At 60.7% G+C, this 52,835-nt stretch carries 65 protein-coding genes, 2 tRNA genes and 2 pseudogenes (1 of these 69 only partly in view); 31 read left to right on the forward strand and 38 right to left on the reverse strand.

The window, feature by feature from the left end; genetic code table 11:
- A partial coding sequence (locus tag BQ8482_RS05680) for a gamma-glutamyltransferase (RefSeq protein ID WP_244602621.1) occupies positions 1–266 on the forward strand: 266 nt, incomplete at its 5' end.
- A gap of 10 nt (positions 267–276) precedes the next feature.
- On the opposite strand, the gene BQ8482_RS05685 is transcribed toward BQ8482_RS05680, so the two are convergent.
- The 9 genes from BQ8482_RS05685 to BQ8482_RS05740 all read right to left on the reverse strand — a co-directional run bounded on the left by BQ8482_RS05685 (position 277) and on the right by BQ8482_RS05740 (position 8,109).
- Positions 277–621 (reverse strand): hypothetical protein, encoded by a 345-nt coding sequence (locus BQ8482_RS05685; protein ID WP_165848428.1) that lies wholly within the window; start codon positions 619–621, stop codon positions 277–279.
- A gap of 761 nt (positions 622–1,382) precedes the next feature.
- Positions 1,383–1,823 (reverse strand): hypothetical protein, encoded by a 441-nt coding sequence (locus tag BQ8482_RS05690; protein ID WP_095493505.1) that lies wholly within the window; start codon positions 1,821–1,823, stop codon positions 1,383–1,385.
- 157 nt (positions 1,824–1,980) lie between these two features.
- Positions 1,981–2,277: a hypothetical protein gene (locus BQ8482_RS05695; protein WP_133254698.1), complete on the reverse strand. Its 297-nt coding sequence runs from the start codon at positions 2,275–2,277 to the stop codon at positions 1,981–1,983.
- A 627-nt stretch (positions 2,278–2,904) separates the two neighbouring features.
- Positions 2,905–3,741: a hypothetical protein gene (locus BQ8482_RS05700; RefSeq protein ID WP_165848429.1), complete on the reverse strand. Its 837-nt coding sequence runs from the start codon at positions 3,739–3,741 to the stop codon at positions 2,905–2,907.
- Between the two features lie 453 nt (positions 3,742–4,194).
- Complete coding sequence (locus BQ8482_RS05710; RefSeq protein WP_133254699.1) at positions 4,195–4,725, reverse strand: class I SAM-dependent methyltransferase; 531 nt, start codon at positions 4,723–4,725, stop codon at positions 4,195–4,197.
- Positions 4,726–4,931: 206 nt separating this feature from the next.
- Positions 4,932–5,009 carry a DUF1902 domain-containing protein gene (locus BQ8482_RS40495; protein ID WP_425294079.1) on the reverse strand — a complete coding sequence of 26 codons (78 nt, stop codon included), beginning with the start codon at positions 5,007–5,009 and terminating at the stop codon, positions 4,932–4,934.
- Positions 5,010–5,155: 146 nt separating this feature from the next.
- Complete coding sequence (locus tag BQ8482_RS05720; RefSeq protein ID WP_123146609.1) at positions 5,156–6,424, reverse strand: tyrosine-type recombinase/integrase; 1,269 nt, start codon at positions 6,422–6,424, stop codon at positions 5,156–5,158.
- A 235-nt stretch (positions 6,425–6,659) separates the two neighbouring features.
- Entirely contained in the window at positions 6,660–6,854 is a 195-nt protein-coding gene (locus BQ8482_RS05725) for a hypothetical protein (protein ID WP_123146610.1), read from the reverse strand.
- A gap of 901 nt (positions 6,855–7,755) precedes the next feature.
- Positions 7,756–8,109, reverse strand: a complete 354-nt coding sequence (locus BQ8482_RS05740; RefSeq protein ID WP_123146613.1) for a hypothetical protein — start codon at positions 8,107–8,109, stop codon at positions 7,756–7,758.
- 61 nt (positions 8,110–8,170) lie between these two features.
- Between BQ8482_RS05740 and BQ8482_RS40275 the strand changes: the two genes are divergently transcribed.
- Genes BQ8482_RS40275 through BQ8482_RS05755 form a run of 3 tightly spaced genes read left to right on the forward strand, consistent with a single transcriptional unit; the run spans position 8,171 to position 9,244 of the window.
- Positions 8,171–8,521 (forward strand): hypothetical protein, encoded by a 351-nt coding sequence (locus BQ8482_RS40275; RefSeq protein ID WP_165848430.1) that lies wholly within the window; start codon positions 8,171–8,173, stop codon positions 8,519–8,521.
- Between the two features lie 25 nt (positions 8,522–8,546).
- Positions 8,547–8,927 (forward strand): hypothetical protein, encoded by a 381-nt coding sequence (locus BQ8482_RS05750; protein ID WP_208867596.1) that lies wholly within the window; start codon positions 8,547–8,549, stop codon positions 8,925–8,927.
- Positions 8,924–9,244 carry a hypothetical protein gene (locus BQ8482_RS05755; RefSeq protein WP_123146616.1) on the forward strand — a complete coding sequence of 107 codons (321 nt, stop codon included), beginning with the start codon at positions 8,924–8,926 and terminating at the stop codon, positions 9,242–9,244. Before BQ8482_RS05750 ends, BQ8482_RS05755 begins: the two co-directional genes overlap by 4 nt.
- A 512-nt stretch (positions 9,245–9,756) precedes the next feature.
- On the opposite strand, the gene BQ8482_RS05760 is transcribed toward BQ8482_RS05755, so the two are convergent.
- The 10 genes from BQ8482_RS05760 to BQ8482_RS05810 form a co-directional block, all read right to left on the reverse strand.
- A tRNA-Phe gene (locus tag BQ8482_RS05760) sits at positions 9,757–9,832 on the reverse strand.
- 197 nt (positions 9,833–10,029) lie between these two features.
- On the reverse strand, positions 10,030–10,227 hold the full coding sequence (gene yacG / locus BQ8482_RS05765; protein WP_095491465.1) for a DNA gyrase inhibitor YacG: 198 nt from the start codon (positions 10,225–10,227) through the stop codon (positions 10,030–10,032).
- A 13-nt stretch (positions 10,228–10,240) separates the two neighbouring features.
- Positions 10,241–10,867, reverse strand: coding sequence for a Maf-like protein (locus BQ8482_RS05770; RefSeq protein ID WP_123146617.1), 627 nt, complete (start codon positions 10,865–10,867; stop codon positions 10,241–10,243).
- Between the two features lie 27 nt (positions 10,868–10,894).
- Positions 10,895–11,113 (reverse strand): translation initiation factor IF-1, encoded by a 219-nt coding sequence (infA, locus tag BQ8482_RS05775; RefSeq protein ID WP_006200926.1) that lies wholly within the window; start codon positions 11,111–11,113, stop codon positions 10,895–10,897.
- A gap of 91 nt (positions 11,114–11,204) precedes the next feature.
- Positions 11,205–11,612 carry an arsenate-mycothiol transferase ArsC gene (locus BQ8482_RS05780; protein ID WP_123146618.1) on the reverse strand — a complete coding sequence of 136 codons (408 nt, stop codon included), beginning with the start codon at positions 11,610–11,612 and terminating at the stop codon, positions 11,205–11,207.
- Between the two features lie 43 nt (positions 11,613–11,655).
- Positions 11,656–12,141, reverse strand: coding sequence for a UPF0262 family protein (locus BQ8482_RS05785; RefSeq protein ID WP_123146619.1), 486 nt, complete (start codon positions 12,139–12,141; stop codon positions 11,656–11,658).
- Positions 12,142–12,147: 6 nt separating this feature from the next.
- A complete protein-coding gene (hisD, locus tag BQ8482_RS05790) occupies positions 12,148–13,440 on the reverse strand; it encodes a histidinol dehydrogenase (RefSeq protein ID WP_123146620.1) in 1,293 nt (430 codons plus the stop codon).
- A 10-nt stretch (positions 13,441–13,450) separates the two neighbouring features.
- Positions 13,451–13,885, reverse strand: coding sequence for a DUF2948 family protein (locus BQ8482_RS05795; RefSeq protein WP_123146621.1), 435 nt, complete (start codon positions 13,883–13,885; stop codon positions 13,451–13,453).
- Between the two features lie 311 nt (positions 13,886–14,196).
- Positions 14,197–15,489, reverse strand: coding sequence for a UDP-N-acetylglucosamine 1-carboxyvinyltransferase (gene murA, locus BQ8482_RS05805; RefSeq protein WP_123146622.1), 1,293 nt, complete (start codon positions 15,487–15,489; stop codon positions 14,197–14,199).
- 128 nt (positions 15,490–15,617) lie between these two features.
- Positions 15,618–15,842 (reverse strand): hypothetical protein, encoded by a 225-nt coding sequence (locus BQ8482_RS05810; protein ID WP_244602623.1) that lies wholly within the window; start codon positions 15,840–15,842, stop codon positions 15,618–15,620.
- A gap of 260 nt (positions 15,843–16,102) precedes the next feature.
- Here BQ8482_RS05810 and BQ8482_RS05815 point away from each other — a divergent pair.
- Positions 16,103–16,177: transfer RNA gene (locus tag BQ8482_RS05815), tRNA-Thr, on the forward strand.
- A gap of 112 nt (positions 16,178–16,289) precedes the next feature.
- Here the strand turns inward: BQ8482_RS05815 and BQ8482_RS05820 are convergent.
- The 5 genes from BQ8482_RS05820 to BQ8482_RS05840 form a co-directional block, all read right to left on the reverse strand.
- A complete protein-coding gene (locus BQ8482_RS05820; RefSeq protein ID WP_123147409.1) occupies positions 16,290–16,763 on the reverse strand; it encodes a DoxX family protein in 474 nt (157 codons plus the stop codon).
- A gap of 11 nt (positions 16,764–16,774) precedes the next feature.
- A complete protein-coding gene (locus BQ8482_RS05825) occupies positions 16,775–17,560 on the reverse strand; it encodes an HvfC/BufC N-terminal domain-containing protein (protein ID WP_123146623.1) in 786 nt (261 codons plus the stop codon).
- On the reverse strand, positions 17,547–18,578 hold the full coding sequence (bufB, locus tag BQ8482_RS05830; RefSeq protein WP_123146624.1) for an MNIO family bufferin maturase: 1,032 nt from the start codon (positions 18,576–18,578) through the stop codon (positions 17,547–17,549). Before bufB ends, BQ8482_RS05825 begins: the two co-directional genes overlap by 14 nt.
- Before the next feature lie 44 nt (positions 18,579–18,622).
- The gene (locus BQ8482_RS05835; protein ID WP_123146625.1) at positions 18,623–18,892 is read right to left on the reverse strand and encodes a BufA1 family periplasmic bufferin-type metallophore; all 270 of its coding nucleotides are present in this window, start codon (positions 18,890–18,892) and stop codon (positions 18,623–18,625) included.
- 233 nt (positions 18,893–19,125) lie between these two features.
- Positions 19,126–20,001 (reverse strand): patatin-like phospholipase family protein, encoded by an 876-nt coding sequence (locus BQ8482_RS05840; protein WP_123146626.1) that lies wholly within the window; start codon positions 19,999–20,001, stop codon positions 19,126–19,128.
- 217 nt (positions 20,002–20,218) lie between these two features.
- On the opposite strand from BQ8482_RS05840, the gene BQ8482_RS37610 reads away from it, so the two are divergent.
- The 12 genes from BQ8482_RS37610 (at position 20,219) to BQ8482_RS05895 (ending at position 31,474) form a co-directional block, all read left to right on the forward strand.
- A complete protein-coding gene (locus BQ8482_RS37610) occupies positions 20,219–20,689 on the forward strand; it encodes a hypothetical protein (protein WP_133254700.1) in 471 nt (156 codons plus the stop codon).
- Positions 20,686–20,961: a hypothetical protein gene (locus BQ8482_RS05845; RefSeq protein WP_123146627.1), complete on the forward strand. Its 276-nt coding sequence runs from the start codon at positions 20,686–20,688 to the stop codon at positions 20,959–20,961. Before BQ8482_RS37610 ends, BQ8482_RS05845 begins: the two co-directional genes overlap by 4 nt.
- A 242-nt stretch (positions 20,962–21,203) precedes the next feature.
- Positions 21,204–22,118, forward strand: coding sequence for a LysR family transcriptional regulator (locus BQ8482_RS05850; RefSeq protein ID WP_123146628.1), 915 nt, complete (start codon positions 21,204–21,206; stop codon positions 22,116–22,118).
- 193 nt (positions 22,119–22,311) lie between these two features.
- Complete coding sequence (locus BQ8482_RS05855; RefSeq protein WP_123146629.1) at positions 22,312–22,812, forward strand: cupin domain-containing protein; 501 nt, start codon at positions 22,312–22,314, stop codon at positions 22,810–22,812.
- 92 nt (positions 22,813–22,904) lie between these two features.
- The gene (locus BQ8482_RS05860) at positions 22,905–24,110 is read left to right on the forward strand and encodes an MFS transporter (protein WP_244602624.1); all 1,206 of its coding nucleotides are present in this window, start codon (positions 22,905–22,907) and stop codon (positions 24,108–24,110) included.
- Between the two features lie 105 nt (positions 24,111–24,215).
- On the forward strand, positions 24,216–24,680 hold the full coding sequence (locus tag BQ8482_RS05865; RefSeq protein WP_123146630.1) for a DUF302 domain-containing protein: 465 nt from the start codon (positions 24,216–24,218) through the stop codon (positions 24,678–24,680).
- Positions 24,681–24,899: 219 nt separating this feature from the next.
- Positions 24,900–25,682, forward strand: a complete 783-nt coding sequence (locus tag BQ8482_RS05870) for a 3-hydroxybutyrate dehydrogenase (RefSeq protein ID WP_123147411.1) — start codon at positions 24,900–24,902, stop codon at positions 25,680–25,682.
- A 26-nt stretch (positions 25,683–25,708) separates the two neighbouring features.
- Positions 25,709–26,866, forward strand: a complete 1,158-nt coding sequence (locus BQ8482_RS05875; RefSeq protein ID WP_123146631.1) for a patatin-like phospholipase family protein — start codon at positions 25,709–25,711, stop codon at positions 26,864–26,866.
- 44 nt (positions 26,867–26,910) lie between these two features.
- Positions 26,911–28,305, forward strand: a complete 1,395-nt coding sequence (locus tag BQ8482_RS05880) for an NAD(P)/FAD-dependent oxidoreductase (RefSeq protein WP_123146632.1) — start codon at positions 26,911–26,913, stop codon at positions 28,303–28,305.
- Positions 28,306–28,324: 19 nt separating this feature from the next.
- Positions 28,325–29,671 carry a dihydrolipoyl dehydrogenase family protein gene (locus BQ8482_RS05885; RefSeq protein ID WP_244602625.1) on the forward strand — a complete coding sequence of 449 codons (1,347 nt, stop codon included), beginning with the start codon at positions 28,325–28,327 and terminating at the stop codon, positions 29,669–29,671.
- Between the two features lie 138 nt (positions 29,672–29,809).
- Entirely contained in the window at positions 29,810–30,517 is a 708-nt protein-coding gene (locus BQ8482_RS05890) for a peroxiredoxin-like family protein (RefSeq protein WP_123146633.1), read from the forward strand.
- Between the two features lie 210 nt (positions 30,518–30,727).
- Positions 30,728–31,474, forward strand: a complete 747-nt coding sequence (locus BQ8482_RS05895) for a peroxiredoxin-like family protein (protein ID WP_123146634.1) — start codon at positions 30,728–30,730, stop codon at positions 31,472–31,474.
- Here BQ8482_RS05895 and BQ8482_RS05900 read toward each other — a convergent pair.
- A complete protein-coding gene (locus BQ8482_RS05900) occupies positions 31,416–32,324 on the reverse strand; it encodes a LysR family transcriptional regulator (protein ID WP_123146635.1) in 909 nt (302 codons plus the stop codon). The genes BQ8482_RS05895 and BQ8482_RS05900 overlap by 59 nt on opposite strands.
- Before the next feature lie 542 nt (positions 32,325–32,866).
- Between BQ8482_RS05900 and BQ8482_RS40280 the strand changes: the two genes are divergently transcribed.
- The 5 genes from BQ8482_RS40280 (at position 32,867) to BQ8482_RS05920 (ending at position 34,998) form a co-directional block, all read left to right on the forward strand.
- Positions 32,867–33,199 carry a cyclic nucleotide-binding domain-containing protein gene (locus tag BQ8482_RS40280; RefSeq protein ID WP_342210936.1) on the forward strand — a complete coding sequence of 111 codons (333 nt, stop codon included), beginning with the start codon at positions 32,867–32,869 and terminating at the stop codon, positions 33,197–33,199.
- Positions 33,196–33,564, forward strand: coding sequence for a Crp/Fnr family transcriptional regulator (locus BQ8482_RS40285; RefSeq protein WP_342210937.1), 369 nt, complete (start codon positions 33,196–33,198; stop codon positions 33,562–33,564). Before BQ8482_RS40280 ends, BQ8482_RS40285 begins: the two co-directional genes overlap by 4 nt.
- A 78-nt stretch (positions 33,565–33,642) precedes the next feature.
- Entirely contained in the window at positions 33,643–33,888 is a 246-nt protein-coding gene (locus tag BQ8482_RS05910) for a hypothetical protein (RefSeq protein WP_123147413.1), read from the forward strand.
- A gap of 7 nt (positions 33,889–33,895) precedes the next feature.
- On the forward strand, positions 33,896–34,120 hold the full coding sequence (locus BQ8482_RS05915; protein ID WP_123146636.1) for a hypothetical protein: 225 nt from the start codon (positions 33,896–33,898) through the stop codon (positions 34,118–34,120).
- A gap of 578 nt (positions 34,121–34,698) precedes the next feature.
- Positions 34,699–34,998 (forward strand): DUF1236 domain-containing protein, encoded by a 300-nt coding sequence (locus tag BQ8482_RS05920; RefSeq protein ID WP_123146637.1) that lies wholly within the window; start codon positions 34,699–34,701, stop codon positions 34,996–34,998.
- On the opposite strand, the pseudogene BQ8482_RS38985 reads toward BQ8482_RS05920, so the two are convergent.
- Both BQ8482_RS38985 and BQ8482_RS05930 read right to left on the reverse strand, forming a co-directional pair.
- Positions 34,989–35,347, reverse strand: a pseudogene (locus tag BQ8482_RS38985) (transglutaminase-like domain-containing protein); the annotation flags it as partial. The gene BQ8482_RS05920 and the pseudogene BQ8482_RS38985 sit on opposite strands and share 10 nt — an antisense overlap.
- A 38-nt stretch (positions 35,348–35,385) precedes the next feature.
- A complete protein-coding gene (locus BQ8482_RS05930; protein ID WP_123146638.1) occupies positions 35,386–36,285 on the reverse strand; it encodes a transglutaminase family protein in 900 nt (299 codons plus the stop codon).
- Positions 36,286–36,500: 215 nt separating this feature from the next.
- Here BQ8482_RS05930 and BQ8482_RS05935 point away from each other — a divergent pair, with 215 nt between their 5' ends.
- Positions 36,501–36,701 (forward strand): hypothetical protein, encoded by a 201-nt coding sequence (locus BQ8482_RS05935; protein WP_123147414.1) that lies wholly within the window; start codon positions 36,501–36,503, stop codon positions 36,699–36,701.
- A 147-nt stretch (positions 36,702–36,848) separates the two neighbouring features.
- Here the strand turns inward: BQ8482_RS05935 and BQ8482_RS05940 are convergent, their stop codons facing one another.
- Together BQ8482_RS05940 and BQ8482_RS05945 are read right to left on the reverse strand one after the other, a co-directional pair.
- A complete protein-coding gene (locus BQ8482_RS05940) occupies positions 36,849–37,049 on the reverse strand; it encodes a CsbD family protein (RefSeq protein ID WP_095483513.1) in 201 nt (66 codons plus the stop codon).
- 206 nt (positions 37,050–37,255) lie between these two features.
- Entirely contained in the window at positions 37,256–37,519 is a 264-nt protein-coding gene (locus BQ8482_RS05945; RefSeq protein ID WP_029348484.1) for a hypothetical protein, read from the reverse strand.
- 221 nt (positions 37,520–37,740) lie between these two features.
- On the opposite strand from BQ8482_RS05945, the gene BQ8482_RS05950 reads away from it, so the two are divergent.
- The gene (locus BQ8482_RS05950; protein ID WP_123146639.1) at positions 37,741–38,025 is read left to right on the forward strand and encodes a DUF3606 domain-containing protein; all 285 of its coding nucleotides are present in this window, start codon (positions 37,741–37,743) and stop codon (positions 38,023–38,025) included.
- Here the strand turns inward: BQ8482_RS05950 and BQ8482_RS05955 are convergent.
- The 7 genes from BQ8482_RS05955 to BQ8482_RS05985 form a co-directional block, all read right to left on the reverse strand.
- Positions 37,982–38,983 (reverse strand): YihY/virulence factor BrkB family protein, encoded by a 1,002-nt coding sequence (locus BQ8482_RS05955; protein WP_123147415.1) that lies wholly within the window; start codon positions 38,981–38,983, stop codon positions 37,982–37,984. The two genes, BQ8482_RS05950 and BQ8482_RS05955, sit on opposite strands and share 44 nt — an antisense overlap.
- Positions 38,984–39,079: 96 nt before the next feature.
- Positions 39,080–39,805: a hypothetical protein gene (locus BQ8482_RS05960; RefSeq protein WP_123146640.1), complete on the reverse strand. Its 726-nt coding sequence runs from the start codon at positions 39,803–39,805 to the stop codon at positions 39,080–39,082.
- A 274-nt stretch (positions 39,806–40,079) separates the two neighbouring features.
- The gene (locus BQ8482_RS05965) at positions 40,080–40,433 is read right to left on the reverse strand and encodes a TadE/TadG family type IV pilus assembly protein (RefSeq protein ID WP_123146641.1); all 354 of its coding nucleotides are present in this window, start codon (positions 40,431–40,433) and stop codon (positions 40,080–40,082) included.
- Between the two features lie 46 nt (positions 40,434–40,479).
- Entirely contained in the window at positions 40,480–40,923 is a 444-nt protein-coding gene (locus tag BQ8482_RS05970; RefSeq protein WP_123146642.1) for a TadE/TadG family type IV pilus assembly protein, read from the reverse strand.
- Between the two features lie 5 nt (positions 40,924–40,928).
- On the reverse strand, positions 40,929–42,281 hold the full coding sequence (locus BQ8482_RS05975; RefSeq protein ID WP_244602626.1) for a pilus assembly protein TadG-related protein: 1,353 nt from the start codon (positions 42,279–42,281) through the stop codon (positions 40,929–40,931).
- A 69-nt stretch (positions 42,282–42,350) separates the two neighbouring features.
- Complete coding sequence (locus BQ8482_RS05980; RefSeq protein WP_123146644.1) at positions 42,351–42,854, reverse strand: DUF2314 domain-containing protein; 504 nt, start codon at positions 42,852–42,854, stop codon at positions 42,351–42,353.
- Between the two features lie 83 nt (positions 42,855–42,937).
- On the reverse strand, positions 42,938–43,711 hold the full coding sequence (locus BQ8482_RS05985) for an SDR family NAD(P)-dependent oxidoreductase (RefSeq protein ID WP_123146645.1): 774 nt from the start codon (positions 43,709–43,711) through the stop codon (positions 42,938–42,940).
- A gap of 205 nt (positions 43,712–43,916) precedes the next feature.
- Between BQ8482_RS05985 and BQ8482_RS05990 the strand changes: the two genes are divergently transcribed.
- Positions 43,917–45,233, forward strand: a complete 1,317-nt coding sequence (locus BQ8482_RS05990; protein WP_123146646.1) for an NAD(P)H-dependent oxidoreductase — start codon at positions 43,917–43,919, stop codon at positions 45,231–45,233.
- 284 nt (positions 45,234–45,517) lie between these two features.
- On the opposite strand, the gene proC is transcribed toward BQ8482_RS05990, so the two are convergent.
- The gene (proC, locus tag BQ8482_RS05995; protein ID WP_123146647.1) at positions 45,518–46,333 is read right to left on the reverse strand and encodes a pyrroline-5-carboxylate reductase; all 816 of its coding nucleotides are present in this window, start codon (positions 46,331–46,333) and stop codon (positions 45,518–45,520) included.
- A gap of 184 nt (positions 46,334–46,517) precedes the next feature.
- On the opposite strand from proC, the pseudogene BQ8482_RS38990 reads away from it, so the two are divergent.
- A pseudogene (locus BQ8482_RS38990) lies at positions 46,518–46,803 on the forward strand (DUF6492 family protein); the annotation flags it as partial.
- A 26-nt stretch (positions 46,804–46,829) separates the two neighbouring features.
- On the opposite strand, the gene BQ8482_RS06005 reads toward BQ8482_RS38990, so the two are convergent.
- A complete protein-coding gene (locus tag BQ8482_RS06005; protein ID WP_123146648.1) occupies positions 46,830–47,744 on the reverse strand; it encodes a LysR family transcriptional regulator in 915 nt (304 codons plus the stop codon).
- Between the two features lie 104 nt (positions 47,745–47,848).
- Here BQ8482_RS06005 and BQ8482_RS06010 point away from each other — a divergent pair, with 104 nt between their 5' ends.
- The 5 genes from BQ8482_RS06010 to BQ8482_RS06030 all read left to right on the forward strand — a co-directional run.
- Complete coding sequence (locus BQ8482_RS06010; RefSeq protein ID WP_123146649.1) at positions 47,849–48,931, forward strand: 4-oxalomesaconate tautomerase; 1,083 nt, start codon at positions 47,849–47,851, stop codon at positions 48,929–48,931.
- Between the two features lie 45 nt (positions 48,932–48,976).
- Entirely contained in the window at positions 48,977–49,978 is a 1,002-nt protein-coding gene (locus BQ8482_RS06015) for an ABC transporter substrate-binding protein (RefSeq protein ID WP_123146650.1), read from the forward strand.
- 13 nt (positions 49,979–49,991) lie between these two features.
- Positions 49,992–50,822, forward strand: a complete 831-nt coding sequence (locus BQ8482_RS06020; protein WP_095491415.1) for an ABC transporter ATP-binding protein — start codon at positions 49,992–49,994, stop codon at positions 50,820–50,822.
- Complete coding sequence (locus BQ8482_RS06025) at positions 50,806–51,582, forward strand: ABC transporter permease (RefSeq protein ID WP_095491414.1); 777 nt, start codon at positions 50,806–50,808, stop codon at positions 51,580–51,582. Before BQ8482_RS06020 ends, BQ8482_RS06025 begins: the two co-directional genes overlap by 17 nt.
- A gap of 193 nt (positions 51,583–51,775) precedes the next feature.
- On the forward strand, positions 51,776–52,835 hold the 5' portion of the coding sequence (locus BQ8482_RS06030; RefSeq protein ID WP_123146651.1) for an ATP citrate lyase citrate-binding domain-containing protein. The gene runs 224 nt beyond the window's last position; the window shows 1,060 of its 1,284 coding nt (coding positions 1–1,060); the start codon lies at positions 51,776–51,778; its stop codon lies off the right edge, out of view.

Here is a 52,835-nt window from a genome sequence, read left to right on the forward strand (position 1 = left end):
GCATCATCACCATCACGCTGGAAGCGATCGTCAACGTCGTCGATCACGGCATGAACATCCAGGAGGCGATCGACGCGCCGCGCATCCATCACCAATGGCTGCCCGGCATCGGCTATCGCCTCGACGTGACCGATGCGACCTGGGGTCAGGCGGCCGGCATCCTGGTCGGCGGCAAGAGCCTGGCCGAGATCGAAAAGGGTGGCGGCGCTCGCTACAACGGCGCCATCGACAGCCGCGCCGCATCCGGCGAGGCAATCGGATATTAATTTCGTTCGGTCAGATGACCAGCGTGATGGTGGACGCAATCAGCATCACGGCCGCGATGCCGACGAACAAGGCATAAATACGCGGCCGATCGAGCAGAAGCGCATTTCCCGATATCCACGCCGCGGTGGCGCCGCCAAGCGCGTACAGGAAGCCGTTACGGTGCCCCAAGGCCAGGGTTGCGGCCATCAAGCCGCCAATGATGAGAGCGCCGAAAACGATGATCACGGCGACCGCGTATTTCTCGAAATCGTTGCTGGCCACACCCGGACCCATCACGTTCAACGTCGTCAGGTCGTCCGGGTCGAAGGGGTTGGCCGACCCATATTCGTCTTGACCGGCAGGCTCGTGCATCATTCATTCTCCTTGAAGCGGCAACAAATCATCAAGCCTTGCCGAGTGCAACCGGGTCGCGACGCGTTCAATGCGATCGGCACGGTCTTCAACACTTTCTGGCCGCGGCTTGCTAGCGGTTTCTTGGATTTATGTCGGATCGTCGTGCCGTTCCAGGCGATCTGTGGGATCGTGTTGCCGTTCCAGGCGATCTGTCGGATTGGAATCGCCAGCCGGGCGTTTCAAGTTGAACGTCCGCCGCTCTGCAGCCGGATTCGAACCGCTGCCCCTGACTGTCGGGCCTGACGACGATCACGCGCAAGCTTCGCCCTCGAACGGCGTGCCTGACGATATCGGTGGCGAAGATTGGTCGGTGGCGAAGATTGGGTTCGGCGGGGAAGGATGGCCGGCGCCACTTTGGGGGGGCGTTGGGGTAGATTGCCTGGTGGGCGCCGGCCAAGCGGAAATCAGGTCCGCCGCAAGAAAATATAGCAGGAATGGCGCGGTATGGCAGTGGTGTGATCGCCGAAGATGGTTCGCGCTTTCCGGTGCGGTGACCCATTATGGGCCAGTCGTCTGGCACCTGAATTGCACCGTAAGCAATGCCGGGCAACGGCCCGGAAGTTGTCCCCGAATATGGGGCCTCGCCGCTTCGCAAATGGAGCGGCGGGCCTTTTTTACTGGCGCATCGGGGCGGCGGTACGATTGGATTCAATCATCGGCACGCCGATATAAGCGCGGCGCCACCGGAACTCGATGGCAGGTTTCGCAGCACGCCGAGATTTTTAGGCTGCGGGAGCCGGCGGCAGTTCGAACAGGTTGGCGCCATTCTCCTGGCCTCGCTCGACATAGCCGATAATCCGGAACCATTTTGCGACGTCCGGTCTCTGGAGCCAGCTGCGCGAGTGAATGGGGAGATTGCCGGCGAGCGCCTGGATATGGCGAATGTGCCGCTTGCAGAAGCGAACGGTCGCGGCGCTGAAGAAATCCTCCTGCGCGGCGAACAGTGTATCAGCAGCGTCGCTATTCTCGTGCCACGCGATGAGCGCTACGGTTTTTTCGCCCTGCACGAGCGCATGAGCACGGCCTTCTTTCAAGTTCATCATCAGATTGTCGTAGGCGATCTTGCTGTCCTTGCCGGCCGCGACGTACTCGTCCGATATCCGCTTGGACAGATCACTGAAAACATTTTCCAGATCTCCAACCGTTGCTGCGCGTGCTCTCATTTCGCCTCCTAGAGCCCCGGCAGCAGTTTGCCCTAAGGATAGGGGATCACCAAGCAAATCAAATCCGTCATCCGCCCAATGCGAGCAAAGTCGTTTCGCCGGGCGAGGCCGGCCATTCTCTACTATGAACCGAGTCCGGCGCGCGCTTTCCTTATGCCTACGGGTAGACCTCAAAGTGCCCAAGAGAAGACAACTCAATTAACGCCTTTTCATCGCCCATATAGATCGACTGATTCCAGCTTGGTCCAACGGCCGCCTCTATGGCCTCGACGCTCTCCCAGACCATGCACATGCAAAAGGTTCGGCTCCCGCTCTCAACCATCGGTTTGCCCGGATAGAATGCTACCAATCCGGCTTGCTTCTTCAGCCAGGGTATCGAAAGCCTTTCGACGCGATCCTGCCAGAGGTGTTCCTTGCCGGCGAAAACCGTGCCCCTGTAAATTCGGATGATCATCGCTAAGCCTTCCTGCTCAGCCTGACGCCAGCCCCGCCGCCCATCGCACATGGCGCCAAGCCATCGAGACGCAGCTTAAACGACCTTCTGGACCGTTCTATGTCGCTCCATCACGGCACTGGATCTCATGGAGGTCGACTGCGACCTAGAAGACAGCGCTGACGACGAGCATTCGTTAGGCTGGCCGGATCGCGGTCCAGGCGCCTATGTCGTCCAGTGCGATGACCACGAACTTGACAACTGCGACGACATAGGACAGCCACGACGCAGAGCCGTCCGAAGATGGGGAAACGGTTATGTGGACCGAGAACCCGCCGCCTCACGCGATTTTCTCGACGTGCCGGTTTATGTCGCCGATCGGACCGCTCTGAAGGCGATCGACCCGGCCAAGGACACTGCGGCCTTTCTGAAAGAGCCGGGCCGAGAGGGAATGCTCAAATGGATGGCTGGCGCGGCGCCGTTCACCGATCCGGCGAGGCCTGTTTCGTCATCAACGACGTGTCGGGCTACTGGCGACGCCGCCGGACTGACAGCGCGCCCCTCTTCCGTCGTGCCGTCAAAGAAAAGCCGCCGGGGCGAAACCCGGCGGCTTGGTCTTCGACTGGGTCGTTTCAGTCGCGATCGGCTTTACGGCGCCGGAGCCAGCTCGGCGGCCGCCTGGTCGATCTTGTCGGCAAGCACACCCTTGGCCCAGTCCGTGACCTCGGCGTCGACGGGCTTGTTGGCCATGTCGGCCAGTGCCGCGTCGAGCGATGCATCGTCGGTGCCGACAGCGGCCTGGTCGGCAGCCGTCTGGGCTGCGGCAGCCGCTGCTTCGGCATCCGAGACCGTGGTTTCCTGGGCCGCGACCTGCGCTTCCAGATCCGCGATCTGTCCCGGCAGGGCCGCCTGTTCCTCGGGCGTCATGGCTGCAATCTGGTCAGGCGTAAGCCCGTTCAACGTGTCGAGCTGCGCGTTCAGGGCATCCAATTGGGCCTGAGCGTCGACTGCCGCCGCGGCCGCCTTGTCAACCGCGGCCTGTGCGTTCTGGGCGTTCGCGGACGCCACCGCAAAGGCCTGTACGGCAGCAAACTTCTTGCTCTTGGAGTTCATGTAGGCGTTGACGTTGCGCTGTAGCGAGTTCAACCGGCCGAGCTTGGCACGGATATTCTTTTCCTTGGACACAGGGGCGGTCTGCTCAGTGTCGTCAACGCTTGCAACAGTCTCCGTTTCGGCCTTGGCCACCTGCCCCTTGGCTGACGCCGACTTGCCGTGCGACCCGCTATTGCCGGAATTGCCGCCAGCATTGCCGTTGCCGCCGCCGTTACCGTTGCCGCCACCATGGCCGTTACCGCCACCATGGCCGTTACCGCCACCATGGCCGTTGCCGCCACCATGGCCGTTACCGCCTGCACCGGCCAGCGCCGGAGATGCCAGAAGCGCGAACACGGCAAACGCGGCGAAAAGAGTCTTTCGGGATGTCATAATTCCTCCTTTTGAATCGCACCTCCGCATATAACTGCCAAATATAACGAAGAGCTAATTTATATCTGAGAAACTTTATGCAAATGCGAAAGTCCGGCTGGGTTGCGACGCCGACCTGCACCGAGGCCCTCGAAATTCCCCCGGGCAGAACTGTCTCAATCAAAGCCAAAAAGACTCTAACCGTTCGTTTCTGCTAAATTCCGGACGGAAGACCGTTCTTGGAATTGCGCTAGAGCGGATGCAGGATATCGGCGCCCGCCTGTTCGTCGAACAGAACCGCGCAGCCGCGCTTGAGTGCCACCGCTGAAAGGGCGTTCGCCATCGCATCATCCGGCGACACAAAATCCACCGGTCAGCACCCTCAGCTCTTCCACCGCCCTGACTATCGAGCGGCGACCGTCCTCTCACAACGTCTGGTCCGTAGGTCGCGCAGGCAATCGCCATCCGCCCGGCCTAGTGGCGATGATACGCCAGAACTGTACTGCCGCGTGGCGATTTGTGGCGATCAGATAAGGTGAACCCAGCACCCTCGATCAAAGACTGAAGCCGGATGTCGTCTTCGTCGGGGACTCGCGCCACAATCGTCTGTGCGCGGTTGATGATGTCGGTGAAGATGCGATCGGCCTCCTCCTGACCCAACCCCCTGCGGACATGCTGGTACACAGCGAGAAGAAGCACGATATCGTAACTGTCATTTAGAACAGATTGAAGCTTTCGGCTGCCTAGGTTCATGGCGTCAAATCGACTTTCTACGTTCGATCCTAGAAAGATGGAACGCGCCACGCGGGTGTGTGGCTTCAGAATGTCAATGCCGTGGATGTAGGCCGGTCTGCGTTTGGCGATTTCATAAGCGACGATGCCCATATTGCAGCCAACATCAAGGATCGTCTTACCGGAGTAGTTTACCCCGCATGAAAATAATCCATCGAGCCGATCGTCCCACGTTCCTGCGCTATATTTCTTGTGCGATTTCCAAAAAGGCACGACTATCCTTCCGTGTCCTGGACCAAAGTCGAATTTTATCTGCGCCCGTTAGCATTTTCCGGCAAAGTCCAACGAAACGTCTGTCGGACGGTTAAGCAATTGCCATGGAAAATGGTGCCCAGAGGCGGATTCGAACCACCGACACGCGGATTTTCAGTCCGCCGTCGATAGTTGAAAACATTGAGCTTTTTGGCTCCATGTCGCGTTTATGTTGCGGTTACTTCCGTAGCGAGACCCGGGATATCGTCGCTGGTGGCGACCCACACGTTGGCCTCTTCATCCATTGAGCCGTAACTAGAAACTTCTTGCTCGCGGGCATAGGGGAATCTCTCCAATGTACGCCCCCACGCTGCCCTCTTGGCTTTAAGCGGTCATATGTGGCGTATATTTGGCGGTGGTTTCAATCCCGCCTCGACGATAACAGCGAGCCTTACGCGAGCAGAGCCCGCTCTGCAGCCGCCAATTCTTCTGCATCATCGCCACGCGGGAAGAGGTGGCCGTAGACGTCCATCGTCATCATGATCGAGGAATGGCCGAGCCGTTCCTGAACGACCTTAGGCGGCAGGCCCAGGCCACCATCGGCAACGCGATTGATGCACCATGAAGCGAAGAAGTGTCGCAGGCAGTGCATTCCGGTATAGCGAGCCTTCATGATCGGCTTGCCGTCCGCGTCTTTCTCGCCAGTGTCAACGACCACGCCAGCGGCGACCTGGGCGGGCATGAGGCCACGGTTGATAATGTTCGCCAGTGATTCCACCTTGCCGAGGCCGTTAGGGAAAACAAGTTCGAGCTGCATGATCAATTCGCCATTATCATCCAGCTTGCCGGTCGGTCGCTTGGGACAAACCAACTTCCATTCCCGCAAGGTATTGATGACGATCGGCGGGGCAGGAACGGTTCTTTCCCCTGCCTCTGACTTCGGCTGCCCGATCTCGTTGAAGCGGTCAGCGCGCTGGTGAACCCGGATCGCCCGCTTGTCAAAGTCCACATCGCTCCAGCGCAGCCCACGAAGCTCCGAAGCTCTCAGGCCGGTGAATATGGCTGTCAGCAGCAAAGGCCTCCAGCGGCCTTCCACGGCGCCGACAATGGCCTTCACCTCTTCGCGGGTAGGAAGATCGACGCCGACCTTGATCTTGCCCTTCTGGCGCCTCTCTGCCTTGCGCTCCTTGCCCTTCCGGCGCTTGCCTCGCATATCGCGAACGACGTTGCGGACAGTAAGGCCGCGCTCCTGTGCATCGGCGAGCAGCGAACCCAGGCTGCCAAGGATCTTGCGGATCATCGCAGGGGAACGCGGTGCCCGTCTCGGGTCTTCCGCCGGCAGGTCGCTATTTCCTCTCCTCAGTTGATCCTCAAAGCTTCGGACGGTGGGAATATTCAATTTCGAAAGCTTCTCGGCGCCAATGAACGGGACAATGTGAAGATCGAGGTGCTGCCGATATTGGTTTCGTGTCGAGCGCTCCAGGCCATCGCAAGCCTTTATCCACAGGTCGCCGGCTTTCTTGACTGTCGTGCTGTCGCTGTCGGCAACGTGGGTGCCTTCCCGGATTTCTACCGTGGCGGTGGCTTCGAAGGCGTCAGCCTCCTTCTTCTTGGCGAATGTTTTCAGCCGGCGAGCGCCCTTGCCGTCGACGTAATCGACGATCCAGGCCTCGCGCTCGACACCCTTTGCGGTAGTCCATTTGCGCTTGCGCACCGACATAACACATGCCCCTTCTGTGTAGCCGACCGTAATAGCCGGAAGCATGTTGCATTATGTCGCAATAAATCCGCTTGTCAATGGAACTCAACGCGGCCCCAAATAGCGCCCAGACCAGCGTCTGATTTTCCGAGGCACCTGAGCGCCTCACCATGACCCCGGCCGGCAGAGTACGAAGAGCCGCATTTCGCGCCAATGTCGCGCGGATAGTGCAGGTATCGTCCGTCTGATTGGAGACCTACTTGCGCACAATCCAGTCCAGCGCGTCTGATGCGACATCCTCGTGGTCGGTCAACTCGCTCACCAGAAGCATGGCGTGTGACCGCCATCGGTACTCGGGGATACTCTCTTCGATGACCGATTTTTTGAAGGCGTTTCGCAGGACATCGCACTCGAAAGCCGATATCCTAAAGTCTGAATGGTCTTCTGCCATTTCAGTTTCTCCCAAAGGGCGGGAGCACCTGAGTTGGCTACCAAGCGTCCGTGTGCCGTAAGAGGCGGACGACTTGCACACTGTACGCCTTTAATCATCATTAGCGAGTCATTTAGCGACGGAACCATAGCCGGACGGTCGCGTTGCCCCCACGAGTGTGGATTCTGCAAGTGACTGACGAGCAGGACAGAGCACCCAGCGCACCAGACAACGCTGTCGTCCGGCGCTTGGTCAGAGAGGCGAATATAACCGAAGAGCAGGCTCGCGAGCTTATCGCTCTTCTGGGGTCCGACTGGCCGTCACTTATGCGGGAAGCCCGATTTCTAACTCGAAAACGCTAGTCGCAGTGAGTTACGGCAATGGACCCGTGGCAAATCGATAACGTGTACGTAGAGAGGTCGCGGTTGCAGGTTGATGCCACGCGGGCCACGATTGCGGAGATGCGATCTGTCATGCAAGAGAGCCGGCGCATTCTCGCTCGATCCCAAAATCTTTTGCGCCTCATACATCAAAAGGAAAGTTCCGCCCCAGATGCCGCCGGCAGAAACCTACATCGTGAGCGTATTCGAAAAGCGCATTGGCGCACGGTGCTGACCACCAAGAACAAGGCAAAGGCGCTGGCCGAGAGAGATCGGCGAGGGCGCACAGATCGAAGAAATCACGCCGAAGGTGAAGAAGTGCTAAGCGGCCGGATATATATCTTTCAGCCGACGGAACCTTTGTTACCCGCCCGTGTTATCACCATGATCTCCGCATAGGGATCATAAAGGGCCTTGTCCCCTCTTGGCCCGAGTTTGAGTCCGCTGTCTCCCGGAAGTGTCCAGCTGCGCAACGTTCGCGCTTTTGGAGCCGTCGACAGCGGACCCGACGTATTCAGTGATCCTCCTAGACGCAAAACAGATCATCTGTCGGATGGCGAAGTCAGCCAAGCCGTGGTGCCGACCGCTGGCCTGCCTCTGCGGTCCGATCCTGGCAAGATATTGTCACCTACTAGACGGTCCTCGGACGATAGTTTGGGCGGTATGAAAGGACCGGTAGCGCCGATCTCGCCTAGCCAATCCTCGTAGCCAGTGTTCATTTTGGACGTGAGTTCATCGGGATGATGTATCCCGGACTGGAATAGGCTCATGAGCCGCCGGCCGAAGTGTTCCCATGCCGGATGGCCTTCGGGAATTCCTGCCTCTGTGCAATAGTCGTTGAGAACCTTGGCCAGCGTGGCGAGTTGCTCGGAGTCGAGATAATCGTCAAATGACATCGCTTTATCCCTTGTGGGGCGAAAGCGTGATCGACTCTTCCAAGCGCCAGCGCCCGTTCTGTTGGCTGGCGACGATCCTTCTGTACGCTTCCAGACGAATTTAGCGAGTCAAATCCGCGCGTCTTCATTTCCGCAACCTTACCCCGGCGCCGCCGCCGTTCTCAGAGATAAACTCGACACCGGCAGATTCGAGCGCAGCGCGCATCTTATCGACACTGCTGACGCGAGCATCCTGACCAGCTTCAAAGCGATTTACGGTATTCCCTCCAACGCCGGCTGCTTTGGCGAGATCGAGCGTGCTCCAATTGAGGGCTGCGCGCCCCATACGGCATTGAACTGGCTTCATGTGGTGTTTTTATCACCAAAAAGCATTGACAGCAACTTGGTTATGGCGTTACCGATAATGGTGTGAATATCACCACTAGGAGGAAATGCACATGCCGAACACCACTGTTCGGGCGACCGCCGAAGGCATGCCCGATATCAACCGCCGCCGCCTTCTGCTTGGCCTCGCGGCTACTTCAACCGCCGCTGCCGCTGCGGCGGCCTTGGCTGCCGCTTCAATGATCATCGACGCTACCGCCGCGCCGCCTGTCGATGTCGCGATCCCAGCTACGCGGAAGAAAACCAGTCTCGATGCAATGCTGCTGGATCTGCCGCCGGAAGAGGCTCAGCGGTTGAGGCTAGAAATTCTAGCGATCATCGCCGCCGTCAAAAAGATGTGCGCCCGAGGCGACGATTTCCAAACGATCAGGAATTTTGTCAGGACCCGGTGTGAGCAAAATCACATGGACTGGAAGAGGGCACGGGGAATATGAGCACCGCACCGTTCCCTGGCGTGGAAATTCCCACCGTCGAGCCACTGGCTCTTGTCGACACTTTTGTCACCAGCGCACTCCCGCTACAGGCTATTGGCGACAATATGCGCCTGCTGCTCGTCGTCTCTGGCCGGTCAATCCACGACAAATCTCCGGAGAACTCGCTGGTAGCCAAGCTCGTCGGCAGTCGGTCGGACATGCTGCAAATCGCTGCCGCCATCGTGCGAGGCTGCGACACCGCCCGCACCGATGCCAGCGGCACTGAGGTGGCCAACGCATTCCTTGAGTTCCTGGAGGCGCCGAAGGGGCGTCACTGACCGAGTGGACAATTTGTCCAGACGGCCCGCTGCCTCACGGTGGCGGGCTTTTAGATTTGTTCGTGGTTCAAAACCGAACGACCCGTTGTTCTCGATTGGCGCACTTTCCGCACTGCCAAATGTCGGTTCGCTCTTGCTTGCCTATCGGTCCATATAAGCGCCCAGCCTCTGCAAGGCGCACCGAGTGCTCGCCGCATTTGGGGCAAGTTTCTCCAGGGCGTGTTTTGAGGCGATCCTCCATCGCAGCCATGCGGGCCTCGATCGCCGCCATTCGATCCGGCATCTGGCCGAGTTCCCGCCAGAGAGGCATGTCGGCCAGCCATCTTCGAACGTCTTCGATTGCACCCATTGCGGTTCCCCCCCATGTCGCGTCCATGTCGCGTGGACCTGCCGAGTGTGACAGGGAACCCTTGGAAATCAACGGTAGCAGTTTGCAACATGATGCGACATGGAAAGGCGTAAGTCGCCAAGTTGGCGACAGCATAAAGCGTTGTTTTTATTGAGGAAAGGAGTGGTGCCCAGAGGCGGATTCGAACCACCGACACGCGGATTTTCAGTCCGCTGCTCTACCAACTGAGCTATCTGGGCCTGTTCCGGCACGCGGGCAGTTCTGCACGCCGGATTTCTTGAAAGCGCCGCAGGCGCCCCTTGAAAGCGGGTGGGTTATAGCACGGGAATCCGGCCTGTCCAGCGCTTAAGCGCTGATTTCAAGCGGGAAACCAGCAGTTGCTCGACGGGCGGATTCACGGGACGCGGTCGAGGCCCGCAGGCTGCTCTGAACAGCCTCATTTGGGAGGATCGTTGTCCGTTTCGTCCTCGTCGTCGCGGGCCGGAATGACATAGGCGCCCTTGAGCCAGCGGTTGAGGTCGATGTCCTTGCAGCGCACGGAGCAGAACGGGTAGGTCTCACGTGCCGACGGCTTGCCGCACTCGGGGCAGGGCCGCTTGGGGCGCAGCGGCGTGACCTTGTCGTCCGAGCTCATGGCCGCCCCGAACTCATGGCCGAGCTGACTGCCATTTGGCATGCACCTTGAAACCCTCGCCGGTCAGCAGCGCCACCGTCTCATAGAGCGGCAGGCCGACGACATTGGTGTAGGAGCCGACAAGCTTGACGACAAAAGCTCCGGCCAGGCCCTGGACGGCATAGCCGCCGGCCTTGCCGCGCCATTCTCCCGAGGCGACATAGGCGTCGATCTCGGCGCGCGGCAGCCGCTTGAAACGCACCCTGGTCTCGATCAGCCGCTGGCGCAGCTTGCCGCCCGGCGTGATCAGGCAGATGCCGGAATAAACCCGGTGCGAACGACCTGACAGCAGGCCGAGGCAATTGGCGACGTCGTCGAACGTTTCGGCCTTGGGCAGGACGCGCCGGCCGACGGCGACCACCGTGTCGGCGGCCAGCACGAAGCTCGGCACATAGTCGTCTTCCGCCTGCAGCGAGGCCAGCGCCTTCTCGGCCTTTTCCTTCGAAAGGCGCTTGGCCAGCGAGCGCGGATGCTCGGCGCGCAGCGGCGTCTCGTCGACACCGGCCGGCAGCACGCGGTCCGGCTCGATGCCGGCCTGCTGCAACAGTTCGATCCGGCGCGGCGAACCCGAGGCAAGCACGAGCTTCTGCAAAATGCTCATCGCGATCCCGGCCGAACTCTGACGATCTTACTTGAAACGGTAGGTGATGCGGCCCTTGGTCAGGTCGTAAGGTGTCATCTCGACCAGGACCTTGTCGCCGGTCAGCACGCGGATGCGGTTCTTGCGCATGCGGCCGGCCGTGTGGGCGATGATTTCGTGTTCGTTTTCGAGCTTCACCCTGAACATCGCGTTGGGCAACAATTCCGTGACGACACCCGGAAACTCGAGGACTTCTTCCTTCGGCATTCGATACCTTTGCTTGGATGGGATTCCCAGCGCGCCGGCCGGAATTTGCGCGGAACCTATATGATAATCGTGCGCTTGTGAACATGCTTAATCAGCGCGGTTTTTTGCCTTCCGGCGCCACAAAACGGCGGCCGATCCGCGCCTTCAGCCGTTCGCGCACCTCGCGATAGGCGGCCATGATCTGCTCGCGCGTGCCGCCGACGTCTGTCGGGTCCGGCATCGGCCAATATTCGACGTCGACGGCAAGCGAGCGGGTAAGCTCGAGCGCGGTGTGATGGGCTTCCGGCGATAGCGTGACGATCAGGTCGAAATAGTCGTCCTCGAGATCGTCCAGTGTCCTTGGGTGCCGTTCGCCCAGCGAAAGCCGGTCCTCGGCCAGCACGGCGTCCACGAACGGGTCGCGTTCGCCGCCGCGCACCCCGGCCGACGCCACGAAAGTTGTCGCCGGAAGCACCTGGCGCGCCAGCAGTTCGGCCATCGGCGAGCGCACCGCGTTCATGCCGCAGAAAAACAGGATCGAGCGGGGCAGAGGGGCTGGCAGCTCAGCCTCGCCAGTGCAGCACGCAGACCAGCGTGAACAGCCGGCGCGCCGTATCGAAATCGATATCGATCTTGCCGGCCAGCCGGTCCATCAACGTCTGCGAGCCTTCATTGTGCAGCCCGCGCCGGCCCATATCGATCGCCTCGATCTGGCTGGGCGTCGAGGTGCGGATGGCGTCGTAATAGCTTTCGCAGATCATGTAGTAGTCCTTGACGATGCGCCTGAGCGGCGTCAGCGACAGGATGTGGGTGACCACGGCAGCGCCGTCCTCGCGCGTCACCGCGAAGACCAGGCGGGATTCGGCCAGCGACAGTTTTAGCCGGTAGGGTCCGGCGCCGTCGTCATTGACCGGCTGGAAGCTGTTTTCCTCGATCAGGTCGAAGATCGCCACCGCCCGCTCATGCTCGACATCGGGCGTCGAACGGCCGATCGATTCGTCGAGTTCGACATCGATCAGCCTGGCAGGGGTTCGATCGTAGTCCGCCATGTCAGTCTACATATTCAGCCGTATGGCGACGGAGCGTCCATGCGCGTCGAGGCCTTCCGCCTTGGCCAGCGCGATGGCCGCCGGCGCCAGCGCCCGCAATTGCTCCGGCCCGAGCTTCAGGATTGAGGTGCGCTTGACGAAATCGAGCACCGAAAGCCCGGACGAGAAGCGCGCCGAGCGCGCCGTCGGCAGCACATGGTTGGAGCCGCCGACATAGTCGCCGATGGCTTCCGGCGTGTGGCGGCCGAGAAAGACGGCACCGGCATTGCGCATCCGCGCCAGGAAGGCTTCCGGCTCGTCGATGGCAAGCTCGACATGTTCGGCCGCGATGCGGTCGACCAGCGGCGGTGCTGCCTCGATTCGCGGAACAAGGATGACGGCGCCGAAATCGCGCCAGCTCGCCGCCGCCGTCTCGGCGCGCGACAGGTTTTTCAACTGGCGTTCGACCGCCTGTTCGACCGCCGCGCCGAAGGCGGGATCGTCGGTGATCAGGATCGACTGCGCCGACACGTCATGCTCGGCCTGGGCAAGCAGGTCGGCGGCGATCCAGTCCGGATCGTTGCTGCCGTCGGCAACGATAAGCACTTCCGAAGGCCCGGCGATCATGTCGATGCCGACCGTGCCGAACACCTGGCGCTTGGCCGCGGCGACATAGGCATTGCCGGGGCCGACGATCTTGGCGACCGGCTTTATCGTCTCGGTGCCATAGGCCAGCGCCGCGATCGCCTGCGCGCCGCCGACACGGTAGATTTCGGATATGCCGGTCAGATCCGCCGCCACCAGCACCAGCGGATTGATGATGCCGCCGGGCGCCGGCACCGCCATGACGATGCGCTCGACGCCGGCGACCTTGGCCGGTACGGCGCTCATCAGCACTGAGCTTGGATAGCTCGCCGTGCCGCCCGGCACATAGAGCCCGACCGCCTCGATCGCCGTCCAGCGCGAGCCGAGCTCGACGCCGATTGCGTCCGTATAGCGGTCGTCCTTTGGCCGCTGCCGCTCGTGATGGGAACGGATCCGATCACGGGCGAATTTAAGCGCCTCGATCGTCTGCGGGTCGGCCGCATCGTAGGCCTTGGCGATGTCGTCTTGCGACACGGCTATGCCGAGGTCTTTCAGATCGGCCTTTTCGAATTTCTGCGTATACTCGATGAGCGCCGCGTCGCCCTCGGCGCGCACCCGCGCGATGATCGCGCGCACCACGGCGTCGACGTCCGCCGAGACTTCGCGCTTGGTCAAAAGGAACGCGGCAAAACGCTGCTCGAAATCGGCATCGGACAGACGAAGGGTGATGGCCATCTTGTGCTGCTCAGGCTCTGTGGAAGGGGCGTGACGTCGCTTCCCAGGCGCCGCCAATGTCGGCCAGCCGCGCCTCGATGCACTCGACATCGAGCATGATCGCGCCGCCGCCTGAAAAGATCAGCTCGACAATGCCGGCCGGCTTGTCGAGCGCGAGGAAGCTGATCGCCAGCAGCGACAGCACCTCGTCCGGCTTGTCGCGGGCGATGCCGCTGGTCTTGGCGCCCAGCACCCGGTCGAAATGCAGCACGCTTTGCCGCCGCTCATTGTGCTGGCGGAACAGGCCCGATTTCGCCTCCCAGACGAAGCGGTTCATGGTCATCACGAAGCGCTTGACCGCCGGCATGTATTCGAGATCGCTGACCTTCAGCACGGCGTCCTGGACATGGGCCGAGACGATGCTCAGATCCTGATCGTCGAGCGCGACAAGCTTGAGAAGGTTCATGCGGATTTCGCACCTGAAAGTTGATGTTTCAACCTTCTGTTAGGCGGTCTTGACGATCCGTGCAACCGCGCCAATCGCTTCAGGTTCGCGCTGCCCCTCATCGCCCTACCGGGCACTTCTCCCCGTAAAGTGACGGGGAGAAGGACGCCTTGGCAAAGGATTTTCGCCACTCTCCAGCGTTGCAGAAAAGGAGCCAAGGTCGCGGCCAGCCCCTTCTCCCCGTCACTATACGGGGAGAAGATGCCGGCAGGCAGATGAGGGGCGGCGCTGAGATCGATAATTGATCTGAGGCCTGGGTTCTGCCGATTCCCCTAACCCGAAATCCGTTCGATCACCGCGCCGCAGCCGGACAGCTTTTCTTCCAGCCGTTCAAAACCGCGGTCGAGATGATAGACCCGGTTGACCGTGGTCTCGCCTTCGGCCGCCAGGCCGGCGATGACCAGCGACACCGAAGCGCGAAGATCGGTCGCCATGACCGGCGCGCCCTTCAGCTTCGGCACGCCGTCGACGATCGCCGTCTGGCCGGACAGCGTTATGTGGGCGCCGAGCCGGGCAAGTTCCTGGACGTGCATGAAGCGGTTTTCGAAGATCGTCTCGGTGATGCGCGACTTGCCGTTGGCCATCGTCATCAGGCCCATGAACTGCGCCTGCAGGTCGGTCGGGAACGCCGGGAACGGCGCTGTCGTCACGTCGACCGGCGCAATGCCGGCGCCATTGCGCCTGACACGGATGCCGGAATTGGTCTGCGTGATCTCGGCGCCGGTCTGGGAAATCACGTCGAGCGCGGTCTGCAACAGGTCCGCCCGCGCACCTTCGAGCACGACATCGCCGCCGGTCATGGCGACGGCCATCGCATAGGTGCCGGTCTCGATGCGGTCGGGTATCACCCGGACGCGCGCGCCCGACAGCGCTTCGACGCCGTCGATGGTGATGGTCGCGGTGCCGGCGCCGGAAATCCTGGCGCCCATGGCGTTGAGGCATTCGGCGAGGTTGACGATCTCGGGCTCGCGGGCGGCGTTTTCGAGCACCGTCTCGCCCTTGGCCAGCGAAGCCGCCATCATTAGCACATGGGTGGCGCCGACCGATACTTTCGGGAAGACGTAGCGGTTGCCGACAAGACGGCCGTTCCTGGTCTTGGCGATGACATAGCCGGTGTCGACGTCGATATCGGCGCCCAGCACCTGAAGGCCTTCCAGGAAAAGGTCGACCGGGCGCGTGCCGATGGCGCAGCCGCCGGGCAGCGAAACCTTGGCCTCGCCCATGCGGGCGAGCAGCGGGCCGATCACCCAGAACGAGGCGCGCATCTTCGACACCAGCTCGTAGGGTGCCGTGGTGTCGACGATGTTGCGGGCGGAGAAAGTGATGGTGCGCGAATAGCCCTCCTGCTGCTTTTCGCGGCGGCCGTTGACCGAATAGTCGACGCCATGGTTGCCGAGGATGCGGATCAGCTGCTCGACATCGGCCAGGTGCGGCACGTTTTCCAGGGTCAGCGTGTCGTCTGTCAAAAGCGAGGCGATCATCAGCGGCAGCGCGGCGTTTTTCGCGCCGGAGATCGGAATGCTTCCGGCAAGCTTGTTGCCGCCGACAATTCTGATGCGATCCATGGAAGAGCGTCCCCTCGGCCGAAAGGCCGGTTTTCAATCGGTTGAGTCTGTTGTGGCCGGTCTAGACCATTGGCCGGCTTGGTTCAAGAAACAGGATTCCCGCCCCGTGGCCAGCCTGTTGATATAGGTCAATCCTTTTGCGTTTCCCCTAAAGCGCCGAGCCCGTCCGGCCGCTTGTCGGCGTCACCGGTGCGCCGCGAGCGCGACTGCGCCTTGCGCTTCTGCAGATTGGCGCGCAATTGCTCAGCAAGCCGGCTCTTGCGGTCGGCCTTTTTCGATGGGCTGTCCTTTTTCGAGGAACCGCCCTTGTCAGGTGGACCGCCCTTGTCCAGTGGAGTTGTTTTGTCGTTCATGGTTCCGTCCCGGCTGACGATTAGGGCGACGTGCGTCCGCTTGGAACGCACAAAGTACGCTCTAACACTTTTGAATCTCCGCATCGTGCTTTCCGAATACCGATTCCGATTTTCGGCAGCTGCGCCAGCCCGCTGTTCAGGGATAGCCAACATTGTGGCGCCGCCATGTCCGGAAAACCCGTCGGGGCGGCCATTCACAGACGGCTTGCGCTTGGCCTTGCGCTTGCCGGTTCGATATGGCAGAAGCCCCGCCATCAGCGGCTGCGGTAGCTCAGTGGTAGAGCACTCCCTTGGTAAGGGAGAGGTCGAGAGTTCAATCCTCTCTCGCAGCACCAGTCTATCCCGTTGAAATCGCTGAAGTGTTCTGCGACGAACCAGCCTGCAGCGACGGGAGCTGCCATTGCGCGCGGAAGGCGTAGACCGCGTGCTCGTGGCCCGGCGACGATTTCAGGCTCTTCGTCCAAAAGCCCAATCAGCCAAACGATCGACCGAGATCACGCCGGCGCCGCGTGTCAATACGAGAAGAAGCAATGACGCCCACAGCAGGTGCTCGGCCCAATTCTCGGGGAAAACGAAGATCTGGATCACCGAAACGATGCCGAGCAGCATGAGCGCGCCGAGGCGCGAGAACAGCCCGAGAAAGAGCAGCACCGAGCCAGTGATCTCGGCGGTCGTCGCCAGGGGCGCGGCGATCGATGGATCGATGAACGGCAGATTGTATTCGTTGGCGAACAGCTGCAGCGTTACCGGCCAGGATGCGAGCTTCGTCTGAGCGGACTGCCAGAACACATGTGCGACTGCGATTCGGGAAGCGAGCTGAACCAGTGAAAGCGGAATGCGTTCGGGTAGTTTGATAACACGCCTGTAGAAGCCGACAAGGCCAGCCGGAGTGAACGAAGAATATTCTGGTATCGCAGTCATGACTGTCTCCATCAGTTTGCAAGGGGATGCGTCGGGATCCGGACATCAGTGACGAGCCCGTCGCCGAACAGACGCACGAGCGCGGACACGAGATCGAACGCCGGATCGAGAGCGAGGGCGCGGGTTGTGGCGTGTTCCAGGCCGAGGCCGTGCTTCAGGGAATGCCTAAACGCGAAATTCGCTCGATCAAGGAGAACCAGGCGGACACTCTCACCGGCCCGCCACAACGCCACGCGTTCGGGACGCCTTTCCCAGGCGCTGTGCTGGTCGACCGCCGTCTCCTGCTGATGGGCTGTCCATACGGACAGGATCAACCAGTGCGAAACGATCAGCCGCAGGGATGGCTGCAGCACGATATCGGGCGAAGGCCCCAGATCGGTGCCGTCATATTCCGAGAGGGGGCGGGGTGGATGCGAAGCCGCGTCGAGCGCTTCGGCAATGGCCCATTCGAGCCGCGCCGTTTCAGCCACGACCGGCATATCGGAAAGCGTGTCGATGGTTTTCAGGAAGCGTGGGAAGCCGGCGCCATAGCGCGCCAGCCGGGACTCCACCGGCGGATGGCGTCGAATGAACTCGCTCGCCACGAAACGAAAGAAGCGCTCGTCGACCAAGCGAACCGTGACGGGAAAGACCGCCATCAGCACTGCGGTAAGCGAACTGCGCGTGTTATTCTGGTAGATACGCAGGCGGGCCAATGGATCGGCCTTGCCGGCGGTTAGCATTTTCGCGGTGACCATTGGCTCTATGGCGAGCACCGAGCGCGCCATGGTGGTCTGCAGGTGTTCAAGCGGCAGCATGGTATCCCCTCTCTATTGGCGGCATCGCCGCAGGCATGGCCGGTCCAGCCTTGGCGGCAGCAAATGCCGCAAGCACGGGCATGCCGCTCCTCATGTCACTTTCGAAGGGGAGGAGGTTGGATATCGGCCGGGGCTTGGCTGTCGTAGTTTGTCTCGCGGCCTGCTTGCGGTTAAACATGATCGAAGCGGAGAGCATGTCGGCCCACATGGCTTCGCCCAGCAGCACATCGAGAACCGGGACATCGGTATCCCATTCGACAAGCGTCGGGCGCGGTCCGAGCCGGTCTATGGCATGATGGTAGAGCGTCCAGACGACCGGCGGCACGCGTGAGCCATGATCGTCGATAAGCACGGTGTCGGCTCCGACCTGATTGGTCGCATGGCCGGCAAGGTGGACCTCGCCGATGGAATCGGCCGGCAGCGCGTCGATGAAGGCTTTTGCATCATATTGCAGGTTGTGCGCCGAAACCTGCACATTATTCACATCCAGGAGCAGGCCGCAGCCGGTCCGTGTCACGAGTTCGGCCAGGAACTCTGCCTCGTTCATCGAGGAATCTGCAAAAGCTAGATAGGCGGATAAGTTCTCGATGAGCACCTGTCGCTTTAACGCGTCCTGGACGGTCTCGACGTTGCGTGCCACCACCGCCAATGCCCCCTCGTCATAGCGCAGCGGCAGCAGGTCGTTGAGATAAGCCCCGTCGGCTACGCTCCAGGCGAGATGCTCCGAGACGAGATCTGGCTGGAAGCGCTCGCAGACCTTGCGCAGCCGCTCCAGATGATCGCGGTCCAATCCCTGTGCGCTGCCCAGTGACAGCCCAACGCCATGCACCGACAGCGGATAGATCTGGCGCAGCCTCTCCAGCGCCTCTACACCGGCGCCGTCTCCCATATAGTTCTCGGCATGCACTTCGAGCCAGCCAGCGGAGGGCCTGCGGGTCAGCATCTCGCTGATGTGGGGAGAGCGAAGACCGATGCCCGCGGTTGCGGGGATCGCGAGGGGTTGAAACGCACGGCACATCGGTCTGCTCCCTTCCAAAGGGGTTGGCTCGAAGTCTGGATCGCTCAGGCTTTCGGCTTGTCGCTGCCGTCGGTGATCTTGGCGCAACTGCCGGCAGGCAGGTAAAGCCAGGAATCCGGCTGGTTGTCGGCGGTCGCGGTGCCGGCACAGGAATGCGTTGCGGTCTGGCAGTCGTTCTGGCCGGCCTTGACGACGCCGTAGCATTTCTCGAAGGCGAAGTCGGGCTGGGCGGCGGGGCCGCTGTAGGCGGCCGTGGCGGCTAGCGAAGTGGCAGCCGCGAGGGCCGATCCAATGAGGGTTTTGGCGTTGATCACAGTCGTGTCTCCTGGTTGCGTTTCGAGGGAAAGACTGACCCTGCGGCCTGTCTGCAAGCAGTGTCCCTGATCAGACGGCCGAGCTGAAATGCTGTCTCGGCATGGATTTGATACGCGGTCACTATGTTGAAGGGGGCCTCAAGGAAAAAAGCCCTCCGGCGGGGAACCGGAGGGCTTGGCGCCTGCATTCGTGAACAGGGCGAAGCAGGCGCGGCTAGGCGGGAGGGAGGCGCCTAGACGTATCGGTTTTTGTTATCGACGGCAGAGCGTTCGCCCACAAAGAGGTGATCGCCCAGAAGCCAATCATCGGCTCTTTCCCGCCCTCTGTCACGCATGTCGGTCAACTCACCCCAGTCGGTCCAGGGTCTCAAGAATAGCGCTGCGCCAGCCCGGTGCCGACCGTCGAAGATGGTGTGAATCTGTGTGGGCTTCATTGCACCATGACCGGCGGCGAGGCGACAAGCCCCGCACGGCGTCATGGACGTGGAGGGCTTGCTGGCGATGATTAGCCGATGACCGCCTTCAGCCGGCTGGACCGGTGGTAAACCCGAAAGGTCGCCGTCGCCCCAATAGGTGTCGCCGTCGATCTCCACGGCCGGGAAGAGGAATGGGATTGTGGCCGCCGCCACGATCGCGTCGATCGACAATTGATCGCTGGTGAAGGTCTTCACAGCATCGGTGCGGGCATTTGAAGCCAGGATGCTGAGTTTCACCGGGCAGCTATTCTTGCGAATCTCCGCAATGTCGATTGACTGTTCCAGAATCGATCTCAGCGGACTGGCTGTATCGGCTGCGAACATCGATGCGTGACTGACGCGTCGCCAGAAGTTGGTAAGCGCCGTCCGTGCGCCACGCCGATCGCCCAGAGCCAGGCCATAGGTCAGAACCGCCGCCTCCATCGCACCGAAACCGGACGCAGTGATGTTGCCGAAGCAAAGGCCGTGCTCATCCAACAGGCGGTCGAGCACGCCCCAGACAAATGCACCGTGTGCGTCGCTTGTCAGGACAATGTCGATGAGTTGCCCGTCGTCCACCGCAGGTCTTGCGCCGGCAATGACGGCGTTGTTGTTTTCAGTTCCGGTCTGGACATGCATCTTTTTGGTCTCCATCCCAAAAACGCCGGCCAGGGCGTCATATGGAGAGACTGCCGCATCATCCCCTCAGGGCGAAATGCCAAGGCGGCATGAACTCCATAGGCAGATTGCATTGGCTGCAATTCCGCGCGGCAAGGTTCGTCCAAGCAGGCAAGACAACGCGATCTTGTCCGATCTGACACCGGCGCCCCGACGGCGGCTTCAACAACTTCCAGCGTATACAGGGTGCGTCATGAGAATTCGAACTATCTGGCTGGCGGCGATTGCCATCGGTCTTCTTGCCGGGGTGGCTTCTGCAGACCCTTCAGTGACCTGGCGGCGTTGCCCACCTTCTATACGGAAGCGGGGTGAAGACGATGAAACCGATGACCGGTTCAAGAAGGGCTTGGTCCGCCATGCCAAAGCACAATCGAGTCACGATGCCCAAGGCCTGCAACGCCCCGGCAATGAGCAAGCCCCATGCCGCATTCTGCGCCAACATCCTGGCGTTCGGCGGCGCCAATTAGCGGTTGTGCCGCCAAGCATCCCTAGGATGCAGAAGCGGCATAAACTCCATACGCAGATGGCATTGGCGGGTTGGCGGTCGATTGCAGCAACGTTTCGTCTCGGCAAGCAGGAACCGCAGGTTTTTCGATTGCTGTCGATCATTACCGCGGCCGTCGATGGGACGATCGCCCAACCTCAGAGAAGGATCATGCCATGAATTTCAAAGCTATCTGCCTCAGCGCCTTTGCCCTTTCCATTCTCGGCAGCGTCGGGTTTGCCGGGGCGCTCGACGAACCATCCAACATGCAGCCGTTTTACGCCGATGCGGGCATGAAGACGATGAAGTCGGACAGAGAGTTCAAAGCAGCCTGGAATGCGATGTCGAAGGACAAGCGGAACGCGATGAAGAAGGAATGCAACGACGCGGCGATGAGCAAGCCGTATGCCGAGTTTTGCGTCAAGGTCCATCAGCTTGGCGGCAACAGCTAGTCGCCGCTTGACCTATTTCGCTGCAATAAGAGCATGATGGCAAGCAAATGCTCGCCATCATTGTTTTTAGGTCAGCCTGAGCGACGCTTTAGCCGTAGCGAAGCGATCCGCACCTTGACCTCAGAAGGCATCATGACGGGCCGTTATCGACTTTATAGCGGCAGTGCATTGGCATGACGGGACGCTTTGCGGCAGGCTCCGAAGCCAGCATATGAACCGTATGCAGTTCGGGGACGATCGGCATGGACATTCATCACATCCGCTATTTTCTTGCTGTCTGCGAGACACGGAATTTCACGCGCGCTGGCGAAAAATGCAATGTCACTCAACCGGCGCTGTCGCGCGCCATCCAGCAGCTTGAGGAAGAGGTCGGCGGCCTGCTTTTTCGCCGCGAGCGAAACCTCACCCATCTCACGGATCTAGGTGCTCTGCTGCGACCCCGTTTCCAGCAGATCCTCGACGAACTGACCGGCGTTCGGCAGGAGGCATCAAGGTTTCTCTGTCTGGAAAATGCGAACCTCAAGGTTGGTGTCATGTGCACCATCGGTCCGCGCCGGTTCACCGGGCTGCTGGCCGACTTCAACAGACGTCAGCGGGGTATCCAGCTCCAACTGGTAGAGGGCGTGCCGGCATCGCTTTCCCAACTGCTCGAATCAGGCGAGATCGACGTCGCCATCATGGCATCGAGCGACAGTTTTCCGGAACGCTTCGACGTGACGCCGCTTTATCGCGAGCGCTTCGTCCTGGCATTTCCCAACGGCCATAGATTGGCCCGCAACGACAATGTTTCCATTTCCGAACTCGACGGTGAAAACTATCTCAGGCGTCTCAACTGCGAGTATCGCGATCATCTTGCCGGCCTGTGCAACGAGCGGGGGGTGAAGCTTAGGATCTCCTATGCCAGCGAGCGCGAGGACTGGATCCAGAACCTGGTTTCCGGAGGGCTCGGAATCTGCTTCATCCCTGAGTTCAGCGCGGTGATCCCGGGCTTGCAGGTCCGGCCCGTCATCGACCCCGAAGTCTGGCGGGAGGTATCCCTCGTCGTTGTGGCGGGACGTCGGTTCTCGCCCGCGGCATTGGCCTTCGTAAACAGCGTGAAGGCGCATGGCTGGCCGGAAAGTGCCATACCTTTGGCACCCCGCAAGACGGCGGCCTAAAGCATAGTCGAAGAGTTTCATTCTCGCGGCATGCTTTTCCCGCGCCTCCTATGTGTCGGCACGAATGGATTACTATAGTTTTCAGGTATCGAATTGAGAGCCAGGCAGCATTTCTCTTTCTTTGCGGATCTCGTCACTCTCCTCCTCATGCCCCGCCTCCCGCGTTTGGGCACTGACAAAGGAGAAACAAGATATGGTTTCCAAAGCAATCGCATTCAGCGCGCCACTCAACGTGGCGCTAGCGCTCGGCCTTCTTTCCGCAACCGCGGCGTTTTCCGTCGCACCGGCTTTTGCAGGAGACTGCCCAGCCGGCCAGGCCGCGACCGTTGACATCCAGGAGCATCCCAGCAAGCCGGTTGGCGTTACCGATGATGTCCTTTCGGCCATCGATCTGAGCCCGAAGGGCGAGGCCTGGAAAGGTAACATGCTGCGCCTGCGCAAGCTCGTCGTGCAGCCGGGCGGTGTCGTGCCATGGCATGAGCACACCGTTCGTCCGGCCAACATCCTCGTCGTCGAGGGTTCGATCACCGAATATAGCAGCACCTGCAAGGTGGGGATCGAGCATTCGGCTGGCGACGTGAGCGTCGAATTCGGACAGCTCGCTCATTGGTGGAAGAACAACGGCAAGGTCCCGGCGGTGCTCTATTCGGCCGACATCCTGCCGCCGGAAATGCGCGAAGATCACACGATGTGAGCCACGCGTTGCGGTGACCGTTTCCTAGCATCAGCAACTGAAAGCGCGTCCTCAGGTAATCACCTGGGGACGTGTGGCCAAGGAGCCTCGTTATGGTGACAACTACGGAACAGACTTCCTCGACGCGGCTCCGCATCGCTGCCTCGGGCAGCTGGCGCTTCGGCATCATCGCTGTGATCGCCTTCCTGACACTTGTCGATCTCTTCGCCACCCAGGCAATCCTGCCTTCGCTGGTGGTAAAGTTCGGTGTCAGCCGCGCCACGATGGGCTTTGCTGTGAATGCCAGCACTTTCGGCATGGCTGTGGCCGGCATTGCGGTGGCGCTTTTTGGCAGGAACCTCGATCGCCGCAACGGCATCTGGATCAGCCTTGCGGTGCTGGCGATACCGACTACGCTTTTGTCACAGACAGACAGCATCGTCGTCTTTGCCCTGTTGCGTGTCGTCCAGGGCTTGTGCATGTCGACCGCGTTCACGCTGACGATGGCCTACCTGGCCGAGCATTTTTCTGCGCGGCAGACGACAGGTGCGCTTGCGGCCTATGTAACCGGCAATGTTGCCAGTAACTTCTTCGGACGGCTCATGTCGGCCGCCGTCGCCGATACGTTTGGCATCTCCACCAATTTCCTGACGTTCGCCGCCCTCAATCTGATTGGCGCGGCACTTGTCTGGTTCACGCTGCAGAAGACATCCGCAATGATGCGCGCCGACGCGATAGGCGAGCCTGCCCGCGCGGCCTGGAAGAGCCCGCTGAAGAACGCCGAGCTGCGCGCCTGTTTCGCGATCGGCTTCCTGATCCTCTTCGTCTTCATAGGCACTTTCACCTATGTCAACTTCCAGCTCGTCGCCGCCCCGCTATCGCTGTCGCCGATGGCGTTGGGACTGGTGTATTTTGTCTTCCTGCCTTCCATGCTGACCACGCCGCTCGCCGGGCGGGTCGCTGCGGGCCTCGGCCCAAGGATCGGCATCGATGCGACGCTTGCGCTGGCGGTCCTGGGTTTGCTTCTGCTGCTCACGAGCCGCCTTCCCATTGTTCTCGGCGGGATGGCGCTGGTCGCCATTGGCACCTTCCTGGCGCAGGCAATCGCGACAGGACACGTCAGCCGGACCGCCTCGCGCGACCGCGCCGCCGCAAGCGGCATCTACCTTGCTTCCTACTATGCAGGCGGGCTCGCCGGCAGCTTTGTCATTGGACAAATCTATGACCGGATCGGCTGGACCGCATGCGTGGCCGTGCTCGCCGCAGTCCTCGCCGGCGCGATCGCGGTCGCGCGGTCGTTGAAGTCGCCGACCGCCTGACGATCGGGAATTCGTCGACTGCAAGGCGACTTAAGGCGGGAATGAATAAGGATATCAATGCAATAGCCAAAATCCATGCAACCCACAAAACCAAAGGAGACTGACATGACCACCTACCTGAAAACCTTGATTGGCTGCGCCGCCATGCTGATGGCGATCGTCGTCCCGGCTGCCGCTTCGGATGGCGTCGTCACGGTGAAGAGCGACTATTCCATCGCGGAGACAGTTGCCCGCATCAAAAAGGACGTCCTCAAGAAGGGCATCAAGTTTTTTGGCGTCATCGACCAGGCAAGCCTTGGCCAGAATGCCGGCAATGATGTCAGGCCGTCGCGGCTGGTGATGTTTGGCAATCCGGCGCTCGGCACGACCTTCATCACGTCCAATCCGCAAGCCGGTCTCGACTGGCCGGTGCGCGTGCTGGTCTACCAGGCCGCAGATGGTTCAGTTTATGCCGCCTACAGCGATTTCGACTGGATCGCCAAGCGGCATGGAATTACCGACCGCGCGCCGCAGTTCAAGATGGCGACCGAGGTCATTCAGTCCGTGACCTCGACGATCAGAAAGAACTGAGGGTGGACATGTGCCAGAGAGCCGCCGCCCGGGCATGCGAGGCAGGCGTAGAGCTGATGAACTGACCGTCGGCTATCGAATCCATGTCTCAACGGCATTTCCGCTGCTTCTAGCGGTTCGCCATACTTGCTCCAGAACTCCAGACCTGGGCGCGGAAGCCCGTTGCTCGCAGCCGTTTGCCGGCCCTACCGGCCTCGGCTCCAACCGAAGGAAACGACGATGCTCAGAGGAAAGACCGCACTCATCACAGGCTCGACCAGCGGCATCGGCCAAGGCATCGCCGAGGCCTTCGCGGTCAAGGGTTGCAACATCGTTCTGAACGGCTTCGGCGATGCCGGCGAGATCGAATTGCTGCGATCAAGGCTTGCCGCCGACCACGGGGTCACCGTTCGCTACGACAATGCTGACATGAGCAAGGGCGACGCGATCACCGCGATGATGGACAAGGCAATTGCCGAGTTCGGCGCCGTCGACATACTCGTCAACAATGCCGGCATTCAGCATGTCGCGCCGATCGACGACTTCCCGATCGAGAAATGGGAGGCGGTCGTGGCGATCGATCTGATGTCGTCGTTCTACACGATCCGGCGCGCCCTGCAGGCGATGAAGGAGCGCAAATGGGGCCGCATCATCAACGTTGCGTCCGCTCACGCCCTTGTCGCCTCGCCATTCAAGTCCGCCTATGTCGCCGCCAAGCATGGGGTCGCCGGCTTGACCAAAACGGTCGCGCTGGAAGTCGCCGAGCAGGGCATCACCGTCAATGCGGTTTGCCCCGGATACGTCCTCACCCCGCTGGTCAAGAAGCAGATACCGGACACAGCCAAGGCCCGCGGCATCACCGAGCAGCAGGTCATCAAGGACGTGCTTCTGGCGGCCCAGCCGACCAAGCAGTTCGTGACCGTGGCCGAGGTTGCGGCGCTCTGCGTGTTCCTGGCTTCGGATGACGCCGCCTCGATCACCGGTGCGATCATGCCGATCGAAGGCGGCTGGACCGCCCATTGAATGCGGCAACGAGGAGCGAAAAGACAATGAACAAGATCACGCAAAATCCTTCGACGTCGGAACCTGCGCCGGAGGCCGGCCGTGCGGCCGATGGTTCCATCCAGCGCCAGACCGTGTTGGTCCTCCAGGGCGGTGGCGCCCTCGGAGCCTATCAGGCCGGCGTCTATCAGGCGCTCGTTGAAGGCCGGATTGAACCGGATTGGGTCATCGGCACCTCGATCGGCGCCATCAACGCGGCATTGATTGCCGGAAACGAGCCGCAAGACCGCCTGCCGAGGCTGCGCGAGTTCTGGGACGGCGTCAGCCGAAGCAGCCCGTTCGATGAGTTTTTCCGGATGATGGTTCCAAGCAACATCTTTGCCAACATGGGCACGGTGATGCACGGCATACCGGGGTTCTTCGAACCGAACCCAAGCGCCATGTTCGGGGTGAATCGCGAAGTTGGTGTGGAGAAGGCATCCTACTACACCACCGATCCGCTCAAAAGGACTCTGAGCAACCTGATCGACTTCGATTATCTCAATCGGCGCCACACGCGGCTGACGGTCGGCGCGGTGAACGTCAACAACAGCGAACTCAAATATTTCGACAGCCGCGAGATGACGCTGTCGCCAGCGCACATCATGGCATCGGGCGCCTTGCCCCCGGCGTTTCCGGCGGTTTGCATCGACGGCGAGCCCTATTGGGACGGCGGCATCTATTCCAACACCCCCATTGAAGTCGTGCTCGATGCCCGGCCGCGGCGCGATGCGCTGATCTTTGCCGTCAACATGTGGCAGCCCCGCGCCACCGAGCCGAAATCGATCTGGCAGGTAATGGGGCGGCAAAAGGACCTTCAATACGCCAGCCGAGGCCGGAGCCACGTGGCCCGGCAGGAGCAACTGCATCGTCTTCGGCACGTCGTTCGCGAAATGGGAAAGCTGGTCCCCGAGGAGCGGCGCGAGGATCCGATGTTCAAGGAACTCGCGTCCTACGGCTGCCCTTCGGTCATGCACCTGGTTCGGCTGCTTTCACCGCGCCTCGATGGCGAGGACCACACCAAGGACATCGACTTCACGCGGGCAGGCATCCGCACGCGCTGGCAGGCAGGATACGACCATGGCGAGCGCGTGCTCTCGGAGAGGCCGTGGGAATGCGACGTCGACATGCTGCAAGGCATCGTCGTCCACGAATCGCAAGAGTGATTTTTCAAGCGCGGCGAGACCGAGGAAAGTGACGGAGAATACCAATGCAGATCATCACTCCGGGAATACGACTGGTTCCGGAAGCCGTGCTCGCCAACAACGCTGCGCTGTTCCGCACGATACCGGAGACACCATCCCATGCGGATAGCTCGCTGCATCGCGTGGTCATCGTTGGTGGCGGTGCGGGTGGACTGGAACTGGCGACCCGCCTCGGCCGCAAGTTCGGCAAGCGGCGGCTTTCCGTCACGCTCGTCGACCGCAATCGCATCCATGTCTGGAAGCCGCTTCTGCATGAGGTCGCCTCAGGCGCACTGAGCGCATCCAACGATGCGGTGGAATACATCGCCCACGCCAGTCGCCACCACTATCGATACCGAATCGGCGAGGTCGTCGGCATCGACCGCACCAGGCGCCAGGTCTTTGTCGCGCCAAGCTTCGATGACGATGGCAGGCAAATCATTCCGCCACGTGTGCTGGGCTACGACACGCTGGTGCTGGCCGTCGGCAGCGTCAGCAACGATTTCAGCACGCCAGGGGCGGCCCGCCACGCAATCGCGCTCGACACGGCCGATCAGGCCGCCCGATTCAACAAGCGCATGATAGACGCATGTCTGCGCGCCAATGCGCAATACGAACAGCTGTCGCCAGGCCAGCTCCATTGCGTCATCGTCGGTGCCGGAGCGACCGGCGTGGAGCTGGCCGCGGAGTTGCACAAGTCGATGCGGGAAATTGCGTCGCACAACCTCGACAACATCGATTTCGAAAGACTGATCCGCATCACCATCGTCGAGGCGGGGCCGCGCATCCTGCCGGCTTTGCCTGAGCACCTGGCACGCGCTTCAGCACGCTTGCTTGTCGATTTGGGCGTCCAGATACGGTGTGGGACCAAGGTCACCGAAGTGACTGAGGACGGCGTCAGGCTTGGCGAGAAGCTGTTTGTGCCGGCCGAACTCGTCGTCTGGTCCGCCGGGATCAAGGCGCCGGATTTCCTGAAAAAACTCGATGGCCTCGAGACTGACCGCATCAACCGCCTGGTTGTGGATGAGACATTGCAAACCAAGGGCGACGAAAACGTATTTGCGATCGGCGACTGCGCGAGCTGTGTCCTGCCCAATGAGGACAATCCCTTGCCGCCGCGCGCCCAGACAGCCCATCAGCAGGCTGATCATCTGGTCAAGGTGATTGCCGCGCGTCTCAAGGGACGGGCCGCACCGACATTCCATTACCGCGACTACGGATCCCTTGTTTCGCTTGCCGACTACGGCTCGTTCGGCAACCTGATCGGCGGACTTAGGATTGAAGGTCTGCTCGCCCGGCTGATGTATCGCTCGCTCTACAAGCTGCATTGCAAGGCTGTGCACGGGACCTTGAAGACCGCGCTGGACACGATCGCCGGGATGCTGGCGCGTCACACCAAACCCCGAGTCAAACTGCATTGAATCCCGGGAGAGCAAGACGGTGGAAAAATATGATGTGGTGATCCTCGGCGGCGGCAATGCCGGCATGGGCGTCACGGTGGCGACACGGGCAGCCGGGCTCTCGGTGGCGATGGTCGAAGCGCGGGATCTCGGCGGCACCTGTCCCAATCGCGGCTGCACGCCGAAGAAGGTGTTGGTGGCGGCAGGCCACGCGCTGCACGAGATCGAGAGGGCGTGCGAGCACCGGATCACGGTTGCCGCCCCGCGCCTCGACTGGGCCGCATTGATCGATCGCGAGCAGGCGATGGTCCGCGACATTCCCGATCGCCTGGCCGGCGTGATGGCGATGCGCGGCGTCGACGTCATCCACGGCGAGGCGGCATTCGTCGGCAGCAATGCCGTCCGGGTCGGCGAGCGCCAGCTTGACGCCGCCAGCATCGTGATTGCCACCGGCTCAAGGCCAAGGGAGCTGTGCTTTCCCGGCGCTGAATTGATGACGACCTCAGATGACGTGCTGAGCGACCGTGCGTTGCCAAGCGATGTCGTGTTCATCGGCGGCGGCATCATCGCCTTCGAGCTCGGCCACGTCTACGCCCGCGCCGGCGTCAGGGTCACTATCCTCGAGGCGCTGCCGCAAATGCTCGGCGGTTTCGACCCCGACGCGGTGGACCAGATCCGCGGCGAAAGCGAGCGCATCGGCATGCGCTTGCTAACGCTCGCCCTAGTGAAACGGATCGACCGAGTCGGCGAACGCCTGCGCGTGCTGTTCGCCAACGACAACTCCGAGCATACCATCGAAGCCGATCGCGTCGTCAATTGCGCAGGGCGAATCGCCAACACTGACGGTCTTGATCTCGGCGCGGGGCACGTCGCACACCGTGACGGCCGTATCGAAATCGACGCGTTCCTGCGCTCGCGCTCGAACCCTGCCGTTCATGTCTGCGGGGATGCCGTGTGGAACTCACCCCAGCTTTCGCCGATCGCTACCTATGAGGGCCGGATTGTCGGCCGCAACATCGTCGAGGGCGCGAAGCACCAGCCTGACTACAGCCAGATTCCATCCTCGGTCTACACCGTGCCGGCGGTGGCCAGTGTCGGCCTTACCGAGGCCAAGGCCGCCGAGGGCGGACTGAGAATCAAGGTGCAGGTCAATGACATGCGCGGCTGGCTGTCGGCCAGGACTTATGCCGAGACCGTGGCGTGGTCGAAGATCATCGTTGGGGTTGAGAGCGACCATATCCTCGGCGCCCACGTTGTCGGACATGCCGGCGAGGAGTTGATCCACATCTTTGCACTCGCCATGCGGCACGGCATCACCGCGACCGATCTCGCCGATAATCTCTACGGTTTCCCGACATTCTCGTCGGACATCAAGAACATGATGTGAGCCAGTCCACGGTGGACATCGCCAGCTGCGACCGCGAAGGAACGGAATGCGTTTGGATCATGATTATCATGAGAAAATGGGTTGTTCGACAGAGCGTCCTCGGGGCTATTCGGCACCGAGAAATGCGGAACTTTGCATATGGCTGCAGTTGAACAAGTCATGACATTCGAACAGGCGGTGCAGGCGGCGATCGATCTCGACGCGCCGCTCAGCGAACGGCTTGCGGTGATCGCTGCGGCAATACGAAGGCTCGACGCCAGCTACGCAGACGCGGCCGACCGCATGGTGATGCGGCTGCAGGACAAGGGGGCAGGCGCCACGGCGCCTAGGCCCGGCGATGCCATGCCGGCCTTTCTGCTCCCTGACGAGGACGGCAGATTGGTAAGCCTGGCCGGCGTCCTCGCGAATGGGCCGGTGGCGATCACTTTCCTGCGTGGGCATTGGTGCCCCTTCTGCCGGTTGAACGCGATCGGCATCGTCGAGGTGCAGCAGGAGATCGCTGCCATGGGCGGCCAAGTCGTGGCGATCACGCCGGAGCGGCGAAAGTTCTCAGCGGCCCTGAAGAACCGGGTCGGGGCTGAGTTCCCGTTTCTGACCGACATGGACAATGGCTATGCACTTTCGCTCGATCTGGCGATCGGGATCGGCGTGGAAATGCAGCAACTGCTTGGCGCCGGCGGCGACGACTTGCCGAGTTACCAGGACAACGCCGCCTGGCTTCTGCCGATCCCCGCCACTTTTATTGTCGGCGCTGATGGCATCATCACAGCGCGTTATGTCGATCCCGACTACCAGCAGCGCATGGAGATCGAGGACCTGGTGTCCGCGCTCGAGCGCGCTCGCTGACTGCGAGAGGCCGACCGAACGTTGACCAGGTCGAGCATCGTCCTGGGCGGGGTGGCGGCGATTTCTGGCATCTGAGTGACCCGCATTACTTTGACTCATCGTTTCCATGCGAAAAAGGCATCGTCTCGCGAACCTTTCATGAATCTACGGCATGGACGTTGGCTGGCAGTAGGCTACACTGCGCAGAACTGCGAATTTGGAGTTGCCGTCATGGCTGCCAATGAATTGGTCGTGAAGCTCGAAGAGGCCGTCCAGGCTGCGATCGCGCTTGATGCGCCGCTGAACGAGCGGATGGCGGTGATCGCCAATGCAGTGCGCTCGCTCAGCACCACCTTCGCTGAAGCGGTCGACCGGATGGTGCAGCGCCTGCAGGACCAGCGTGCGGGCGCGATGGCACCGGCGCCCGGCGATGTAATGCCGCCGTTTCTGCTCCCCGACGAGAACGGCAGGCTGGTCGGCTTAGCCGAAATCCTGCAAAAAGGACCCGCCGCGATTTCTTTCCAGCGCGGACACTGGTGCCCTTATTGCCGGTTGAATGCGATCGGCATGGCTGAAGTCGAGAAGGAAATCACTGAATTAGGCGGCCAGTTCGTGGCGATTGTGCCCGAGCGGCGCAAATTCACGACGACGTTGAAAGAGGAGGCGGCTGCATCCTTTCCCTTCCTCACCGACATGGACAATGGCTATGCGCTGTCGCTGAACCTGGCGATCTGGGTCGGGACGGAAATGGAAACGCTGATCGGGGGCGCCGGCTGGGATGTGCCCAGCTATCAGGGCAATGCCGCCTGGTTCCTGCCGATTCCGGCAACCTTCATTGTCGGCACCGACGGCATCATCACAGCGCGCTACCTTGATCCCGACTATCGCCAGCGAATGGAAATTGACGACCTGCTTGCGGCTATCGAGCAGGCTCGCGAACCCCAAAGGTTGACCAGTCGGTTGCGCGCAACAGGTTGAGCAGCGTCGTGGCGACAGGCGCACGCTGCCGGCCCACTACGCTATAGGCGGCCACGGTTCGGGAAATATGGATATCGCGCAATTTGAGCCTGCGAACGTTGGGTGAGCGTGGCGCAGTCATCGAAACAAAGCCTACCCCAGCGTTGGCCTCCAGCAGCGCCAACAGGTCATGGTCCGTTTCGACTTCATGTGCCGCTTCATGCGCAAACCCATTGGCCTTCAAGGAGCGGGACAGGTCTTCGCTCGTCTCCCAATCGACCCGGCTCAGTATCGGCTCACCAACCAGTTGACTCAGCGCGACATCGGCTTCGTTGCGTCTGCCGAGCGGGTGCTCTGAATTGACCACCAACTCGATCTCCTCATCGAACAACGGCCACGTGTCGATCCTGTCCCAGGCCTGCCCGAGCGGGCCGGCGATCGCCAGCTCGGCGTCGCCATTTTTGAGCGCCTCGACCACGATCGTCGGAGCGCCGCGGCTGATCTTGAGGTGAACACCTGGGTAGGCACGAAAGAGCTCGCTAAATGGCGATATCATCAGCGCTATGTTGATGCTGTTGGAGATCGTAACGTTAAGTGGCGCAACATCGCTGCTTTTGACAGCCTTGGCGAGTGACTTCGCAGAACTCGCCGCGTCGTAGCATTGCTGCAGGAATGGCAGCATGCGGCGACCGAGCTCGGTCAGATGCGAATGCTGACGCTCACGTCGGATGAGCTCGCCACCAAGCTCATCTTCCAGATTCTTGATGGCGCGCGTCAGCGCCGGTTGCGTAACGTTGCACTCTTCGGCTGCCCTAGTGAAGTTCAAAGTGCTGGACAGGGCCAGAAAATAGCGGACTTGCTGCATTTCCATGAACCTTCGCCCCTCAGAAATCCGATTCGTCAGCAATAGCTAATTTGCGCCTATGCTAACGCAACAAGGGGGCGAGGCAAAGGGAGGAGCACGTTTCCTCAGATGTTGGCCGATTTCGACTTACTGATTGAGATCATTTAGATGTTCGTCAAAATGTTACAAAGTTCATTGCAAGTTATTGATTTCATTGACACGAATTAGAGTTCAATCCTCTCTCGCAGCACCAGTTACCAAGGCTTTCTAGAAGGGCTTCGATGCCGCGCTGTGCCCAGCTGCGCAGGGTTGCGCGCCCCGGTTGTGGCACAAATCCGGCACAGTATGTCCGCTAGGTTTCTGCCGCTGAAGAAGCGAGCGCTCAGGGATGCGCAAAGGGGGCCGGAGCGACTGCTGTCGGGGTCGTGTCTCAGTTTTAAGCTCGGCCACGGGTGGCGAAGGTTTTGCCAATCGCGCGTTTGAAGCCTATGCTTCGATATCGGCCGCCAGTGCTGCGGATGCAGCCGACAGTGAGAGGGTACGTGCTCTTGCCCGTCCGGGAGAGAGCAGTGCCCCAGTCCCTTCCTCGCAATCATGTATTGAAAGCCCTCTCCCCAGAGGATTTCGCGCTGTTGCGGCCGTCAATGCATCGTGTCCAACTGAACCTCAAAGCCCAACTGGAACTCCCGTATCAGCCAATCGAGCATGTGTATTTTCCAGAGGCAGGTATCGCTTCGGTGGTCGCCACCATGACTGGGGGGCGGCAGAGTGAAGTCGGGATCGTTGGCTATGATGGGATGACAGGCGTTGCCGTCATTCTCGGCACAGTTCTCCCAATGAGACCTATATCCAAGTCGCAGGCAATGGTTGGTGCCTGCCGGTTGAAAATCTTCGTCCTGTGATTGCAGAAAGCCAGTCCCTTCGCGCGTCACTGCTTCGCTATGCCCACGCCTTCCTTGTCCAGTCGTCCCGGACGGCACTCGTCAACGGCCATTCCAAGATCGAGGAACGGCTGGCCCGCTGGTTGCTGATGGTCCACGACCGGACCGAAGGAAATAAGATCTACCTGACGCATGAATTTCTGGCGACCATGCTCGGCGCTCGGCGCCCCGGGGTCACCACCGCCCTCCAAATGCTTGAATATCGGGGGCTGGTTCACGCCAGGCGCGGCGAGATCACGATCGTCGACCGTGCCGGAATGATAAAGCTCACACATGGCGCCTATGGCGACGAGGAGCAACGTCACTTCGGCCTGGCCTCCGCCTGATTGTCCGATATCAGACATAAGCTTGAAGGCCGCCGCATGTTAGACGAAAGTCGTATTGGTTGCAGGGAGGAGCTGTTGATGAGCAACACTTTTCACACAGTCACGGTTGAAGGGGCGGCGGAGGCCTATGTCCTTTCCAGAGGCAAGGCTCGGTATCTCTCGATCGCACAGGCGATCCGCGCCATTCGAACACTCATGCCGGCTTGCAAGGCCACCAACCACGAGTTGGAGGAGATGCTGGCGGCAGCATGCGTGGTTCACGGCGTGCCCATGGCTTTCGACGCCAAAACAGCCGACGGCCTAGAACCACGGCTCCATTCGTAGCCCGGAAATGTCCGGGCTGGTGCAGAAGCCAAATTCATTGGATGTTCGGCAAGCGATTGTCCGCTACCTGATCGATAATGTCGACAACCCGAGCGTTTCGATATTCGAAGTGACCAGCGCCGTGAGGAAGATGTTTCCACTTTGCGAACTCACGGATTGGCAAATTGGCGATCTCATTGCGCGAAGCGCCATCGATGCGGGATTTGCGATCGATTTCGATGTGGCCCCCTAGACGCCTGTAGCAGTAGTGTGGCGTTACGGTTTCGCGCAGTCGCCTCGGTCTCTTACGGCGGAACTAGGCTGGTAGCGCACATCGTTCGGGACAGGGGCCGCAGGTTCACAGCCTGCCATTTCCGATCAGCGAACGCGCCCGCTCACGGCTTAGTTTCTTCCTGAGGAGGCGCGTTTGGAACCGGACAATCAGGGTGGGGCCATTTTTCACACGGAGAGGGCTTGTCGCTAGCGTCGCCATAACGTTCCACGAGTTTTGCGAATCCGTAGGCGAAGGCGGCAAGAAGCGCCAGGATAACCACTATTCGAGCGGCCATAGGAGATTGTAGCAGGATCCCGCTTAGGATTGACCCCAGCACCAGTTCGCGCTTTGCAGGCTGCCCGTCACTTTTTGTGAAACTTGTTTGTCCCAAGCGTAATAGTAGCCGGCCATGATGCAGGGCAGCCCGATACCGATCAACAAAAGAAACCGTCCCCACCAATCAGTGGAACCAAGAATTGCTCCGAACCGTTCAGGTAGTAAGCAACCCGTGGCGGCAGCAATCAAGCACCGCAGCTGAAGGTTGCTCGGAGGCTAATATGGGAAAGCAACTTACATCGGCTGCGGCAGGCATCCTTCTGCTCGTTGGTGTCAGCGCCGCCGCCGCTCAGGACGTCATTATTCAACCCGAACAGGACATTGTGATCCGTGAATACGTGAAAAAGAAACCGGTGGCATCACTCAGCCTTCCCGGCGTGGAGCTCAACATCGGCACAGCTTTGCCCGAAACAGTCGAGCTTTACGAGGTGCCGGACGTTCAGTACCGCTACGTCGTCATCGACGGCCGAACCGTCCTGGTCGAGCCAGGTACCCGCAAGATTGTGAAGGTCTACGACTGACTTGACCCCTCACGCTGAAGCCCGTCATACCGAAAGGTGCGGCGGGCCGGCGCTTTCTCAGGCTCGGCTTGGGTCTCTTCTGTGACGACTTCGAAAGGGTGAGCCGCGAAAAGACCGAAGCTCGTTGAGACGGGCGACGTCCTTCGCCATCAGGATCCTGCCTATGCGAGGCTGGTTAAGCCGTGCATCAAAGGTGAACCAATGGCCGCTGAGATGGGCTTGCAACCGTGCGTTGAAATCCGTGGGATATGGCATCCGCGGTATGCCGATATCGCCGAGATAGCCGGTACAATATCGCGCCGGAATGTGCATGCAACGGCAGCGTATGTGCAAAATCACGACCGACACCGGCGAGCAAAACTCCGGATTGCCGCGAACCGAAACACATTAGAAGATACTAATTTTATTAGTCCCGGCTTCCTTCACCACCTTGACCTCCACCGTCATGCCGAGAAAGCTCGACGCGCTGCCGGAGTAGCTTCCGGAAAGAGGGATGGCTTGCCCAGGATGCCTGGCCACAGCCACCCTGATCAGATCCCGGTTGCCGACAATGCCGTTGGTGGGGTCGAACTCGACCCAACCCGCGCCAGGCAAATAGACCTGGCACCAGGCATGCGTCGAACCGCCGCCGAGGACAGAAGCACTGTCGCGGTTCGGCACATAGACATAGCCAGTCACAAAACGCGCGGCAAAACCGAGCGAACGAACCGCTTCCATCATGAACAGGGCAAAATCGCGGCATGTGCCTCGACGCAGGTGCAAGGTCATGAGAGGCGGCTGCGTCCCTGATTCAGTTCGACGGGAATACACAAAGCTCTCGTGGATGGCGTAGCAAAGTGTCATCAGCAATTTGCCCGTCTCGGTGTGCCCTTTGGCACTCACGAACTGTCGTGCCCATTTGCCGATCTCGTCGCCGTCATCGAGATGATGGCGCTCGATGGTTTGGGTGAGGTCGGTCGCCTCATCGGGATCATAGGAAAAGGGATAGCTGAGCGCTGCTTCATCGATGCGGAAATCAGGCGCATGCTGCGGCGTGTGATCGAGCCGAATGTCTGTCACGAAACGCAGTTCGTCACCCGAGCCCTTGAAGTCGATTACCGCAACGCAGTTTCCGAAAACGTCATGGATCCAGCGAACCTCTTTCGGCTCGGGGTCCACGAACAGGGCGTGATCCAGAAGTCGCTGATCGAAACTATCGCGCGGCCTGAACATCAGCCGATGCTCGCCGAACGTCACCGGTTGCGTGTAGCGATAGACGGTCGTGTGCTTGACTGAAAAGATCGGCATTGGCTTGCGTCGACCACCTGCGATATCAGCGCAATCATATAATCTTTTTCGATGTGCAGCAGACAAAATGGGGGCTTCCGCCTCGCCACGGCCGCATCAGGCCCGGTAGGCCTTTTGCAATCTCCAATTGGTAGACTCTCTCAATGCCCCGGAAGTTAATCGTTGCGCCCAAGGAGGGGCCAAGGCGAGGAACGTCGCAAACGGGAGGAAGCAAAATGAACGAAGACTACGATCTGGCCATAGACCACGACAAGCCTTACGAAATAGCTGCTTTCGCAAAAAAACACGGCCTTACGCTACGCGCTGCCGAGCTGATTCTTTTCGCCTATAGCCCGTCCCGAGCGGCGTGCGATACTGCCGCAACGGCTTTCCTCACAGCCGTCGCCGCACAAGCCAAGCGACAATCGGCGCGCTAGCTCTCGTTCCGAAAACCCTGGAGCGACGGGTGGCGCAGATCACCCCGCCTCCGTCGCCTACACATCGCCCGCCGCTCATTTCGGAGCGGCAGGCTTGGACGGTGTCAAGGCTACGCCGATCGACTGCGCAGCCTTGGTTCTGAACGCTCAGGTGAGGCTTCTGGACCAGTCGTCTATCTGGCGCTCTGCCTCTTCCTTGGCGATTCCATACCGCTCCTGAATACGTCCTGCGAGTTGGTCACGATTGCCCTCGATGCGATCAAGGTCATCGTCGGTAAGGTCACCCCATTGCTCCTTGGCCTTGCCTTTGAACTGCATCCATTTTCCCTTGATTTGATCCCAGTTCATGAATTCCTCCTTTGTCGTCTAGAGGAAATGCAACTGGACACCACATGTTCCCGACAGCGGATCGCCCATGACGATTATTGCCCATGACGATTATCATTGGCGACACAGTAAAAGGCCGCCGGCCGGAGCCAGCGGGCGAATTGGAGCAGGATGGGAACGATCCGCGTCTTTGAAATCACACTCGGCAGAAACGTCCCTCAGCCGGATCAGCTGGCGCGCGCCAAGGCGATCGATATGACGTTGTCTGCATCCGCCCCCGGTAGATCGAACAGCATCGGAAGTTGGCGGGTCATGGCCATTTCAACGATCAACTCTTCGATGGAAGCCGTCGGCAGATCGGTCTCGACACTATTCGAGATCATCGAGGCAAGCTTGTGGACTGGCACTGGTGCCGACTTCGCACGGTCGTCGAGCAACCTGCTGATTTCGATTACAACGTCTGCGTCAATGCTCTTTGGCAATTCGCGCATGGCTTTTCCTCCCTGCTCATATCATGCGCGTGCCAGAGGGCTGAGTCTCGAAAAATCGGACGTATGGACTTAGCCAAAGGCGTGCGCCAGTCCGGTTGCTTTGGCCATGTGTTCGGGCCTGCGGCGAAAAAGCGCTTTGGTGTCGCATGCAGCAACGAATTCGCCCGTTTTGCGTTGGCCAATTATACATCGTGAGCAAACGTGACCAAAGGAGAGTAAGCATGACAGCCGACGCGGCGAAGCTCTATCCCCGCCACCGGGATCGGATCTCCGGCAGCGAGGATTATGTAGTAAGGCATTTTGCCCGGCAAAACGGCATCACCCCAGCGCAAGTCCATCAGTTGATCAAGAGATATGGAAGCAACCGCGCCAGGCTGGTGGCTGCGGCGAAGGAACTTCGCACGTCGCTTCGGCCGGATGTTCCCAAGGCCATGCTCGCCCCGGGGCGCCGCGCCGGACGTCTCAGCGCCGGCGTCGATGCCAGAAATGGCTTAGAAACGCGGTGAGGAGACTGCTGAAAACAATCCAGCCGACGACTTCGCTTTCAGACCTTTCAATCCTGGCCGCAGTCGCCAACTGCTGTTCGCGATCACTTGCTTTGATGGTCGCCTCCAGATCGGATCGGCTGCCGTGTCGAACCGAGTAGGCTCGTGTAAATTCGGCGCCCAACAGAAAGATCTCGGACGAATAAAAAACCCACAGCAGCACGACGAGCAGTGCGCCGGCTGCGCCGTATGACGATGCGGTCGCGCTGGCTCCGATATACCAGCCGATCAGCGACTTGCCGACCGTGAAGAGAAACGCCGTCAGCACGGCGCCGACGCCAACGTCGCGCCATTGCAGCGTGCGGTCGGGCAGGACCTTGTAGATTGCCGCGAACAACAGCGCGATCAGGGCAAACGAGACGATCTCGTTGATTGCACTCAGGATAAGGGCGCCGAAGGGCAGATATGCGTTGATGATTTCGCCAAGCGCCGAAATTGCGGCGCTCGCGACCAGCGACACCAGCAGCAGGAAGCCAAGCGCCGCGACGAGCCCAAGGCTTGCGGCGCGGGCCCGCACAAGGCTGGAAATCGATGTCTTACCAGGTTTGACTTTCCAGATTTCGTTCAGCGCAAGCTGCATTTCGCCGAAGACGCCGGATGCGGTAACGAACAGCGTGACGAGCCCCAAAATGCTGGCAAGAGTTCCCGCCTTTTTGTGTGACGCGTTCTCGAGTGTCGCTTGCAAAAGCTCGGCGCTCTGCGGACCCATCAGCCCCGACAGCTGGGCCGAAAGCGCCAGTTGCGCCGCATCGTTTCCGAAGGCCATGCCAGCGATGGCGACAACGATGAGCAGGATCGGCGCAAGCGAGGTCGTGGCATAAAACGCCATCGCTGCCCCGTGGCTCAAGGCATTGTCATTGATGAAGCCGACAATGCTCTCCGCAAGCAGCGCCCAGCCCTCTTTCGCCAGATTCCACATGTTTTGCCTCACCTGCTTCTCAAGCAAGTAGAAGCAACACGCCAGCGGACCAGAGCAATAAGTTCGAGAAGTCCTGGTCTGTCTTGAATCCGGCGTTTAGGTGACGGATCTTGGCGTGACCTGTCCCGAGGCCCTTCTTGTGAGATCATGCTGCGTTGGAAAGGCCGAGAATGCCGCGATGGCTAGAAAGATCGGAATCCCCAGTTCGAGAATTTCTTCGAACACTGTGGAGGTATAGATCCGGGTGAGGTGGATGCCGAGAAATGTGAGATTTGATGGCGCGCCGTCGATGACCTTGGAGAGGACGGCGCAGCCGATAGCGGCGGCAATGGCAACGGCAGTCGCCTCGCCGTAGCGAAGCCCGTGCACAAAGCTACGGAAGCCGTTCTTCAGGAGCAAATAGAAGGCAACGGCGAGGGCAATCACGACCGTCGCGCCGATTAGCTTTTCCAACAGCGGAACGTCAGGCGAGATATAGAGGGTGGTCTTGGTGATGTTGTGGGTGGTGAAATGCGCATGGAAGTCCAGTTCGCGCAGGCACATCGCGATCAGGATGGCAACGAGATACCACCGCTTGAGCAGGTCCCGATAGGACATTTCCCGGACAAGCGTTGCCACGACGATCAGGTAGACGGCCGCCGAGAAGACTTCAATTGGACCGCCCTCGCTGAGGTAAAACTTCCGTATGTCTTCGGGAAAGAAAGCGAGCGGCAAGGCGATGAGAAAGACGAGCACCAGCAGGGCAAGGCCCATTTGATTGAAATAGTGGCCGTCGCCGTAGCCGGTCTTTCTTTCGCTCCACGCCATATCTGTCTCGCCCATCTGTCCTGTGCCGACTCTCTGTTGATCGTGATTTCACTCAATTTGAAAGACTGGGCCGTTGTCAAGTTGCCGCTTCGCGATGCCCGGCCGCTTGCCGGCGCTCTGACGGCATGACTGCGCAAGCGTGACGAGCCTGGTCCCGGCCTAGCGCGGTGATGGCTGTCCTGTCCAGAAACGTGTTTTTGTAGCGACGACGACCCGTTCGCTCACGCCACCGATCGCCGCCATCCACCCTGCGGCGGTGTTAATCAATCGGGCGCGCTGTTGGACGCTGTCACGATCCAACCAACGGAACTGTGACAGTTGTCGCATAATTGATCGGATATTGGTCGAAGTACGGGAACTCGATCACGAAAGCATATCTGGCCGTGAGATGCGCCATGCGGAAGCCGCCGCTGGGAGGGTCGATTGCTATCGTCACATCGACATCTTTCAATCCCAAACCCAGCAATTTTTCTGTGGCTATGGCCTCTATTTCGGCCTCGGTCAGCGAGTTCTTCAACTGCAGCGCACGTGAGGACGTTTCCAGCGTATAGCGAACGCTGGACATGGCATTCAGAGCCCAGCCGAATGCGAAGATACCGAACAAAAGCATGATCAGAAAAGGTGCGATCAGCGCGAATTCCATCCCAGTCCCGCCTGATGCATCACGGCTGAACGCTCTCGCGATCCGTTTAGCGGACACGGATCACCTCTTGATGGCCGATCTCGCGAGAAAGAGAAAACGCGCCAAAAATAAAGGGCGGGGACCAGGTCGCCGTCGCCTTTATTTCCACGAAAACCGAGGGAGCTTTCGTCCCCCCGTTGCACAGGCTCGATGCATCGACCACGGTGCTTCCGCACATGTATTTCCGGCCCAGTGTAACCTGTGCGCCTTCGGGATGGTTTTCCCAACTCGAAAGGGCGACGGCTTGGGTGGCCGCGTCGTCGGTTGCTCCCTCCATCACAAGATTTGCCGCCGTCTTCACGCTTGCGCGCATCGACATCGAGCTTGATACGAAAGACCAGCCGTCAATGATGCCGAAAACCACCAGGCAAAGGATCGGCACAATCAGGGCAAACTCCACCGCAGCAACACCCGAATCGTTCCGGAAAATCCGACCTGACCGCCGTTCCATGACGGTTACTCGACAAGCTGAACGGATTGCGCGGCCGGAATCTCTCGCATTCCGAGGCTCGTGCAATCCTGCTTGATGCTTGTAGCGCCGGACCACTCTATCGTACTGGCGACGACCTGTGTGCAACCACCTTGGCCCGAGAAATTGCCGAGATATTTAACCTCCTGCGTTGGAAAATACAGAGCACCGGTCAAAAGCGAATCCGCCGTGCCATTAAACGAGTTCGATCCCGCCAGGTTTGCTCTGTCGCCGTAAAACAGCACACCCGAATAGGTGCCTGACGTCGGTGCGCTAAGCTTGACGGTGGCCGTGCCGTTCATGCTGACGCCGGAGCTGCCGGCCAGATAGATGATGACTCCGTCGCCGGAAATATTTGCGTTCGCGCTTGCTTTGAAATCGCCCCCCTCAACGACATATACCCCAGGCGAGAGCGTTACATTGCCGCTCAAGCTGAGCCCCTTGCAGTATGTTCCAGGTTCCAAGGTCGACTGATTGTCGTTTTGACAGGGGTTCGTGGCTGGCGGCGCCGGCAAGTCGGCAAAAGGATCCGCAGCGGGCAGCGCCTGGGTAAGCGGGTTCGCGCAAACGGTTTTTACAACGTTGCTCAATGAAACACCGCCTGCCGATATCAGGCAATCGGCCTCCAGATATGCCGACCCTTGAAGCTTGAGGGCGTCCGCGGCGATTGAATCCGACATGACGGAGCAGCCGGTCAGCTTGAGGTTCGAACTGCCGGAAAAGAGCGCCGCTCTCGAAGCGGAAGGATTGAGCGCCAGAACGCAGGCTTTTGACGCGTCCGTAATAAGAGCCACGGCCCTTGCCTGTGCGCCAACCGCGCTTTGACTGAATATCGATGTGAAAAATCGATCGAGCGTCTGATGGACGATGACCTCGACCGCCTTTTTTGCGACATTCGGTCCGGACGATGGAGGCGTGAAGACCTCGATTGTGCCTGTCGATGGTCCCCAGCCGTTCGTGATCGCTGACAGTGTCGCGGCCGAGACAATCGTTGGCTTGTCGGATCCCGAAACTTTTTCCAAAGCGCCAGCATAGGCTGCCGCATCCGCCACCGCCTGTAGCTTCAGGCTGCTGTAATACCAATAGGAAGTCTCGACACCGAGCCCCGCCCCGCCGACAACAATCGGCAAAGACAGGGCAAAAATAATAGCAACGTTGCCGCTCTCGCTGATTCGTCGCGGACAGCTTAAAAAACGCCTGAAGGTATCGCCACCCCATCCCATTTGCCTATTCAAGCAGCGATGCATAAAGGAATGACTAAGAATTTCACTCGATTTGTTAGCTGCCTCCTCGCCATCCGCCGACGCTGAACCCAAACCAGGCGCGCGCAGCGGCGTCACAAGTTCTGTTGGCGCTGTATAGAACGCGGACGTTGGCCCCAAAAAGATCTTCGTTAAGCGTGCGTTGAGTCAGGACGGCAGTGGCTCATAAACTGAAACCCCGACATATCGATCGTATGAGCCACGATCTTTCTCAGCAAGCTTGTTTCGGGTTACGCGCAATGTGAATCCCCCATGCAAGTGCCCCTTGGCGAGAACCATCCAATCGAAAATATCGTCGCCTTCAAATGCAAGCCTCTGGGCGGCCTGATGCCATTTCTGAAGCGCGGGTGGCACCTCGAAAAAAGTACCCGAAAATAGCCGCTCCTCAGCATGATAATGCACGGCGGTAAGCCAAAGGAAAAGAAAGCTGTCTTCGCCAAGACGTTCGGACTCGTCAGGATCGCGAAACCGAAGCTTCGCAGAACACAGGGCGTCTGCATTCCTCTCTATGTGTTCGATAAATTTCGGCACACTCGCAAGCGCTCGTTCGTAAGCAGCTAGGGTGGCGGGATCTGTTTTCGAGATAGCGACGAAGAGTGGCTCATCCCACGGCTCGTCGAATTTATCGTTCGATTGAGATTTTTCGCTCATAAAGACCTCTTGGACTAACCTTGAACGCTCAACGAAACCTCAGCACTCGCGAGGCGGTGTTGCAGCACCACCCAAAGAGGCCCTCACGCCACCGACCAGCCGCCATCGACCAGTATGTTCGCGCCGGTGATCAGCGACGCTGCCGGCGAGGCCAGGAACACCACGGTTCCCGCGACATCGATCGGATCACCGATCCGGCCGAGCGGGATGTGGCCGAGCACATGCCTATGAAACTCCGGATCGGCGAGCGAGGGCTGTGTTCCGTCGGTCCAGATGAAGGTCGGTGCGACGCTGTTGACGGTGATCTTGTGCTGCGCCCATTCGGCCGCGAGGCAGCGAGTGAGGTGGTTTATCGCCGCCTTGGTCATGCAGTAGATCGCTTCGCCCTTCAGCGCCACCGTGCCGGCCTGCGAACTGATGTTGATGATGCGCCCGGATTTCTGCTCGATCATCAGCCGGCCGACCTCCTGGGTGGTGAAGAACGTCCCCTTGAGGTTGACGTTCACGGTGAGGTCGAAATCCGCTTCGGTCACGTTCTCCGCCAGGTTTTCAGGTCCAAGCCCGACATTGTTGACGAGTACGTCGATGCGGCCGAAGGCGGCGTGGGCGTCGGCGACAGCTTTTCGCACCGTCGCCAGATCGGTGAGGTCCATCTGTACCGCCAGCGCGCGCATGCCCATGCGCTCGATCTCGGCGGTGAGATCCGCGCCGTCGGCAGCACTGCGCACGCCGACGATCACGTCGGCGCCGGAGCCGGCGCAGGCGAGCGCGCAAGCGCGCCCGATGCCGCGCGAGGCGCCAGTGACCAGCACGACCTTGTCAGCCAGATCGAATTTCGGCGTGAACTCGTTCGTCATCTCAACCTCCCCTGAAAACCCTGCGCGAGGCGCGCCGCCCGACAGGGACGGTCTCCTCAACCCTGAACATCATCGGGGCGGATACACTACCCGCTCGCGATATGAACGCCAGTCACAAGAAATTGCCGACGAGGGCCGGTTTCGTTGGCAAAAGGTTACCTTTCCCTGCTATTCCCCCTCCAAATCAAAAGCAGTGGACTTGCGCATGACCAATGTCGCCCTGACCGGGCTTGCCCGCGATCTCGCCAAGCGCGCTGCGGAGGGCCGTCCGGTGCGCATTGGCGTCATCGGCTCCGGCGAGATGGGCACCGACCTGGTGACGCAAGGCATGCTGATGCCGGGCATTTCGGTGTGCGCCGTTTCGACCCGGCGCCCGCACACGGCGCGTGATGCCGTCCGCATCGCCTATGGCGACGAGGCGATGGCACGGGAGGCCGATACGCCGTCGAAGGTCAGCGAGGCGATCGAGGGCGGAAAAATCGCCATCACCTCGAACGAGATGCTGGTCACCAATCCGCTCATCGACGTGGTCATCGACGCCACCGGCAAGCCCGGCGTCGCCGCCGATTTCGACCTGATGGCGATGGAGCACGGCAAGCATCTGGTGATGATGAATGTCGAGGCCGACGTCACCATCGGCTGCTATCTGAAGCAGCAGGCCGACCGGCTCGGCGTCGTCTATTCGGTCGGTGCCGGCGACGAGCCGTCGAGTTGCATGGAGCTGATCGAGTTCGCCTCGGCGCTCGGCTACACCATCGTCTCGGCCGGTAAGGGCAAGAACAACCCGCTCAACCATGACGCCGTCCCTGACGACTATCGCGCGGAAGCGCTGCGCCGCAACATGAACCCGCGCATGCTGGTCGAGTTCGTCGACGGCTCGAAGACCATGGTCGAGATGTGCGCCATCGCCAACGCCACCGGGCTGGTGCCCGACATCGCCGGCATGCACGGCCCGAAGGCCAATCGCGATGAGTTGGCCAAGGTGCTCATCCCGCGCGCCGATGGCGGCATTCTGTCGAGAAAAGGCGTCGTCGACTACACCATCGGCAAGGGTGTGGCGCCCGGCGTCTTCGTCGTCGTCGAGGCGACCCATCCGCGCATCATCGAGCGCATGGACGACCTGCATATCGGCCACGGTCCCTATTACAGCTTCTTCCGGCCGTATCATCTGACCTCGCTGGAAGTGCCGCTCACCGCTGCGCGCATCGCGCTCTATGGCAAGCCGGATATGGTGCCGCTGCCGAGGCCGGTTGCCGAGGTCTGCGCCGTGGCCAAGCGCGATCTGGCGGCGGGAGAGACATTCGACGCGATCGGCGAGACCTGCTACCGCTCCTGGACCATGACTGTCGAAGAGGCCCGCGCCAACCGCGCCGTGCCGGTCGGCTTGCTCGAAGGCGGCAAGGTGCTGAGACCGGTCAGCAAGGGCGAGCTGCTGACAGCAGACAATGCCGCACCCGACCCGACCACCAGGCTGTTCGCCTTGCGCCGGCTGCAGGACGAGATGCTGTACGGAGCGGGGTAGTGCGGTGCAGAAATTTGATGCCGGCGGGACCGCGCCCCCCTCTGTCCTGCCGGACATCTCCCCCACTTGGGGGAGATCGGACGTCACGCCGGCTTTCGCCAATCTCCAACATCGCAGTGGTGAGTGGACCGCCGAAGCTGCCAATCTCCCCACTTGTGGGGGAGATGCCAAGTTTTGGCAAAGAGGGCAGGACAGAGGGGGGCGCGAAGGATCGCTACGGAACGTTTGCTATTGCAACTGATCGTCGACCTTCGCCGCCGACCGGCTTGCAACGCCTCAAGCAGCTACTTCCCCAGTTCGATCGACCGCTGCCGCGCCGCTTCCACCGCTTCGGTAAGCAGTTTTGTCAGCCGGTCCTCGCCCATCAACACGGCAAGTGCGGCGGCCGTTGTGCCGTTGGGGCTGGTCACCTGCTGGCGCAGCACGCCCGGATCTTCGCCGCTTTCGGCGGCGAGCGAGGCGGCGCCATAGACCGTCTGCATGGCCAGCAGCCTGGCGGTTTTGGCCGGCAATCCGGCCTTCTCGGCAGCCACGGTCAGCGCTTCGATGAAATGGAAGATATAGGCGGGTCCAGACCCGGACACCGCCGTCACCGCGTCCATCAGGCTCTCGTCGTCGATATCAGTCACTTCGCCGCTCGCCGAAAGCAGATCGGCAACGAAACGCTTCGTATCGATGGAGACCAGCGGGTTGGAAAACACCACCATCATGCCCTTGCCGATGGCCGCCGGCGTGTTGGGCATGCAGCGCACGACCGGCGCGCGATCACCCAGAATGGCCTCGAAAGTGGCGACCGGCGTTCCGGCGGCGATGCTGACGAAGGTGGTGCGGCCATCATTGAAGCGCTTGTAGGCGGCAGTCGCGTCGCGGATCACTTGCGGCTTCACCGCAATGACGACGAGGGCCGGAACGGCATCGGCTGGAATGCCGCCGGCGTCCGCCGCAACACTGCAGCCCAGCGCTTCGGCGCGCTTGCGCAAATCGGTATTGGGCTCGACGACGAAAACGGCCGCCGGGGGCAGCTTGCCCGATTTCAGCCAGCCCGAGAGCATGGCGTAGCCCATATTGCCGCAACCGGCGAGCACAAGCTTGATCGTCATTGGAGCCTCCGCAGAGCATCGGACCCAAAAGTGGGTACGGGTTTTGGGACAATCCGATGCTCAAACAAAAAGATGGCTTCCCATAGACATTCGTCGCGGGGCAGGGAAGCCCTGTTGGGACGGAGGATCAGGATGGACCACGAACCGCGATCGGCCGCAGCGACACTTGTCTGAGGCCGAACATGCCGAACACGAAGAAACCGTGACGGCGATGTGCGCGCGGATCGAGAAGATCCATGGCCGCAACTGGGTCGAAATCGTCGGTGCGTCTCGCAAAATTCTCCGAATGCATGATCTACGGCCGCTATGTCGACGACGTGCTCGACGGCGCCGGCCATTTCCACGGCTCGGAGGAGTTCTGCCGCGTCCACTGGACGGGCGAAGCGCTGTCGGACGACGAGTTCCACCGCTTCGTCGCCGCCATGGCGCCGGAACAGGTGGCCATCGGCCGCATCCGCCGCCTGATGGGCTCGACTAGTTCTTGGGCAAAACCCAATCACTCTAGAGGCGTTGAAGCTTCACCCCAGGTTTCAATCAGCATCCGCATGAACCTCTCGGCGGGCGGCGAGAGCGATGCCCCGCGTCGACGCACGACCCCGATCGTGCGCGAGATTTCGGGATCGCGGATGGGCCTTGTGACCAGGAACGGATGGTCGCCCTGCGGGGTCGCCATGCGCGGCAGGACCGATATCCCGAGACCGGCTTCGACCAGACCGAGTGACGTCGAGAGATGCGTCACTTCATAGGACCAGCGCAGCGCGAGGTTCGACTTCGTCAGCGCGGCATCCAAGAGGATCCGGTTCGCGCTCGACCGATGGACGGTGATGAGATGGTAGGGGACGAGATCCTGCCAGGTCAGGACATCCCTTGATGCCAGCGGATGCTCCTTTCGTGCGGCGAGAACGAAGGGGTCCTCGATCAGACGTTCGAAGGTCAGGTCGGGATCGGACGAACCCATGATGTTGACCCCGAATTCGACCTCCCCGCGCGCGACCGCCTGAAGCCCGTCGGTCGCCGGAAGGTCGAGAATCCGGAAGCGGATGTTGGGGTACTGCGCATCGAACTGCCGGATCACTGAGGGCAGGAAGTAATAAGCCGCCGTCGGCAAGCAGGCGATGGTGACAAGACCGCCTCGCCGCTCCCCCAGCTCGCGGAAGGCGAAGAGCGAACCGTCAAACTCCTCCAGCATCCGGCGCACCAGCGGGACCAGCTCCCCGCCGACGGCGGTGGGCGCCACATGGCGCGTCGTCCGCTCCAAGAGGGGGGCGCCGATGGAGCCTTCGAGTTTCTGTATGCGACGGCTCAGCGCCGGCTGCGAGAGGTTGAGCGACTCCGCTGCCCGATGGAAGCTCGCAAGCTCCACGACGAGTAAAAAGGCGCGCAGGTCCAGGATTTCACAGTTGATGTTCATAACGCATCAAAATCTCCGATTTTAGCATTTCTCATATTAATCGGATTCGCGTAACAAACAAGACGATTGAACCACCGAGCGCATGAAAGGGAGGATGTCGCACGATGAATGATCTGATCCGCATTCCGTGCGCTCTGATGCGCGGCGGCACGTCCAAGGGCCCCTTCTTCCTCGCCTCCGATCTACCGTCCGATCCGGCCTTTCGTGACCAGATTCTGCTCTCGGTCATGGGGTCAGGGCATCCGCTGCAGATCGACGGCATTGGCGGCGGCAATCCGGTCACAAGCAAGGTGGCCATCGTCGGGCCCGCAAGCATCAACGGCGCGGACGTCGATTATCTTTTCGCGCAGGTGCGCGTTGACCAGCAGATCGTCGACATCTCACCCAACTGCGGCAACATGCTTGCCGCCGTTGGCCCCTTCGCCATCGAAGCGGGGCTTGTGCCGGTGCAGGGTCCTTCGACGCTCATCCGGATTCACAACGTCAACACCGGAAAGCTGATCGAGGCAGAAGTCCCGACGCCCAACGGTAGCGTCTCCTATCTCGGCGACGCGGCGATCGACGGCGTTCCAGGCAGCGCGGCGCCGATTGCGCTTACCTTCATGGATGCAGCAGGCGCCCGCACGGGCCAGCTGTTTCCCACAGGCAAACCGAACGAGGTCATCGACGGCGTCAGCGTCACTTGCATCGACTGCGCCATGCCAATGATACTCCTCGAGGCTGAGGCCCTCGGCGTCAGCGGATTCGAGACCGCCGCCGAACTCAACGGAAACAAGGCGCTGTTGGAACGGCTCGAGAGCCTGCGCATCGCCGCCGGTGAGCGAATGGGTATGGGTGATGTCAGCAACCAGGTGATACCGAAGCCGGTGCTGATTTCCCGGCCAAGGGCAGACGGCGACATCAGTGTGCGCTATTTCATGCCGCACCAGTGCCATCCTTCGCTTGCCACGACAGGTGCTGTTGGGATTGCGACGGCCTGCATCACCGAAAATACGGTGGCATCCCGCTTGATCGGCACTCGCAAACCACCGGTGGTCCTGTCGATCGAGCATCCGAGCGGCCATCTCGATGTCAAGCTTCAGGACAGGAACGGCAAGATCGTCGCGGGCATCCTGCGCACCGCCCGCCGCTTATTCGAAGGACATGTTTTCGCAAAACCTGTCACGCAGTTCGTCTGCGCGGCATAATGACCGTGGCCGCCGGGAGGGCGCCACATAACTTGGAGGAAAATCATGCGTAAGCTCATGCTCGCCCTTGCGGCTACCGTTGCCTTTGCAGGCTCCGCCCTGGCGGAACCCGTGCGCATCAGCGTCGGTTCCTACAATCTCAACAACCTGCCTTTCCCGGTGGCAGCCGGCCTCGGCCTTTATGAGAAGGAGGGTCTGGAGGTCACCGTCGAGAACTTCGCGTCGGGTGGCTCGAAGACACTTCAGGCGCTCGTGGCTGGCTCGACGGATATCGCCGTTGGCTTTTACGATCACACGATCCAGATGCAGTCGCAGAACAAGGCGGTCGTCGCATTCATCCAGCTCGCCCGCAATTCCGGCCTCGTTCTGGCCGGCGGCAAGGATAGCACCTTCGACCCGTCTAAGCCGGAAACGATCAAAGGCGCGAAAGTCGGCATCACATCGCCTGGTTCCTCGTCCGACTTCTTTGTCCGCTACTATCTGCAGCGGAATGGCCTGTCGGCCGACGACGTGTCGCTGATCGGCGTCGGCTCCGGCTCTGCTGCTGTCGCAGCCCTCGAACAGGGCAAGGTCGACCTGCTCGTCAACTACGACCCGGCGGCCACTTTCATCGAAGCAAAGGGCGTGGGCAAGATCCTGATAGACGCACGTAGCGACGAAGGTGCCAAGGAAATCTACGGTGGCATCTATCCGACATCGGTTCTCTACGCCACCCAGGACTACATCGACGCCAATCCGGAAACGGTCCAGAAGGTCACCAACGCAACGGTAAAGGCGCTCGAATGGATGGACAGCCATTCGGCCGAAGAAATCGTCGAAAAACTGCCAAAGGAATTCATCTCCGGCGACCGCGAGACCTACATCAGGGCCGTCGAAAACGCCAAGGCGATCTTCTCGACGGATGGCCTAATCAGCGAGGAGAACGTCAAAACCCCACTCGCGGTTCTGAAAAGCTTCAACGAAAAGGTCGCGGCGGCTGAAATCGACCTTTCCAAGACCTACACGAATGACTTCGTTGGCAAGGCGCCGCGCAACGTCGCCAACTGACAAGGAGGAAGTCATGGCACTGGCCGTAGTGAAGTCGGCAACAACGATGATGAGCCCGGACAAACCAAGGCCGATGGTGTCGATCGATTCGGTCACCATGTCCTTTGGCACCTTCATCGCCGTCCAGAATGTCAACCTGACTGTTGCGGATGGCGAGTTTCTGGCCATCGTCGGTCCGACAGGGTGCGGCAAGAGTACCATTCTCAACGCCATCGCCGGACTTCTGAAGCCGGCGAGCGGGACTGTCTCGATCGACGGAGCGCCGGTGCATGGCGTCCAGAACAACATCGGCTACCTTTTCCAGCAGGATGCGCTCCTTCCGTGGAAGACGGCGCTCGAAAATGTCGAGCTCGGGCCGATGTTCAAGGGAACAGGCGCGAACGAAAGGCGCGAACAGTCCATGAAATGGCTCGCCAAGGTGGGCTTGAAGGGCTTCGAGCAACGCTACCCGCACCAGCTTTCGGGCGGCCAGCGCAAGCGTGTTCAGATGGCGCAGGCGCTGATTACCGGCCCGAAGGTGATCCTGATGGACGAGCCCTTCTCGGCGCTCGACATCCACACCCGCCACCTGATGCAGAACGAGTTGCTCGCGCTCTGGCAGGAGGAGCGCCGCGCGGTGGTGATGATCACGCACGATCTCGAGGAAGCCATCGCGCTCGGCGACCGCGTGGTCGTCCTCGCTGCGGGGCCTTGCAGCCACGTGATCGACAGCTTCCCCGTTGATCTCGCCCGGCCGCGCGACGTCTCGGAAATCAAACTCGATCCGCGCTTCATGGATCTTTACCGCAATATCTGGTCGTCCCTGCGCGGCGAAGTGGAGAAAAGCTATGAACGCCATGACTGAACGTATGATCCAGCTGGGACTGCTGGTCGTCATTGTCGGCGGGTGGCAACTCGGCGTGGAAGCCGGAGTGATCGATGTCTTCTTCTTCCCTGCCCCCTTCGACATCATGAAGCAGATCGTGGCCTGGATCATCGACCCAGGCTTCTACAGGCACGTGTCGATCACGCTCACCGAGACGGTGCTCGGATACGTGATTGGTACCGCCCTCGGCGTGGCGGCCGGCGTCTGGCTAGGGCTTAGCCGTGGCGCCTATCGCATCCTCGACCCGTTCATAAAGGCGCTGAACGCCATCCCCCGCGTGGTGCTCGCTCCTATCTTTGTGCTCTGGCTCGGCCTCGGGCTGTGGTCGAAGGTGGCGCTATCGGTGACGCTGGTGTTCTTCATCACCTTCTTCAACGCCATGCAGGGCGTGCGGGAAGTCAACCCGGTGGTGCTGGCGAACGCGCGGATCCTCGGCGCCAAGCGCTCAAGCCTGCTGACCCACGTCTACTTCCCGGCCGCGGCCAGCTGGATCCTATCGTCGCTGCGCACCTCGGTCGGCTTCGCGGTAGTCGGCGCGATCATCGGCGAATACCTTGGCGCCTCCGCCGGCCTTGGCTATCTGATTGCCCAGGCGGAAGGCAACTTCGATGCGGTCGGCGTCTTCGCCGGCATTATGATCCTCGCGATGTTCGTGCTGATCATCGACCGCATCCTCGACATCGCCGAGGCCCGTCTGATCAAGTGGAGCCCGCATTCGACCGAGAGCCGGGCCACCTGACGGGTGCCGAAGGCCGGTCGGCAATGATGCCGGCCGACGACCAAGGTGACGACGGAACTGAGGCTAGCCGGGCGCTTGTTGCCGCGAGCGTCTGAGCCTAACCTGGTCGCTCCATCGACCTCGGCAAATTCGTAAATTGAGTGCCCATCAGGTCAAACGACCGAACCACGCCTGGTCATTGGGGAGAACGGCTATGCAACTCAACGGCATGCTTTATGGGTCGAGGCTGCTCGGCCACGTCGACTTCCCCGCGTCCGAGGTGCACGGGCCCGACGCTGGCGAAGACGCGATCCAGGACCTGATCGCCCGCCACGGCCTGATCTTCGTCAAGCCGGTCTTCCGCGGCGGCGTCGGCAAGAAGGGCAAGGCGGGACTAATCGGCAAGGCGCGGGACCTCAAGACCGCGCTCGCCGAAAAGGAGCGGCTCTACTTCGCCGAGCACCGCCACGGCAACGCCTTCGCCAAGGCGAACGGCGTGACCTTCGAGGCCGGCATTCCCGCCGAGCACGAGGTCTATTTCGCCATCACCGACGACACGCATTTCCGCGCGCCGACCATGACGCTGACCCACCGCGGCGGCGTGGAAATCGAGGATCTCGATAAATCCGATATCGCCACTGTGCCCTTCGAGGCGCTCACGGGACTCAAGGCCTTCGTGGTGGCGAACGCGCTGACGGACATTGGCGCGCCGCGGGAGATCATCTCGCCGCTGGTGCAGCACCTGCCGAAGCTCTGGGAGCTGATGCACCACTACGGCATGACGACGCTTGAGTTGAACCCGATCCGCATGCGTCCCGGGCGCGACGGGCGGTTGACGCCGGTGGCCTGCGACTTCAAGTGCGGGTTCGACCGCGACGATCCGCGCGTGGGTCGGCTCGGGCTGCCGGACCAGCTGTTCGCGGCAGACATCTCTGCCTTCGAGCAGGAGGTGAACCAACTCCGCACCCACCAGGGCCAGTCGGACGTCTTCGTGATCAACGAGAGCGGCACCATCCTTGCCCCGACCTTCGGCGGCGGCGCCAACAGCCTCGTCACCGAGGTGCTGGGCGAGGCGGCGATCATCTCGTCGGACTTCGGCGGCAACCCGCCCTACGAGAAGATGAAGGCGGTGGCCTCGATCTGCTACCGGCACTTCCTCGCCCAGACCAACGTGCTCTTCATCATCGGCGGCAAGTCGAACAACACCGACATCCTCGAGACCTTCCGCGGCATGGGCGACGCGCTGCGCGAATATTTCGCCGCGCACGGGCCGA

It is taken from the genome of Mesorhizobium delmotii (assembly GCF_900149755.1).
GTDB lineage: Bacteria > Pseudomonadota > Alphaproteobacteria > Rhizobiales > Rhizobiaceae > Mesorhizobium > Mesorhizobium delmotii.

Excerpts from the sequence above, each read along its gene's own strand:
- BQ8482_RS05685 (WP_165848428.1), bottom strand. The coding sequence starts at position 621 with ATGATGCACGAGCCTGCCGGTCAAGACGAATATGGGTCGGCCAACCCC.
- BQ8482_RS05690 (WP_095493505.1), bottom strand. The coding sequence starts at position 1,823 with ATGAGAGCACGCGCAGCAACGGTTGGAGATCTGGAAAATGTTTTCAGT.
- BQ8482_RS05695 (WP_133254698.1), bottom strand. The coding sequence starts at position 2,277 with ATGATCATCCGAATTTACAGGGGCACGGTTTTCGCCGGCAAGGAACAC.
- BQ8482_RS05700 (WP_165848429.1), bottom strand. The coding sequence starts at position 3,741 with ATGACATCCCGAAAGACTCTTTTCGCCGCGTTTGCCGTGTTCGCGCTT.
- BQ8482_RS40495 (WP_425294079.1), bottom strand. The coding sequence starts at position 5,009 with ATGGATGAAGAGGCCAACGTGTGGGTCGCCACCAGCGACGATATCCCG.
- BQ8482_RS05720 (WP_123146609.1), bottom strand. The coding sequence starts at position 6,424 with ATGTCGGTGCGCAAGCGCAAATGGACTACCGCAAAGGGTGTCGAGCGC.
- BQ8482_RS05725 (WP_123146610.1), bottom strand. The coding sequence starts at position 6,854 with ATGGCAGAAGACCATTCAGACTTTAGGATATCGGCTTTCGAGTGCGAT.
- BQ8482_RS05740 (WP_123146613.1), bottom strand. The coding sequence starts at position 8,109 with ATGTCATTTGACGATTATCTCGACTCCGAGCAACTCGCCACGCTGGCC.
- BQ8482_RS05750 (WP_208867596.1), top strand. The coding sequence starts at position 8,547 with ATGCCGAACACCACTGTTCGGGCGACCGCCGAAGGCATGCCCGATATC.
- BQ8482_RS05755 (WP_123146616.1), top strand. The coding sequence starts at position 8,924 with ATGAGCACCGCACCGTTCCCTGGCGTGGAAATTCCCACCGTCGAGCCA.
- yacG (WP_095491465.1), bottom strand. The coding sequence starts at position 10,227 with ATGAGCTCGGACGACAAGGTCACGCCGCTGCGCCCCAAGCGGCCCTGC.
- BQ8482_RS05770 (WP_123146617.1), bottom strand. The coding sequence starts at position 10,867 with ATGAGCATTTTGCAGAAGCTCGTGCTTGCCTCGGGTTCGCCGCGCCGG.
- infA (WP_006200926.1), bottom strand. The coding sequence starts at position 11,113 with ATGCCGAAGGAAGAAGTCCTCGAGTTTCCGGGTGTCGTCACGGAATTG.
- BQ8482_RS05780 (WP_123146618.1), bottom strand. The coding sequence starts at position 11,612 with ATGAACGCGGTGCGCTCGCCGATGGCCGAACTGCTGGCGCGCCAGGTG.
- BQ8482_RS05785 (WP_123146619.1), bottom strand. The coding sequence starts at position 12,141 with ATGGCGGACTACGATCGAACCCCTGCCAGGCTGATCGATGTCGAACTC.
- hisD (WP_123146620.1), bottom strand. The coding sequence starts at position 13,440 with ATGGCCATCACCCTTCGTCTGTCCGATGCCGATTTCGAGCAGCGTTTT.
- BQ8482_RS05795 (WP_123146621.1), bottom strand. The coding sequence starts at position 13,885 with ATGAACCTTCTCAAGCTTGTCGCGCTCGACGATCAGGATCTGAGCATC.
- murA (WP_123146622.1), bottom strand. The coding sequence starts at position 15,489 with ATGGATCGCATCAGAATTGTCGGCGGCAACAAGCTTGCCGGAAGCATT.
- BQ8482_RS05810 (WP_244602623.1), bottom strand. The coding sequence starts at position 15,842 with ATGAACGACAAAACAACTCCACTGGACAAGGGCGGTCCACCTGACAAG.
- BQ8482_RS05820 (WP_123147409.1), bottom strand. The coding sequence starts at position 16,763 with ATGACTGCGATACCAGAATATTCTTCGTTCACTCCGGCTGGCCTTGTC.
- BQ8482_RS05825 (WP_123146623.1), bottom strand. The coding sequence starts at position 17,560 with ATGCTGCCGCTTGAACACCTGCAGACCACCATGGCGCGCTCGGTGCTC.
- bufB (WP_123146624.1), bottom strand. The coding sequence starts at position 18,578 with ATGTGCCGTGCGTTTCAACCCCTCGCGATCCCCGCAACCGCGGGCATC.
- BQ8482_RS05840 (WP_123146626.1), bottom strand. The coding sequence starts at position 20,001 with ATGGAGACCAAAAAGATGCATGTCCAGACCGGAACTGAAAACAACAAC.
- BQ8482_RS37610 (WP_133254700.1), top strand. The coding sequence starts at position 20,219 with ATGAGAATTCGAACTATCTGGCTGGCGGCGATTGCCATCGGTCTTCTT.
- BQ8482_RS05845 (WP_123146627.1), top strand. The coding sequence starts at position 20,686 with ATGAATTTCAAAGCTATCTGCCTCAGCGCCTTTGCCCTTTCCATTCTC.
- BQ8482_RS05850 (WP_123146628.1), top strand. The coding sequence starts at position 21,204 with ATGGACATTCATCACATCCGCTATTTTCTTGCTGTCTGCGAGACACGG.
- BQ8482_RS05855 (WP_123146629.1), top strand. The coding sequence starts at position 22,312 with ATGGTTTCCAAAGCAATCGCATTCAGCGCGCCACTCAACGTGGCGCTA.
- BQ8482_RS05860 (WP_244602624.1), top strand. The coding sequence starts at position 22,905 with ATGGTGACAACTACGGAACAGACTTCCTCGACGCGGCTCCGCATCGCT.
- BQ8482_RS05865 (WP_123146630.1), top strand. The coding sequence starts at position 24,216 with ATGACCACCTACCTGAAAACCTTGATTGGCTGCGCCGCCATGCTGATG.
- BQ8482_RS05870 (WP_123147411.1), top strand. The coding sequence starts at position 24,900 with ATGCTCAGAGGAAAGACCGCACTCATCACAGGCTCGACCAGCGGCATC.
- BQ8482_RS05875 (WP_123146631.1), top strand. The coding sequence starts at position 25,709 with ATGAACAAGATCACGCAAAATCCTTCGACGTCGGAACCTGCGCCGGAG.
- BQ8482_RS05880 (WP_123146632.1), top strand. The coding sequence starts at position 26,911 with ATGCAGATCATCACTCCGGGAATACGACTGGTTCCGGAAGCCGTGCTC.
- BQ8482_RS05890 (WP_123146633.1), top strand. The coding sequence starts at position 29,810 with ATGGCTGCAGTTGAACAAGTCATGACATTCGAACAGGCGGTGCAGGCG.
- BQ8482_RS05895 (WP_123146634.1), top strand. The coding sequence starts at position 30,728 with ATGGCTGCCAATGAATTGGTCGTGAAGCTCGAAGAGGCCGTCCAGGCT.
- BQ8482_RS05900 (WP_123146635.1), bottom strand. The coding sequence starts at position 32,324 with ATGGAAATGCAGCAAGTCCGCTATTTTCTGGCCCTGTCCAGCACTTTG.
- BQ8482_RS05910 (WP_123147413.1), top strand. The coding sequence starts at position 33,643 with ATGAGCAACACTTTTCACACAGTCACGGTTGAAGGGGCGGCGGAGGCC.
- BQ8482_RS05915 (WP_123146636.1), top strand. The coding sequence starts at position 33,896 with ATGTCCGGGCTGGTGCAGAAGCCAAATTCATTGGATGTTCGGCAAGCG.
- BQ8482_RS05920 (WP_123146637.1), top strand. The coding sequence starts at position 34,699 with ATGGGAAAGCAACTTACATCGGCTGCGGCAGGCATCCTTCTGCTCGTT.
- BQ8482_RS05930 (WP_123146638.1), bottom strand. The coding sequence starts at position 36,285 with ATGCCGATCTTTTCAGTCAAGCACACGACCGTCTATCGCTACACGCAA.
- BQ8482_RS05935 (WP_123147414.1), top strand. The coding sequence starts at position 36,501 with ATGAACGAAGACTACGATCTGGCCATAGACCACGACAAGCCTTACGAA.
- BQ8482_RS05940 (WP_095483513.1), bottom strand. The coding sequence starts at position 37,049 with ATGAACTGGGATCAAATCAAGGGAAAATGGATGCAGTTCAAAGGCAAG.
- BQ8482_RS05945 (WP_029348484.1), bottom strand. The coding sequence starts at position 37,519 with ATGCGCGAATTGCCAAAGAGCATTGACGCAGACGTTGTAATCGAAATC.
- BQ8482_RS05950 (WP_123146639.1), top strand. The coding sequence starts at position 37,741 with ATGACAGCCGACGCGGCGAAGCTCTATCCCCGCCACCGGGATCGGATC.
- BQ8482_RS05955 (WP_123147415.1), bottom strand. The coding sequence starts at position 38,983 with ATGTGGAATCTGGCGAAAGAGGGCTGGGCGCTGCTTGCGGAGAGCATT.
- BQ8482_RS05960 (WP_123146640.1), bottom strand. The coding sequence starts at position 39,805 with ATGGGCGAGACAGATATGGCGTGGAGCGAAAGAAAGACCGGCTACGGC.
- BQ8482_RS05965 (WP_123146641.1), bottom strand. The coding sequence starts at position 40,433 with ATGGAATTCGCGCTGATCGCACCTTTTCTGATCATGCTTTTGTTCGGT.
- BQ8482_RS05970 (WP_123146642.1), bottom strand. The coding sequence starts at position 40,923 with ATGGAACGGCGGTCAGGTCGGATTTTCCGGAACGATTCGGGTGTTGCT.
- BQ8482_RS05980 (WP_123146644.1), bottom strand. The coding sequence starts at position 42,854 with ATGAGCGAAAAATCTCAATCGAACGATAAATTCGACGAGCCGTGGGAT.
- BQ8482_RS05985 (WP_123146645.1), bottom strand. The coding sequence starts at position 43,711 with ATGACGAACGAGTTCACGCCGAAATTCGATCTGGCTGACAAGGTCGTG.
- BQ8482_RS05990 (WP_123146646.1), top strand. The coding sequence starts at position 43,917 with ATGACCAATGTCGCCCTGACCGGGCTTGCCCGCGATCTCGCCAAGCGC.
- proC (WP_123146647.1), bottom strand. The coding sequence starts at position 46,333 with ATGACGATCAAGCTTGTGCTCGCCGGTTGCGGCAATATGGGCTACGCC.
- BQ8482_RS06005 (WP_123146648.1), bottom strand. The coding sequence starts at position 47,744 with ATGAACATCAACTGTGAAATCCTGGACCTGCGCGCCTTTTTACTCGTC.
- BQ8482_RS06010 (WP_123146649.1), top strand. The coding sequence starts at position 47,849 with ATGAATGATCTGATCCGCATTCCGTGCGCTCTGATGCGCGGCGGCACG.
- BQ8482_RS06015 (WP_123146650.1), top strand. The coding sequence starts at position 48,977 with ATGCGTAAGCTCATGCTCGCCCTTGCGGCTACCGTTGCCTTTGCAGGC.
- BQ8482_RS06020 (WP_095491415.1), top strand. The coding sequence starts at position 49,992 with ATGGCACTGGCCGTAGTGAAGTCGGCAACAACGATGATGAGCCCGGAC.
- BQ8482_RS06025 (WP_095491414.1), top strand. The coding sequence starts at position 50,806 with ATGAACGCCATGACTGAACGTATGATCCAGCTGGGACTGCTGGTCGTC.